Source organism: Amycolatopsis sp. NBC_00438, from assembly GCF_036026695.1.
Classification (GTDB): domain Bacteria; phylum Actinomycetota; class Actinomycetes; order Mycobacteriales; family Pseudonocardiaceae; genus Amycolatopsis.
On sequence record NZ_CP107923.1, the window covers coordinates 3,529,975 to 3,586,059 of the forward strand.

Sequence of the window (56,085 nt, forward strand, 5' to 3'; positions counted from 1 at the left end):
GGCCGCGCCACGCCGGGAGCGCAGGCCGTGGTGACCGAGATGCTGCGGCAGTGGCAGGACGAGATCGAGGCGGGGATCCGTCACCTGCGTGACGCGGGCGAGGTGGCGCCGGACGTCGACGCGGAACGCACCGCGGCCGCCCTGCTGGCCGGCATCCAGGGCGGCGTGGTGGTGATGCTGTCGACCGGCCGCATCGACCACCTCGAAGCGGCGCTCGACGTCGGCATCGAGAACCTGCGCGCGACGAAGGTCCTCAGGTAGCCGAAAGCCGTGAACGGCCCGTTGAGGGACTCTGAGTCCCTCAACGGGCCATTCACGGCTTTCAAAGCACAGGTCAGGCGTTCTTGATCGCCGAGATCTCGAACTCGAGGGTGACCTTGTCGCTCACCAGCACGCCACCGGTCTCGAGGGCGGCGTTCCAGGTGATGCCGTAGTCCTTGCGGCTGATCGTGGTGGAGCCCTCGAAGCCGATCCGGTCGTTGCCGAACGGGTCCTTGGCGGAGCCCTCGAACGAGAACGGGATGGTCACCGAACGGGTGACGTCCTTGACGGTCAGGTCGCCGGTCACGTCGAACTCGGCCTCACCGGTCTGCTTGATCTCGGTGGAGGTGAAGGTGATGGTCGGGTACTCGTCCATCGACAGGAAGTCGTTGCTCTTCAGGTGCCCGTCGCGGTCCGCGTTGCGGGTGTCGATGCTGGTCGCCTGAATGGTCACCTGGGCGGACGACTTCTCCGGGGCGTCACCGTCGATCGTGGCGGTGCCGGTGAACTCGTTGAAGCTGCCGCGCACCTTGGTCACCATGGCGTGCCGGGCGTTGAACCCGATCCGCGAGTGGGCGGCGTCCAGGGTGTAGTCACCGGTCAGCTGGGGGTAGGCGGTCGCGCTGGTCATGCTGTCTTCTCTCCTCGTGGTGGCGACCCCCAGTGATTGAGGGTTCAACGACACTCTACTCACTTTTACTGGTTGCGCAAGCAAGCTTTCGCTAGACTCGCCGGTATGGGTGAACAGTCCGCGCTCGACCACGACGAGGCCCCCTTCTGGCGGTCTCTGATGCGCATCACGACCGCGCTGCCGCGTGCGCTCGAAGACCGGTTCCTGCCCGAGACCGGCCTCGCGATGACCGACTACGGCGTGCTGGTCGCTCTGTCCGAGGCGCCGGACCGCCTGCTCCGCATCTCCGCGCTGGCCGCGGTCACCGGTCTTTCGCTGAGCCGGATCAGCCGGGTCGTCGACAACCTCGCCCGCCGCGGCCTGGTCGAGAAGCGCAGGTGCGCGGAGGACGGACGCGCGTCCAACGCCGTGCTGACCGACGCGGGATTGGCCAGACTGGAGGCGGCCTACCCGACCCACCTCGCCCGCGCGCGGGCGTCGGTGTTCGACCACCTGAGCACCGAAGACATCCGCACGGCCGGGCCGGTGCTGGCCCGGCTGGCCGCGGCGCTCGACGCCGACCCCTCCTCCGAAGAGTGCAAAGGATCCCGATGACCGACGGCGAGTTCAAGCGCGACCTCAACTACATCCCCGACCGGATCACCGCCGACGGCCGCGACGGCTGGCCGGTCGAGGCCGGCCGCTACCGCCTGATCGTCGCGCGGGCGTGCCCGTGGGCGAACCGCGCGGTGATCGTGCGGCGGCTGCTCGGCCTCGAGTCCGCCCTGTCGATGGGCATGGCCGGGCCGGTGCACGACGAGCGGAGCTGGAGCTTCGACCTCGATCCCGACGGGCGCGACCCGGTGCTCGGCATCGAGCGCCTGCAGGAGGCGTTCTTCAAACGCGACCCGGAGTACCCGCGCGGCATCACGGTGCCCGCGTTCGTCGACGTCCCGACCGGCCAGGTCGTCACCAACGACTTCGCGCAGATGACGCTGGACATGTCCACCGAGTGGACGGCCTACCACCGCGACGGCGCGCCCGAGCTGTACCCGGACAAGCTGCGCGACGAGATCGACGACGTCGCGCAGAAAGTCTTCACCGACGTCAACAACGCGGTGTACCAGTGCGGGTTCGCCCGCTCCCAGGAGGCGTACGAGCACTCGTACCGCAAGCTGTTCGCCCGCCTCGACTGGCTGTCGGAGCGGCTCACGGACCAGCGCTACCTGGTCGGCGACACGATCACCGAGGCCGACGTCCGGCTCTTCACCACCCTGGTCCGCTTCGACGCGGTCTACCACGGCCACTTCAAGTGCAACCGGCAGAAGCTGAACGAGCTGCCGGTGCTGTGGGCCTACACCCGCGACCTGTTCCAGACGCCGGGGTTCGGCGACACGATCGACTTCGCGCAGACGAAGGAGCACTACTACGTGGTGCACCGCAACATCAACCCGAGCGGCATCGTCCCGTTGGGCCCGGACCTGTCGGGATTCCTGACCCCGCACGGCCGGGAGCAACTGGGCGGCAGGGCGTTCGGGGACGGGACGCCGCCGGGGCCGCCGCTGGAGGCGGAGCGGGTGCCTAGCCTGGTGTGACAGCGTCGGCGTACCGCGCCGACAGCATCCGCAGGCGTTCCACCAGCTCGGGTGGTGACTCCACCTTGAACGGGATGTCCAAGGTGGACACCACGAACGCGATGAGGTCGAAGGAGTCCGAAGCCAGCTCCAGCCGGCAGCTCCGGTCGTCGATCGGCGTGACGTCGCCGTCGACCCGGCCGCGGACTTCTTCGGCTGGAGCCGACACCAGAAGCCGGGCGCGGTAGGGCCACAGCTCGCGGCCCATCGTGCGGTTCAGGTACGCGGTGACGTCGCCGTCCGGTGGGTCGCGGTGGGGGAAGCGCGGGCCGTTCGGGGTCCGCAGGGTCAGCCGGTCGGCGCGGAACGTGCGCCAGTCCGCGCGGCCGGTGTCCCAGCCGACCAGGTACCAGCGGCGGCCCCACGACGCCAGGCGGTGCGGCTCGACGTCGCGACGGGACTCGGTGCCGTCGTGGCTGACGTAGTCGAAGCGCAGCGTCTCCGCGGCGCGGATCGCGGCCGAAACGGCCGTCAGCACGGCCGCCTCGACCACCGGGCCGCGCACCGGGAGCGCGACCGAAGCCGCGGCGAAAGCCGAGACGCGGTGGCGCAGCCGCGACGGCAGCACCTGCTCCACCTTGTTCAGCGCCCGCAGCGACGCCTCCTCCAGCCCGGCGACGCCGCCGGATGTGGCGCCGTGCAGGCCGACCGCCACCGCGACGGCCTCGTCGTCGTCCAGCAGCAGCGGCGGCAGCTCGGCGCCCGCGCCGAGGCGGTAGCCGCCGACCGGGCCCATCGCCGCGTGCACCGGGTACCCCAGCTCGCGCAGGCGGTCGACGTCCCGGCGGATCGTCCGCGTCGTCACCTCCAGCCGCTCGGCCAGCTCGGTACCGGACCAGTCCCGGTGCATCTGCAGCAGTGACAGCAGCCGGAGCAGCCGGCCAGGGGTTTCCCACATGCGTCCCAGCATGCCGGACGACTAGGACCGAACCTGTCCTACACGCGCGGAACGCTACCGCCATGGACCCCTTCCGCATCGACGTCCCGCAGGCCGACCTCGACGAGCTGCACCACCGGCTCGCCCGCACCCGCTGGCCCGGCGAACTGCCCGGCGCCGGCTGGGCCTACGGCGTCAGCGAGCCCTACCTGGCCGAGCTGGTGGAGTACTGGCAGACGAGCTACGACTGGCGTGCGCAGGAGGCGCGGCTCAACGCGTTCCCGCAGTTCACGAACACGATCGACGGCCAGCGCGTGCACTTCCTGCACGTCCGCTCCCCCGAGCCGGACGCGACGCCGCTGATCCTCACCCACGGCTGGCCGAGCACGGTCGCCGACTTCCTCGACGTCCTCGGTCCGCTCACCGACCCGCGTGCCCACGGCGGTGACCCGGCGGACGCGTTCCACGTCGTCGCGCCGTCGGTGCCCGGCTTCGGGTTCTCCGGACCGACGACCGAGCCGGGCTGGAACACGCGCCGCATCGCGCGGGCGTGGGCCGAGCTGATGCGGCGACTGGGGTACGAGCGTTACGGCGCCCAGGGCGGCGACTTCGGCAGCATCGTCTCCCCCGAACTCGGCCGGACCGCGCCCGCGGAAGTGCTGGGGGTGCACGTCAACGCCGTCGCCAACGCGGGGGTGCCGACCGCGCCCGGCGACCTCGACCGACTGTCCGAAGAGGACCGAAAGCGGGCCGAAGAGAACCAGGTCTGGTGGTACGCGCATTCCGGCTACGCCACGCAGATGGCGACCCGGCCGCAGACCCTGGCCTACGCGCTCAACGATTCCCCCGCCGGCCAGCTCGCGTGGAACCTGGAGTGGTTCGTCGACTGGGACCCGACGGCAACGTGGCAGACGCCGGTGCCCCGCGACGCGATCCTGACGAACGTCACGACCTTCTGGCTCACCGGCACCGCGGGTTCGGCCGCGCGCCTCTACCTGGAGGCGGGCCAGGACGGCTGGGGCGAGCGCCCGCAGCCATCGGGCGTCCCGACAGCGGTGGCCAACTTCCGCGGCGACCACGCGATCCGCGGCCTGGCCGCGCTGTCCAACAAGATCACCCGCTGGACGGAGCACGACACCGGCGGCCACTTCGCCTCCCTGCAGGCGCCGGAGCTGCTGGTGCAGGACATCCGCGACTTCTTCGGCGACCTCTAGTCCACAGTGGAGGCTCGGCGTCGGCTCGTCACCGCGCCGTCGAGCAGGGGGCGTAGCTCCTCCACCACCGTGTCCAGCGGGGCGACGTCCTGGTGTGCCCGCGCCAGGACGATCGCGCCTTCCAGGGTGCTCAGCATGAGCACCGCCAGCGACGCGCTGCGGGCCGGCGGCACGCCGAACTGCGCCAGCGTCTCGGCCAAGGGCCGTTGCCAGCCCTCGAAAGCCTTGCCGACGGCGTCGCGCAGGCTCTCGCTCGTCGCCGCCGCGTCCGCGACCGTCGCCACCAGCGGGCAGCCTGCGTCGAAGCCTGTCGTGGTGAACTCGTCGCGCCACTGGGCGGCCATGGCCGCGAACAGGTTGCCCGGCGTCGGGTTCTCGAGCTTGGCCGCGAGCCGGGCGACGCGGCGGGCGGCGTACCCGCCCGCCCAGGCGACGGCTTCGGCCATCAGCTGGTCCTTACCGCCCGGGAAGTAGTGCTGCAGGGACCCCCGCGGCGCCTCGGCGTGCGCGACCACGTCCCGCATACCCGTCGCCCCGACGCCCTGGATCCGCACCAGCTGCGCGGCGCTCAGCACAATCCGCTCGCGCGGTGTCCTCGTCATCGACGGCCTCCTTCATGACACTCGTCATGGTAGCCCAGTCGGGCACGACCAGCGCGAAGTCGCGCTCGCCGCGTTCGTAGGCGGGTACCGGGCGGAAGCCCTGGCGCAGCAGCAGCGTCTCGGCCCCGGCGTTCCCGGCCTGCACGGTCGCCCGCACCGTCCACCCCGGCCACCGCCCGGACGCCTGCAGCCACCGGCTCAGCGCACGCCCGACCCCCTGCCGCTGCCACGCGTCGGCGACCAGGATGCCGAGCTCAGCCGTCCCGGGGGCCTCCGCGACGAAGTTGAGCAGCCCCACCGGAATCCCGCCGGACGTCGCCAGCAGCGCGACGCCGCCGGGTGGGCCGGCGAGCAGGAACCGGTGGTAGCGCCGGAAGATCTCGCCCGGCTCGGCCGGGCCGCCCATCATGAAGCGCCGCCGGAGGCTGTCCGGTGAACAGGCCGCGACCAGCGCGGCCACGCACTCCCGGTCCGCCGGGCGGTCGCCCAGCTCCCGGATTTCCATGACGACTGTCATAGCCCCATGAGAGCACAGTGCGGCCCGTCACACACTATGACAGCCGTCATAGACCGGGTTCACGCGGACGGCTCTCGACGCGGCGCCGACAAAGGGAAGAAGCTGGAGCTGCGGGAACGCCCGCCAGATCGGAGGGAGGAGTGACCACTCCCTTCCACTACTAACGTATACCGCACCCCGGGGCTTGCGGCAAGACCCAGGTTGTGCCGCAGAATCATCGGCCTCAGCCGGGATCTGTGGCTGGAAACGACCACACGGGGGGATTTGCGAGTGCGTGTTCTGCTGTCGACGTACGGCTCACGAGGGGACGTCGAACCGCTGGTGGGGCTCGCCCTCACGCTGCGGGCCCGCGGTGCGGAGGTCCGGGTGTGCGCCCCCGCGGACGAGGATTTCGCGCACCGGCTGGCCGGTGTCGGGGTGGCCTACGTGCCGGTCGGGCCGTCGGCGAAGGAGCTGACCAAGGCGGCACCGGTGCCGTCGTCACTGCCGGAGCGGGCGGCGCAGCTGATCGCCGCCCAGTTCGACGTCATCACGCCGGCGGCCGAAGGCTGCGACGTGCTGGTGGCGACGGGCATGCTGCCGACCGCGGCCGGTGCGCTGTCGGTGGCCGAGCTGCTGGGCGTGCGCTCGGTGTTCGCCGCCTTCCAGAGTTCCACGCTGCCGTCCCCGCACCACGCGCCGCTGGCCTACGCGGGCCGGCCGTTCCCGCCCGAGGTGACCGGCAACCGGGCGAAGTGGGACCTGGACGCCGAGAGCGTGAACGCGCTGTTCGGGGCGGCGCTCAACACCCACCGGGTGGCGCACGGTTTGCCCGCGGTGGACCAGGTCCGCGACTACGTCGTCGGCACCCGGCCGTGGCTGGCGACGGACCCGGTCCTCGACCCGTGGCGGGCCACGGATCTCGACGTCGTGCAGACCGGCGCGTGGATCGTGCCGGACGACCGGCCGCTCCCGGCCGGCCTGGAGGCGTTCCTCGACGCGGGCCCGCCGCCGGTCTACGTCGGCTTCGGCAGCATGCCCATGCACGCGGCGGCGGACGTCGCGCAGGTCGCCGTGGACGCCGTCCGCGCGCGGGGCCGCCGGGTGCTCGTCCTCCAGGGCTGGGCCGACCTCGGCCTGGCCGACGACCGGGACGACTGCTTCGTGCTCGGCGAGGTCAACCACCAGGCGCTGTTCGGCCGGTGCGCCGCCGTCGTACACCACGGCGGCGCCGGCACCACGACAACGGCCACCCGCGCGGGCGTGCCCCAGGTCGTCGTCCCGCAGGCGACGGACCAGCCGTACTGGGCGAGCCGGGTCGCCGCTCTCGGGATCGGGGTGGCGCACAAAGGCCCGGCGCCCACCGTCGCATCCCTGTCGGCCGCGCTGGAGATCGCGCTGGCACCCGAAACCCGAGCACGCGCGGAAGCCGTCACGATCCGCGCCGACGGGACCGCGGTGGCCACCCAGCTGGTCTTCGACCGGGCAGCGGCGCCCACGACCGTGTGAACCACCGGTGATCTTCGTGCCGGGGACGTGCCCCGGCGCTGTACTGACCAGGACTTTCTTCGAACGGACAGGGGATTTTGTGCTCGACGTGATCGTGGCCGGCGGCGGACCGACCGGCGTCATGCTGGCCAGCGAACTGCGGCTGCAGGGCGTGGACGTGCTCGTGCTGGAGAAGGAGACGGAGCCGACGCCGGTCGTGCGCGCGCTTGGCATCCACGCGCGCACCATCGAGGTGCTGGACCAGCGCGGGCTGCTGGACCGGTTCCTCGCGCTCGGCAAGAAGTACCCGCTCAACGGCTTCTTCGCCGGGATCAGCAAGCCGCAGCCCGCCCACCTGGACACCTCGCACCCGTACGTCCTCAGCATCCTGCAGCCCGTCACCGACCGCCTGCTGACCGAGCACGCCGTCGAGCTCGGCGTCGAGATCCGGCGCGGCACCGAAGTGACCGGGCTGAGCCAGGACGACCACGGCGTGAGCGTCGAGCTGGCCGACGGCACGCGGCTGCGGTCGCGCTACCTCGTCGGCTGCGACGGCGGCCGCAGCACGGTCCGCAAGCTGCTCGGCGTCGGCTTCCCCGGCGAGCCGACCAGGGTCGACACGCTGCTCGGCGAGATGGAGCTGACCGAGGACCCCGAGACGCTGACCGCGGTGATGACCGAGATCCGCAAGACCCAGAAGCGGTTCGGGGTCGGGCCTATCGGGGACGGCCTGTACCGCCTCGTCGTCCCCGCCGACAGCGTCGCCCAGGACCGCTCCACGCCACCGGACTTCGAGGAGTTCAAGCGGCAGCTGCGATCCACCGCCGGCACCGACTTCGGGGTGCACTCGCCGCGCTGGCTCTCCCGCTTCGGCGACGCCACCCGGCAGGCCGAGCGGTACCGGGTCGGCCGGGTGCTGCTGGCCGGCGACGCCGCGCACATCCACCCGCCGATGGGCGGGCAGGGCCTCAACCTCGGCCTCCAGGACGCGTTCAACCTCGGCTGGAAGCTGGCCGCCGAGGTCGACGGCTGGGCGCCGGCGGACCTGCTCGACAGCTACGAGGCCGAGCGGCACCCGGTCGCCGCCCAGGTGCTGGTCAACACCCGTGCGCAGATGCAGCTGACGTCGCTGGAGCCGGGGCCCCAGGCCGTGCGTCAGCTCCTGGCGAAGCTGATGGACTTCGAGGACGTGAGCCGCTACCTGACCGAGCAGCTCATCGCCGTCGACATCCGCTACGACTTCGGCGACGGGCCCGACCTGCTCGGCCGGCGCCTGCGTGACGTGCAGCTGAAGAGCGGGCGGCTCTACGACCTGATGCACGAAGGTCGCGGGCTGCTGCTCGACCAGACCGGCGGGCTTTCCGTCGCGGGCTGGGAAGACCGGGTCGACCACGTCGTCGACGTCAGCGAGGAGCTGGACGTGCCCGCGGTGCTGCTGCGCCCGGACGGGCACGTGGTGTGGGCCGGGGACGACGAGGCGGTGCTGCCCGGCGCGTTGCGGAAGTGGTTCGGCAGGCCCGCGGCCTGACCGCCGGGGAAGTTTCGGAACGAAGAGGGAATGTGGCTGCACAGGGGTACGAAGAAGAACTGCGGTCCGAACGCGCGTACGTGGCCGGGCTCTACACGCGGCTCGACGCCGAGCGCGCGCGGGTGAAGGGCCAGTACGACTCGGCGCTGGGCGGCAAGGGCCTCGGCGCGATGGAACGCGACGTCGGGGTGCGCGCGCTGGGCCGCGAGTCGAAGCGGCTGGAAGTGGTGGACAACGGGCTGTGCTTCGGCCGGATGGACGCCGTCTCGGGCGAGCGCTCCTACATCGGCCGGATCGGCCTGTTCGCCGAGGAGGACGACTACCGGCCGGTGCTGCTCGACTGGCGGGCGCCGGCGGCACGCGCGTTCTACACGGCCACCGGCGCGAACCCGGAGGAGATGCGCCGGCGCCGCCAGTTCCGGACGCGAGGGCGGCAGGTGCTGGGCTTCACCGACGAGGTGCTCGGACGCCCGACCGAGGGCGACGAGGGGGACGCGGCGCTGCTCGCGGCGATCAACGCGCCGCGCGGCGAGGGGATGCGCGACATCGTCGCGACGATCCAAGCCGAGCAGGACGAGATCATCCGGCTCGACCACCCGGGCGTGCTGGTGATCGAAGGCGGCCCGGGCACCGGGAAGACGGTGGTGGCGCTGCACCGCGTCGCCTACCTGCTCTACACCCAGCGGGAACGGATGGAACGCCACGGCGCGCTCGTCGTCGGGCCCAACCCGGCGTTCCTGAGCCACATCGGCCGCGTCCTGCCGTCGCTGGGCGAGACCGACGTCGTGTTCACGACCACCGGCGGGTTCATGCCCGGCCTGGACGTCACGGTCGAGGACACGCCGGAAGCCGTGCGGCTCAAGGGTTCCCTGAAGATCCTCGACGTCCTCGCGGCCGCCGTCGCCGACCGGCAGCGGCTGCCGGAAGAGCCGCTGCCGATCGAACTACGCGACGTCACGGTCCGGATCGACGCCGAGACGGCGGAGTGGGCCCGGCAGGAGGCGCGCGACAGCGGGCAGCCGCACAACGAGGCTCGTGCGGTGTTCACCGAGATCGTCACGTACGTGCTCACCGAGCGCGCGATGGGCCGGATCGGCCGCGGCTGGCTCTCCCGGGACGACAAGGCGGAATGGGAAGCGCTGCGGAAGGACCTGATCGCCGAGCTGGCGGCCGACGAGACATTCACCGCGGCGCTGGAGCGGCTCTGGCCGATCCTGACGCCGGAAACCCTGCTGGCCCAGCTGTACCAGTCCCCCGAGCGGCTGAAGGCGGCCGGGGCCGACGAGGCGCTGCTGCGCGCCGACGGCGCCGCGTGGACCGTCTCGGACGTGCCGCTGCTCGACGAGCTCGTCGACCTGCTGGGCCACGACACGGCGGCCGGGAAGGCGGCCGCCGCGGTGGTGGCGCGGGAGCGGAAGGCCGAGGCCGAGTACGCCGAAGGCGTCTTCGAGACGATGAAGCTCGATCGCGAGGAGATGGACGAGGACGTCCTGCTGTCCGCCGAGAACCTGCTGTTCGCCGAGGACCTGGCCGACCGGTTCGTCGAGGTGGACACACGCAGCCTCGCCGAGCGGGCGTCGGCGGACCGGGACTGGACCTACCGCCACGTCGTCGTCGACGAAGCCCAGGAACTGTCCGAAATGGACTGGCGGGTGCTGATGCGGCGGTGCCCGGGCCGGTCGTTCACGGTGGTCGGCGACCTCGCCCAGCGCCGCTCGGTGGCCGGCGCGCGGTCGTGGGACGCGGTGCTGGCGCCGTACGTGCCGGGCCGCTGGGTCTACCGTGCGCTCACGGTGAACTACCGCACCCCGGCGGAGATCATGGAGGTCGCCGCCGCGGTGCTCGCGGACTTCGCGCCCGGCGTCCGGCCCCCGGAGTCGGTCCGCGCGTGCGGCGTCCGGCCGTGGTCCCGGCACGTCACCGACGACGAGCTGGCCGCGGCCGTCGAGGAGTTCGTCCGGGACGAAGCCGGCCGGGAAGGCACCAGCGTCGTCATCGGGCCACCGGGGGTGCCGGGCACGGTGCCGGCGTCGGAGACCAAGGGCCTGGAGTTCGACGCCGTCCTGGTCGTGGAGCCGGCGAAGATCCTCGCCGACAGCGCGGCCGACCTCTACGTCGCGCTCACCCGGGCGACGCAGCGGCTCGGTGTCCTGCACCGGGAGCCGTTGCCGCAGGCGTTGACCGGGCTCGCGGAGGTCGTCCGGCGCTAGGCCCGCGGTTCGCTCCGGGGGTGCGCGGGTACGTTGCCGTGGCCGCGCTCCCCCACCGCGAAAGGCGTCCTCGATGCAGCTCTACGCCGAACGGCCGATCCGCCGTACCGCCCAGCTCGTCAGCGACCTGCTGGCGTTGCTGCTCGTCGTCTTCGCGGTGTGGCTGGGAACCACGGTGTACGACGAGGTCATGAAGCTGCGGGCGCCGGGCGACGGGCTCGTCAGCGCCGGCACCGGGCTGACCGGGACGTTCGACTCCGCCGCGAACTCCGCCGACGGCATCCCGCTCATCGGCGACGCGCTCGCCAAGGCGCTGCACGGCGGTTCGGACGTCGGCACCCAGTTCGCCGACGCCGGCCGCTGGCAGATCGAAGCCGTCGAGAACCTCGCGTGGTGGATGGCGGCGATCATCATCGCGCTGCCGGTGCTGACACTGCTCGCGACGTGGCTCCCGATGCGCTGGCACTTCGCCCGCCGCGCCTCGGCGGCCGCGCAGCTGCGGGCGCTGGGCGAGGAGGGCCTGGACCTGCTGGCGCTGCGGGCGTTGACCACGCAGCCGCTGCACCGCCTGGCGAAGTCCGGCGAGATCGCGACGGGCTGGCGCGCCCGCGACAAGGAGGTCATCGCGGTGCTGGCCGGCCACGAACTGGCCCGCCACGGCCTGGTCACCTGACCTCGCGCCCCCGTCACCGCGTCGTCCATCCAGGTACGCGTGTCGTCCATCCAGGTACGCATGTTGGCCACCCAGGTACGCATGTTGGCCATTCCGACTCGCTCGCTCCGAACGACCGGGACTCCTGCTCTCGTGTTCAGCCGGGCATCACCCGTGCTTGGACGGACGACACGCGTACACAGGGGGACGACACGCGTACCTGGATGGACGACACGGTGTCAGCGCGGGCCCTGCCTGCGGCCCACCGAACGGCCGATGAAGAAACCCAGCAGCAAGCCCACGATCAGGCCGATCACGATGAAGAAGATGACCGTCGCCGCGGCGATCTTGCCGACCGTGCCGAGGAAGCCCTTGGCCTCGAAGTCCTGGACCGTCGCGAGGGTCTGGACGAGCGTGTAGTGCGTCATGATCACCAGGGTGACAGCACCGGGCGCACCCTGCACGCCGCGAAGGTCCCCCACCGGTGCTCAGGACACCGGTGGGGAGACCCCCGCACTCCGCGGGCCCGAGATCAGCCGACGGAGGGGCCCATCCCGAGCGACTGCGGCGTGCTGGCGTCGGGCGAGGGCTGGTGCAGGCCCTCGTCCAGCGGGCCGAACTCGGTCATCAGCGCCGCGCTACCGCCCCACGGCGTCTGTTCCTCGGCGATCAGCGAGTTCGTCGTCAGCAGCAGCCCGGCCACCGAAGCGCCGTTCTGGATCGCCGAGCGGCACACCCGAAGCGGGTCGACGACGCCCAGGGCGATCATGTCGCCGAACTGGTCGTTCAAGGCGTCGAAACCCTCGTCCGAGCCGAGCTCCCGGGTGCGCGCGACGATCTCGTGCGCCGGGTGCCCGGCGTTGTGGGCGATGAGGAACGCCGGTTCCGCCAGCGCCCGCCGGACGATCTCGACCCCGATCGCCTGGTCACCTTCCAGCCCCAGGCCTTCCAGGGCCTTCTCGGCGTGCAGGAGCGCCGCTCCCCCGCCGGCCACGATGCCCTCGGCCATCGCCGCCCGGGTCGCGGACAGCGCGTCCTCGACCCGGTGCTGCAGCTCCTTGAGCTCGGCCGGGGTCGCCGCCCCGACGCGCACGACCGCGACCTTGCCGGTCAGCGCGCCGATCCGCTCGGTCAGCACGTCCTCGTCGATGCCGAACTGCGCGCGCTCCAGCTCCGCCCGCAGCTGCCCGACCCGGAACGCTACGGCGTCGGAGGTACCGCCACCGCCGACGATCGTGGTGTTGTTCGCGGTGACCCGGACCTGCTTGGCCCGGCCGAGGTGCTCCAGCGTCATCGTCTCCATGCTGAAGCCGGACGTCCGCGAGAGCACCGCGCCGCCGACGATCGCGGCGAGGTCCTCCAGCTTGTGCAGCCGCCGGTCGCCGAACCCCGGCGCGCGGACGGCCACCGACTGGAACGTGCCGTTCACGTGGTTGTGCACCAGCATCGACAGCGCCGTGCCCTCGATCGACTCGGCGATGATCACCAGTGGCCGCGGGGCCCGCATCACCTTGTCCAGCAACGGCATCAGCTGCTGCACCTTGGTGATCTTCTCCGCCGACATCAGGATGTAGGGGTCGTCGAGCACCGCTTCCAGCCGGCCCGGGTCGGTGACCAGGTACGGCGAGAGGTAGCCGTTGTCGAACTCGAAGCCCTCGACGAAGTCGACGCTCATCCCGATCATCGGCGACTCTTCGACGGTCACCACCCCGCCGTCGCCGACGGTGTGCAGGGCCTTCGCGATGACGGCGCCGACCGTGTCGTCGTCGTTCGCCGAGATCGCCGCGACCCGCGCGTAGTCCGCTTCGGACACCACCGGGTGCGCCTGCTTCTCCAGGTACGCCACCAGCAGCCCGACGGCGTGGTCGATGCCGCGCTTGACGAGCACCGGGTTGCCGCCGGCGGTGATCGCCCGCATGCCTTCGTGGACGATGGCCTGGGCGAGCACGGTGGCCGTGGTGGTGCCGTCGCCGACGACGTCGTTGGTCTTGATCGCCGCTTCCTTGACCAGCTGCGCGCCCATGTTCTCGAACTGGTTCTTGAGGTGGATCTCGCGGGCGATGGTGACGCCGTCGTTGGTGACCACCGGCGAACCGGTGATCTTCTCGATGATCACGTTGCGGCCCTTGGGCCCGAGGGTGGACTTGACCGCTTCCGCCAGCTTGTCGACGCCCGCCAGAAGCAGGTCGCGGGCGTCCGAGCCGAACCGAAGTTCCTTCGCCATGTTTCCTGCTCCTAGGGTGTGAGGATGGCCCGACCGCGCACGCGTCCGGCATCGAGGTCGGCCAGTGCGTCGAGAGCCGCGTCCAGCGGGTACTTCTTCGTGTGGAGGGTGACCTTCCCGGCCTGGGCGAGCACCATCAGCTCCACGAGGTCGTTGTACGTGCCGACCAGGTTGCCGATGACGCTGCGCTCGGTGGAGATGATGTCGATGGTCGGGATGTCGATGTTGCTGCCGTAGCCGATCACGAAGTGCGACCCGGCACGCCGGGTCATCGCGAACGCGTCCTGCTGGGCACCCTGCTCGGCGACGAAGTCGAGCACGACCTCGGCGCCGTTGCCGCCGGTCAGGTCGAGCACCGCCTCGACCTGTTTGCCGTCGCCCAGGACCGTTTCGTCGGCGCCCAGGGTGGCCGCCAGCTCCAGCGCGTCGGCGTTGCGGTCGACCACGACCACGCGGGTCGCGGTCAGCGCCTTCAGCGACTGGATGCCGATGTGCCCGAGGCCGCCGGCGCCGTTGACGACGCAGGTGGTGCCCGGGTACAGCAGCGGGACGGCCTTGCGCACCGCGTGGTAGGCGGTGATGCCCGCGTCGGCCAGCGCCGCGACGTCCGAGGGCCGGGTCGCCGGGTCGAGCTTGATGCACGCCCGCGCCGACGTCAGCAGGTACTCGGCCATGCCGCCGTCGCTGTCGATGCCCGGGAAGCTCCCGTTGGGACAGTGCATGTCGTCACCCGCGCGGCAGGCGTGGCACAGCCCGCACGTCGGCGTCGGGTGCAGGATGACGGTGTCGCCGACCTCCACATTGGACACCGCCGGGCCGACCTCGTGCACCCAGCCGGCGTTCTCGTGGCCGATCGTGTAAGGCAGGGCGACGCCGGACTTCTCGGCCCACTGCTCTTCGATGATGTGGAGGTCGGTGCGGCACACGCCGGCGCCGCCGATCTTCACCACGACGTCGAAGGGCCCGGTGGCGCGCGGCTCCGGCACCTCTTCGATTACCGGTTGCCGGTGGTACTTCTGCAGCCGCACGGCCTTCATCCCGTGCCCTCCTCTTCTGCGGTGAGCGAGTACCGGGCACGCAGCATGCCGCGGCACACGCCGGAGTTGGCCTCCATGCTCGTGCGGGTCAACCGGGCGAAGGCGAGGTGCCGTTTCGCCTCGCCGGGCGCGACCGGCTGCCCGGTCGCCGGGTCGAGCAGCAACGGGTCGCCGTCGCCGGCGGGCAGGCCGAGCTCGCGGCGGCGGGCCCGCAGCCGGTCGAGGTCCGGGCTCGCCGGGACTTCACCGAGCGTGAGGGCCGCCGGGTCGAGCCCGGTGCCCGACAGGGTCCGGCAGACCCGGTCGGTGCCGGCCAGCACGGCCTTGCGCACGAAGTCGTAGCGCAGCGTGTCGAGCTCGTCGACGGCCTCGCCCTCGAACGACGCGACGAACCCCTGCCGGGCCGCCACCCCGCGGTTGATGACGTCGGAGGCGAAGTGGTCGTCGAGCCGGATGTCGAGCCCGGTCAGGCCCGCCACCCCGGCGACGGCGTCGTAGGCGTCCGCGACCATCAGGAACGCGAAGTTGGGCGCGCAGAAGTAGGTCGGCAGCCGCAGCCGGATGACGGCCTGACCCGCCGCGCTCACCTCGCAGCGGGCCACGAAGCCGAGATCGGTGAGGGGTTCGTCCAGCTCGGGATCCCGGACGGTGCCCAGGGCCGACCACACCTGCGCGTGGCCGGCCCGCACACCCCGATCGTCGAGTGCCGTCATGAGTTCGGCACGCCGACGGGCTCGACGTTCTCCGGGTCCTTGATCCGCAGCTCCTCCGGCACGTCGATGCCGTAGAGCCGGGCGGCGTTCAGGCCGAGGATCTTCCGCTTCTGGTCGATCGTCAGCGGCGCGAAGTCGGACAGTTCGTCGTCGGGCGGCATGTTCCAGTCGACGAAGCCCTCGACCTGCCACTTCGGTTCCCAGATGGCGTAGTCCGCGCCGAAGATCAGCTTGTCCTCGCCGATCCAGAACATCAGCTCGCCCATGACCTTCGCGAAGAACTTCGGCCGGGCGTGCATCAGGCCGCCGATGACGACGGCGAGCCCCGCGTAGACGTTGCGCTCCTGGGTGGCCATGAAGCAGAAGTCCTCGATGCGCGGCAGGCCGACGTGCTCGACGATGAAGTTGAGGCCCTGGAAGTTGGTCGCCACGTGGTCCACATCGGACACGTCGAAGGCGTCCTTGTCGAGCGGCCAGATCGTCGGGCCCTTGTGGATGTGGACGTTCTTGACGCCCAGTTCTTCGCACTTCTCGAGGTACTTCGCCGCTTCCGGGTCCTTGAGGCTCCAGCCGCGGGAGTCACCGCGCCACTCGGCCGTGTAGAGCTTGACGCCCTTGCAGCCGTAGCGCTTGACCCGTTCCTCGAACGCCTTTATGCCTTCGTCGCCTTCACGCGGGTCGAAGGTCGTGTTGACGAGGAACTTGCCCGGGTGCCGTTCGGCCATCGCGCCGTCGGCCTCGGTGGTGTTGAACCCGTTCGTGTACCACTGCCGCAGGTTCGTCGGCTGGAAGATGGCCGTGTCGACGTGCCCGACCTCGAACAGGTCGTGCATCATCAGCTCTTCGGAGTACTTCTGGAAGCGGTCGATCGGCCAGTGCGTCTCCTTCGGGCCGAGGCCCTGGTAGGCGTGGAAGCACTCGATCCACCCCTTGGCGTATTCCTCCTGCCCCTTGACCCAGTTGTCCGGGCTGGCGTCCCAGAAATGGGTGTGGGCGTCAACTACGAAATACTTTTCGCCATCTTTTTCGTACACGGGTGACCCTCCTGAGCGGATCGAGTGCTTCCTAGCGGGTTTTGCGGATTACTTGTTGATCACTTTGAGGTCGAAGTCGAGGTACTCGGCCGCGTCCTCGGGGTTGGCGAACATGATCGTGCGGTCGTCCTCGTGGATCATCCGCCCGTAGTGGGTGGACATGCTCTCCTCGAACTCGGCCGCGTTGAACCAGCCTTCTTCCTCGCCGGCGGCCTCGTCGACCTCGGCGTAGATCAGGTCGGTCCGGCCCTTCGCGTCGACGCGGATCATCGAGGGCAACGGCGTCACGGTCACGTTGTCCTTGGCGGACATGACTTCCGCGATGATCGCGCCGACCTGGTTGTTCATCAGGGTGAAGCCGCACATGTTCGAGGCCGTGTTGTTGACCTTGTACGGGCTTTCCGAGGTTTTGAAGACGGTCACTGGCCCAGCTCCTCCGGTGCTTTGAGACCCAAATCGGACAGGATTCCGGCGAACCGGCTCTTGACGCGGTCGAGGCCGTCCTCGAACCGGATCGGCTTCGCGTCGGGCTGCGACCAGAGAGGCTGCAGGGCGCGCGCGGCGGAGATGCACCGCGGGACCCAGTCCTCGAGCCACTTCTGCGCCAGCGCCTTGTTCTGGTCGCCGAACTCCTTGTCGTTGATCAGCAGGTCGAACATCGCCTTGGTGTAGCGGAGGTCGCGCTCGGAGAAGTCGAACTCCTCGGCCCCGATCAGCGTCGGGGTGACGAAGTCGCCGTTCGCCGGCGCGGCCTGCTGCACGAGGTTGCTGCGGAACAGCTCGCCCACGAGCGGCTCGAAGACGATGTTCGAGGCGAAGATCGCCTCGCACCAGTCCCAGATCCCGGTCAGCTGCTCGGCGGTCTCCCGCACGCCCTGCCAGGCCGGGTCCTCGTTCCACGTCGCCAGGTGCGCGCCGCCGTCGAAACCGGGGACCTCTTCGGTGAGCGTCAGCGTGTACAGCGCCAGGTCCTGCGCCGCGCGGATCCGGTGCATGCTGTTCACCGAGATCGCGTTGTTGTGCATGTTGGTCGGGGCGCGGCGGTTGGCGTTGGCGTAGAGGTACAGGCCGAGGCCGTGGTCGACGTGCATCCACGCGCCGACGTGCTTGGCGACGAAGTCGACCCAGTTGGGGTTCCACTGCTCGAACGCCTTGGCCTGGCGCGCCGCGTCGATGTTCTGGTTGAGCTGGCGCACGACGTTCGCGTTGTACCGGTAGAGGGTGAGCTCCCACTCCTCGTTGGGGTCGCGGAACTCGTGCCAGCCGTGGGCCGGCCAGTCGTAGCCCTTGCCGCCGGAGCCGGGGCTGCGCACGGGCACCGGGCGGTCGGACCCCCACGCCTTCATCGCGGTCCACTCCAGCGGGTAGCCCGCCTTGCCGTCGGCGAAAGCGTAGAGCCAGCCCTGCGACAGGTAGTGCCGCGGGTCGGGCTGGACCTCGACGGTGACGTCTTCGTAGTGGCTCTGCTTGCGCTTGGCCGGGGTGAAGTAGTTGTACTGACGGGCACTGGAGTCCGGGAAGACCTTGGCGCCCGCCTCGGCGTCGGTGAACGTCGGCTTCGGCACACTGCGTTCGGAAGTGGCTGTCATGGGATCCGTCCTCGGGTGTCAGGCGTCGGATTCGCCCGTGGTGGTGAACTTGTCGTAGAAGACGCGCTTGTCGGCGACGCCGAGCGCGGGCAGTAGTTCCAGCGCGGCTTCGACCATCGGCGGCGGGCCGCAGACGTAGGCGTCGGCGCCCTTCAGGTCGAGGCCGGCCGCGCGCAGGACGTCGGTGACGAAGCCGGTTTCGCCGTCCCAGTCGTCGTCACCCGGCTCCGAAAGCGCCGGCACGTACCGGAAGTCCGGGAGTTTCTCCTGCAGCTCCCGCAGTTCGGCGTCGAAGCAGAGGTCCTGCCGGCGGCGCGCGCCGTAGAAGTAGGTCGCCTTCCGCTCGATACCGCGTTCGGCCATGGTCCGCAGCAACGACAGGATCGGCGCCATCCCGGCTCCGCCGCCGACGAAGACCAGGTCCGCGCTCGGGTTGTCCCGCAACGTGAACACCCCGAACGGGCCGGTGATCCGCAGCCGGTCACCCACCGCGACGCGCGTGTCCAGGAACGTGGAGAACAGCCCGTCGGGGTAGATCTTGATGACGAACTCGAGCAGCCCGTCGCGCGCCGAGGTGTTGGCCATCGAGAACGACCGGGACTCCTCGGTGTCCGGGATCGCGAAGTCCAGGTACTGGCCCGGGAAGAACTTCAGCGCCTGCTCGGGATCGGTCAGCTTGACGACGAGGTGGCGCAGGTCGTGGGTGACGTTGTCGTTCGACACGACCTCGACTTCCGCCTCCTGGATCGGCAGCCCCGACTGGATCATCTCCTCGTCGTAGTTGAGCAGCTCGATCGTGAGGTCCTCATAGGCGTGGGCCCGGCACAGCAGGGTGAACCCTTCCTCCTTTTCGTAGTCGGGCAACGCGAAGGTCGAGTACTTGTCGTGTTCGACGTCCTCGCCGTCGAGGATGAACGACTTGCAGGCCGCGCACTGCCCTTCCTTGCAGCCGTGCATGAGCATCACGCCCTGCTCGGCGGCGGCGCGCAGGATCGTCTGCTCCTCGGCGACGTCGATCTCGATCCCGACGGGCTCGAACCGCACGCGGTGTTTCTCTGACATGCCAGCCCCGTCTCGGTGCGGGGTCGTGAGTGTTTAGGGCGGTTAGAACCGCCCTAAACACTCACGACCGGTGGTCGCGCGTCAGGCTTTCTGCGGTGCCGGGCGCCCGGCCGGGCCCTGGCGGTTGTAGTCGGCCTGGAAGGCGGCCCGTTCCTCGTCGTTCATCTGGTTGAGCAGCACGTTCGGCGACTGCACCTCGGGCATCCGGCGCAGGTGGTCGAGCGTCCACATCTTCTTGGGATCGAGGTCGAGGTGCGGCTGCGCGACCATGGTCTTGCCGTCGTCGCGCACGAAGCCCATGTCGGTGACGACGTCGGCCCAGTTCCAGCCGTGGTAGAGCGTCTCCCACTCACGCGCGCCAACCAGCTTGCCCATGTTCGGGGTGTTGCGGCCCTGGTAGGTGGGCCGGAACGCCTCGGCGTCGGTCCAGCGGCACGTCTCCGAGCAGTAGGTGCGCCACTGGTCGTCGACCTTGTCCGTGACCATGTCCTCGCGGATGAGGCACGGCACCATGCACGTCCAGCAGCGGTGCGGGTAGACGTAGTTCACGTCCTCGGCGACGATCGGGTGGTGCCCGTTCGGCGTCGCGAGCCGGCTGTAGTTCTCCCACCACGCGCCGTACTTGTCGTACCACCCGGGGTACTTGTACTCGAACCACTCGAAGTCTTCGTCGGTCATCGGGTCGATGCGCCAGTAGTTGGCGAGCCACCCGGTGGCGAAGAACTGCGCGACCTCGTGGACGTAGCCCTTGTTCCAGATCCGGTTCCACGCCTCCTCGATGAGGTCGTGCGGGATGACCAAGCCGTACTTCTCGAGCGGGACGAGGTAGCTGCGGTAGTAGTCGTCGTAGATCCAGCGACGCCACATCTCCGCGTAGCTTTCCCGGTCCTTGCGGCGGTCCTTCGTGCCGTATTCGATGAACGTGCCGATCGCGGCGTCGACGACGGCGTGGTTGTTCCACCACGCGTAGCGCAGGTCGCGCTCGAGCAGCTGGTGGTTGCTCTCGTCCGACAACGCCATCAGCAGCGTCGCGTACCCGTTGCTGATGTGCCGGGACTCGTCCGACTGCACCGAGTGGAACACCGTCGGCAGCAGGTAGTCGCCGTTGGCGGCGGCTTCGGCCGGCATCGCGACGAACAGCGTGTTGGTGAACGCCGTCTCCGCCACGATGGTCAGGTAGATGCTGGCCGCGGTGATCGCGTCACCGGTGATGAAACCTTCGGCGAACTGACGGCCGATGGTGCCGCAGTAGTCGTTCTGGAAGTTGCGCAGGCTCGAGTTGAAGCCCGCCGGGTCGATGTAGTTCTGCATGTACAGGCGCTTGAGGTTCTGCTGGATCGTCGAGTGCCGGACCTCGTCGATCATCTGGATCGCCTGGCCGTTGTGCAGTTCCGGGTTGGGGACCGTGCGGAACAGCAGCGGCATCGCCCGGGCCGCGGAGATCTCCGGCAGCGGGATGATGCTCAGGAACAGCTTCTGCCACTCCAGCCAGCGTTCCTGCACCTGGCGGAACATGTTGCCGCGGATCGCGCCGTCTTCGGCACCGTAGACCCGGTGGTCCTTTTCTTCCTGCATCGGGAAGTACGAACGGAGGACCTGCTTCAGCGGGTCCTTCTTCTTGGCCTTCTGGAAGGTGTAGTCGGTCCCGTAGTGCGAAACCGGGGTGTGGTACGCCGGTTCCCACGACAGTTCCTGGATCTTTTGGTGGGCTTTCGCCACACTCTGGCGGCTCATAGATCACTCCTTATCCGTGGCTCCTGCCTACGGCGGCCGAGCGACTCGGATCCCGGCCGGGTGTCGGGGCGCACGTCCTGCGTCCACCATTCAAGGGGCGGCCCGAGGTGACGCGGGTCTCAATCTGAGACAGAACCCGCTGCTCAGGGCTCTTCACGCTCGCTGAACATCCGGGCCCGCAGTGCGGCGAGCTCGTTTTGGACACCGTTCCGCACGCGCGCGTCTCCCTCGACGGTCGGCGTGATGCCGAGCGCGCGCAGCAGGGCCGCCGCCGGATCGCCGGGGTGGCCCTCACCGCCGAACACGGGGTGCAGGCCCTGTTCGGCCAGATGCGTGAAAACCAGGTTCACGATCGTCCACGGGTTGTAGGTCTCCCCGGAATCGGCGGCCACTGGCGCACCTCCTGGTGGATGGGCGGACACGAGGTCCCCGGCCCGTTCATCGCACCGCCGCCGGGCAGGCCGGAGCGTCTCAATTTGAGACACCGTGAAAGGCCTAACGCGCTTAGGCTGGACGGGCGGCACAACGGGTGTGCCCGCACCCACGTGGGCCGCGGGATTCAGGAGGTCACGTGGACGACAAGGTGCCCGGCATGCTGCTCGCCGACGACGAGCTCGCCCGGACGCGGGTGCGGTTCCTCACCGCCGAACAGGTCCCGGCCGGCACCGTCCGGCAGACGATCCTCGCCTCCTGGCGCCGGTCGCGGGAGTTCCAGGTCGAAGCCGACCGGATCGACCCGCTCTACCTCGGCGACCAGAACCTCGACATCCCCCTGATGCGCGGCGCCGAGCCCGTCCTGGGCAAGCTCACCGAGCAGTTCGACGGGCAGCCGATCAGCCTGATCCTCACCGACGCCAACGGCGTCGTGCTGACGCAGCGGACCGGCGACGCCGATCTGCGGCGGCACCTGGAACGCGTCGAGCTGGTGCCCGGGTTCAGCTACGGCGAGCAGTCCGTCGGCACCAACGGGATCGGCACCGCGCTGGAGGACGGCCGCGCGACCACCGTGTTCGGCCACGAGCACTACGCCGAGCACCTCGAGAACCTCGCCTGCGCCGGCGTCCCGATCCACCACCCGCTCTCCGGCAAGAAGATCGGCGCCGTCGACCTGACCTGCTGGTACAAGGACGCGGGCGGCCTGCTCATCGCGCTGGCCCGCTCGACCGCCGAGCAGATCCGCCAGGCCCTGCTGCGCCACAGCGACCTGCGGGAGATGATCCTCTTCCAGGCCTACCTGCAGACGTGCCGCCGCTGGACGGGCATCGTGCTGGCGTTCAACGAGGACATCGTGATGATGAACGACCGGGCGCGGCAGCTGCTCGACCCGGCCGACCAGTCGCTGCTGCTGGGGTACGCCACCGAGGCCCTGGCCGACGGCGAGCGGACGTCGGCGATGCTCGCGTTGTCGAGCGGCTTGCGCGTGCGCGTGTACTGCCGCCGCGTCCCGGGCCAGCGCGAGACCGACACCGCGGGCGGCGTGCTGTCGGTGAAGCTGATCGAAGCCGAGGAGACGCTGGCCGCGTCGATCCCGATGCTGCCGATGTACCTGCCGGGCGTCGTCGGCTCGGCGCCTCTGTGGCTGCGCTGCGGCCACGAACTCGACGCCGGCCACGAGCGCGGCGAATGGGTCGCGCTGGAAGGCGAGCCCGGTACGGGCAAACTGACCCTGGCCAAGGGCCTGCACCAGCGCCACCACCCGGCGTCCCGCTTGCTCACGGTGGACGCGGCGGTCGCGACCGGCCCGGACTGGACAGCCGCGCTGCTGCGCGAGCACGCCCAGACGCCGGTCCGCACGCTGGTGATCCGCCACGCCGACCGGCTGTCGGTGCTCGCCGCGACGGCGTTGGCGGGAGCCCTGCGCGAACTGCGCGAGCGCGACGACGCCCCGTGGGTGGTGGCGACGCTCGCCCCGGGCGCCGAGACCAAGCCGGCGCTCGCGGAGCTGCTGAAGTTCTTCCCGCGCACGGTGCGCGTGCCCCCGTTGCGCCACCACGTCGAGGACCTGGCGGAGCTGGTCCCCCTGGTCCTGAGCAAACTCGGCTACGGCGGCCGCCTGACCTGCTCGGCGGCCGCGTTGCACCTGCTGATGCGGGCGGAGTGGCCGGGCAACACGGGCCAGCTGTACCAGGTGCTGCGCACGGTGGCCCAGCGCCGCCGCGCGGGCACCATCCGCCCGGGTGACCTCCCGGCCGAGTTCCACGCGGTGACGCGCAGGCCGTTGAACCGCTTCGAGTCCATCGAGCGCGACGCGATCGTGCGGTGTCTGGAGGACGCGGACGGCAACAAAGTCCGCGCGGCGAAACTGCTCGGGATCTCCCGGGCGACGATTTACCGGAAGATCCACGAGTACGGGATCGTCCCCCCGACCCGCTGAGCCAAGTCCGCCGTGCTGCCCGTTCCGGGCGCCGTGTTGGCCGGAGTGGCCGACACGGCCGGGCGGAGCGGGTCAGCGGGCCGCCAGCTCGGCCAGCTGATAAGCCATCTTCGAGCGGACCGGGGGCAGGCCGAAGGCCAGCTTGAGCACCGTGTTGCGCAGCAGACGCGCCGGGCGGGGGCGGAGCGTGGCCATGCGGGTCATGCGGTCCGTGAAGGCGACCACGCCGGTGGCCACCGGGCGGCGGGTCGTCTCGTAGGTGTCCAGGAGCGCGTCCGGTTCGCCGGCGAGCACCCGGGCCAGCAAACCGCCCAGCGCCACGGCGTCCTGGATGCCCGTGTTCATGCCCTGGCCACCGGCCGGGCTGTGCACGTGGGCCGCGTCGCCGGCCAGCAGGATCCGGCCCGCGCGGTAGTGGTCGGCCACCCGGTGGTGCACCCGGAACCGCGAGCTCCACAGCACCTCGGTCACCCGCGACCGCGCACCCTCCGGCCCGCGCTTGTCCACAATGGACTGGATGTCCCCGACGCCCGGCTTCTCGGCAGCGGAGGCGACGGTCGCGACCACCCGGTAGTGGTCGTCGGCCCCGGGCAGCGGGGCGACCACCGTCACCCCCTCCGGTGACAGGTGCAGGCTGACCTCCTCGCGGTCGAGGGGCCAGCTCATCCGGACGTCGGCGAGCACGAACGACTCGGGGTAGCTGGCACCGCTGAACCCGATCCCGGCCTGCTCGCGCACCACGCTGTGCATGCCGTCGGCGCCGATGACGTACCGCGCCCGGATCGTCTCGCCACCGGCGACCGTCACCGTGACACCGGTGTCGTCGCCCGCGACCGCGGTGACCTCGTACGGCCGGTGGACGTCGCCGCCGGCCTCGCGCAGCCGCGCCAGCAGCACCGCTTCGGTCACGTCCTGCGGCACCATCAGCGTGTACGGGTACGCGGTGGGCAGCCCGCCGAACGGCACCTTCGCGAGCACCGTGGCGCCGTCGCGGACCGTGAACGTCGGGACCACGACGCCCAGCTCCTTCAGCCGCTCGGTGACGCCCAGCTCGGCGAGCACCTCTAGTGTCCGGGCGTGGATCACGCAGGCCCGGGACGTGTTCGCGCCCTCGGCCTGGCGGTCCAGCAGCACGTAGTCGACGCCGGCCTCGGCCAGCGCGATCGCGGCGGCGAGGCCGGCGGGGCCGGCTCCGGCGATCAGCACATCGGTGCGGGCGGGCAGGTTCATGGCGGGCTCCTCAGGTTTGCCAACAACTGTTGGCATCCACGTAAGCACCACTAGGCTGGCTTGTCAACAAGTGTTGGCCTACACTTGTTGACATGGTTGACGAGCCCTCTCCCCGCCGGTCGGACGCCACCCGCGCGGCCATCCTCGACGCCGCGCGCCGCCGCTTCGCCGCCGACGGCTTCCGCCGGGCGACCATCCGCTCGATCGCGGCCGACGCGGACATCGACCCGTCGATGGTGATGCGCTACTACGGCAGCAAGGACGGCCTGTTCGCGGCGGCCGTGGACGTCGAACTGGACCTGCCGGACCTCGCCGAAGCCGATCCGGGCACCGTCGGCGAGCTGCTGACGCGGCAGTTCCTCGCGCTCTGGGAGCAGCCGCCGACCGACGAGATCCTGCTGACGCTGCTGCGGTCGGCGGTGGCCGACGACGCCGTGGTCGAGAAGATCCGGGAGGTGTTCGCCGGCCAGGTGACCCCGGTGGTGCTGCGCTTCGGCGACCCGGCCGACGCGCCCCGCCGGGCCGGGTTGGTCGTGACACAGCTGTTCGGCCTGGCGCTGACCCGCTACGTCCTGCGCCTGCCGCCGGTGGTCGCGCTGACCCAGGAAGACCTCGTCACGGAGATCGCGCCGACGGTCCAGCGGTACCTGGCCGGCGGCTCAGCGCACCAGCGGACCCCGTCCGGAACACCGGGTCGTCCCGGCGCGCGGTGAGTGCCATCCTGGACGGCATGCCGACCCGCTGGACGTGCCCGCAGTGCGACCGCGAGTTCGCGCGCGCCGGTCAGGGGCACACGTGCGTGCCGGGGTGCACGGTCGACGACACGTTCGCCGGGCGTTCCCCGGCACAGCGCGCGGTGTACGACGCGATCGCCGCCCACCTGCGCACCCTCGGCGGCTTCCACGAGGACGCGGTCAAGATCGGCGTGTTCCTCAAACGGGAGCTCAAGCTCGCCGAGGTGCGGCCGCGCTCGCGCGATGTTCTGCTGTACCTGTTCCTGCCCAGCCCGGTCGAGACGGCGCGGATCCGGCCGGCGTGGGGCACCGCCGGGCCGCGGGTCGGGCACCGGGTGAGCCTGCGCGCACCGTCCGAAGTGGACGACGAGGTCCGCGGCTGGCTCACCGCCGCGTACGACTTCTCATGACGGGCTGATCCCCCGCACCGCCAACCCCAGCAACCGCAACGCTTCCCCCGCCGGGTCACGGCCGTGCTCGGTCGCCAGCACGATGCCCGTGACCACCGCGACCAGGTCCGCCGACGTCACCCCGGCCGGCACCGCGCCCGCCTCGACCGCGCGGCGCAGCACCGGTTCGCCGGCGTCGGTGAGGCGGCCGCAGACGTGCTCGCCGTCCGGATCTTCGTCCGGGATCAGCGCCGCGGCCATGCCCCGCGCGGAGGCGGCGTACTCCGTCAACGCCGTGAGCCAGTCGAGCAACGCGGCCCGCGGATCGTCAGCCTCGGCCAGGTCGAGGGCCCGGCCGTCCAGCGCGTCGACGCGTTCGCGGAACACGGCGTCCAGCAGGGCACGCCGGGTCGGGAAGTGCCGGCGCACGGTGGCCGAGCCGACGCCGGCCGTGCGGGCGATCTGCTCGAGGGACGCTTCCGCGCCGTGCTCGGCGACCTCCCGCTCGGCGACGGCGAGGATCAGCGCGTAGTTGCGCTGGGCGTCGGACCGCCGCACGAGGACCTCCGGAAGGTTAAGTGGCGGGGGCCGCCACTTCATGGCTATCGTAGCGGACACGAAGTGGCGGGCCCCGCCACTTAGCCGTCCGAAGGAGCTCCCATGTCCCCCGTCCTCGTCACCGGCGCCACCGGCAAGCAGGGCGGCGCCACCGCCCGCGCGCTGCTCGCCGCGGGCACCGAAGTCCGCGCGCTCGTCCGCGACCCCGGCACGGCACGGGCCGGAGCGATCCGAGCGCTCGGCGCCGAGCTCGTCACCGGCGACCTCTACGACCCCGGTTCGCTCGGCCCGGCGCTCGAGGGCGTGCGGGGCGTGTTCTCCGTGCAGCTGCCCGACCTGACCGACCTCGACGGCGACTCCGAGCTGGTCCAGGCCTGCAACCTGATCAACGCCGCCCGGGACGCGGGCGTGGCGCAGTTCGTGCACGCGTCGGTCTCCGGGGCCGGGCAGCACCGCTCGGCGCCGGGCTGGGCCGAGGGCCGCTGGAAGTCGATGGAGCACTACCTGGAGACGAAGACCGCGATCCAGGACCGCGTTCGCGAAGCCGGTTTCGCGCACTGGACGTTGCTCAAGCCCGGGTTCTTCATGGAGAACTTCCTGCCGCCGTCGTTCCTGCTGCCCCACGGCGTCGGCGGCGGGCTGGTGACGCCCATCAAGCCGGACACGGAACTCTCGCTCGTCGCCGTCGCCGACATCGGTGCCGCGGCCGCGGCGGCCTTCGCCGACCCGGCACGCTTCGACGGCGTCGAGCTGGAACTCGCCAGTGAGCGCCGGACGATGGCGGGCGTCGCCGAGGTGCTCTCCCGCGTCCACGGCGTGGAGATCACCGCGCCCGACCTGACCTCGGCGGAAGCCGTGGCGGCCGGCGCGCCCGCGTTCACCGTGCGGCACGAGTGGACGAACGAGATCGGCCACCCCGCGCGCCCGGAGTTCGCGCGGGCCCTCGGCATTCCGCTGACGTCCTTCGCGGACTGGGCGGATTCCCACCTGACAGCGGGCTGATCTTCCCGCTACGGTCGGCGCCATGGCCAAGCCTCCCCACCTCCCCGCGACCACACCCGGCGGCAAGTGCATCTTCTGCGCGATCGCCACCGGGCTCGCGCCGGCGACGTTCGTGCACGAGGACGACGAGTTCGTCGCCGTCGTCGACCTGCGCCCGGTGTCCACCGGACACCTGCTGGTGCTCCCCCGGGCCCACCACGAAGGCCTGGCCGACCTCCCCGCCGAGGCGGGCGCCAGGATGTTCACCATCGCCCAGACCCTCGCGGCGGCGTTGCGCCGCACCGGGATCCGGACCGACGGGATCAACCTGTTCCTGGCCGACGGCACCGCCGCGGGCCAGGAGATCCCCCACGTCCACCTGCACGTCATCCCCCGCCACCCGGACGACGGTTTCGTCCTCAGCGCGGACTGGCGGGTGCGGGAGCGGGCGGAGCTGGAGGAAGTCGGGACGCAGGTCCGCGCGGCGCTTTGAGCCGGGTGCCGCGCCGGGTCGTGCGGACCCGTCGCGGCCCTCAGCCTGCGGCACGACCGGCCGTCGCGTAGTCCTTCAGCACCAAGGCGTTCGCCGCCTGGCGGATGGGGGCGGCGATCTGTTCCAGGATGCGGTTGCGGCCCGGCATGTAGGGCATCAGCTTGATCATCCGGGTGTTGATCCACGCGAAGGCGCGGGACTGCGGGATGATGCCGCGCAGCGCGGACTTCGCCAGAGCCTGATTCTTCTCGATGTACGGCCGCATCTCGGCTTCGTACTTCTCGAATGCCACCGTGAAGTCGCCCGCGGCCGCGGCCAGTTCGCCCGCCAGGACGTATGCACCCGCCAAAGCCAGGCTCGTTCCCTGGCCCGAGGCCGGGGACGGGCAGTAGCCCGCGTCGCCGACGAGCGTCACGCGCCCGGCCGACACCCGGTCCATCAGGATCTGGCACACCGGGTCGAAGTAGAAGTCGCCGGCTGCGCGCATCGACTCCAGCAGCTCCGGGATCTGCCAGCCGAGGCCGGCGAACTGGTCGGCGACGAGGTTCTTCTGGCCGTCGACGTCGCGGCGGTCGTAGGGCAGGTCCGTGCCGGTGAACCAGAACGCGGCCTTGGCGTCGGCGGCGCGAGCCGTGCTGTAGACGTTGACCATCTTGCCCGGCGCCGCCGAGTGCAGCAGCTCCCAGCGGTCCAGGTCGAAGGTGTTGGGCACGGTCGAGATCGAGATGTAGGCGTCGAACCGCTTCAGGAACTTCTCCTCCGGGCCGAACGCCAGCGCGCGGACGCCGGAGTGCAGGCCGTCGGCGCCGACGACGAGGTCGAACCGGCGGGGCGCACCGTGGGCGAAGGTGACGTGCACGCCGTCCGCGCGCTCGTCGAGCCCGGTGATCCAGTCGCCGAAGACGTACTCGACGTCGTCGCGGGTGTGCTCGTAGAGGATCTTCGCCAGGTCGCCGCGCAGGATCTCGGTGTCGTCGCCGTCGCGGAAGCCGAACGTGTCGGCGTCCAGCTTCGCGATCTCCTTGCCACGCTTGTTCACGAACCCGGCGCCGCGCATGTCGGTGGCGACCGCGTGCACCTGCTCCAGCAGGCCCATCCGGCGGACGACGTCGACGGCGGTGCCGCGGATGTCGACCTTGTAGCCGCCTTCGCGCAGGCTCGGGGCGCGCTCGACGATCGTCGGGCGGAAGCCGTGGTGGTGCAGCCACCAGGCGAGGGCGGGGCCGGCGACGCTGGCGCCGGAGATCAGGATTTCTCGGTTGTCCGTCATGCTCAGCAGCGTGGGCGCGGCCGCTGACCGCTCACGAACCGAGCGCGAACCGCGGCTGACCGAAGTCCTGAAGAGCCTGGTCAGGCGGCATTTCCCGGCCTTGCTCGAAGGCCTTGACGTAGGCGTCGCCACCGATGCGGGCCCGGACGGCGCCGATCACCGCGGTGACGTCGGCGTCGCCGGTGACCTCCGCGCCGCGCAGCCCGACGGCGACCCCGAGCAGGAACGCCGCCCGCTCGTCCTCGGCCCGCGCGGCGAGCACGCCGGCCAGGCCTTCGACCGCCTGCGCCGCGCCCGGCAGGTTCGCGTGCTCCAACGCCGTGGCCAGCGCCTCCTGGTGCAGTTCGGTCGCCTCGTCGAGGTGCCCTTCGGCCGCGGCGGTCCAGCCGAAGCCGGTGTACAGCCCGATCCGCGTCTCGCCGCCGGTCACCGGGTCGACGGCCAGGCCGACGGCCGAGGCGTACCAGCGCCGGGCGGCGGCGAGGTCGCCCGCGTGCCGCGCGATCTCACCGAGGCCGCCACGGGCGCGGGCCAGCGTCAACGTCGTGCCCACCGCCCGGGCCGTCTCCGCGGCGGCCTCGTAGTCCGCCTGCGCGGCCGCGGTGTCCCCGGCCCGCAGCATCCCGTCCGCGCGGCGGCACAGCAGGTCGGCGGCGTCCTCGCCCGCCCCCAGTTCGCCGGCCAGCCGGACGGACTCGTCCATCAGCTCGCGGAACCGCGCGTGGTCGCCGTGCCAGTCCGCGAACTCCGCGAGCTTCTCCAGCGCGCTCGCCTGGCCCCAGCGGTCGCCGAGTTCGCGGAACCCTTGCAGGGACGCCGAAAAGTGCGCCTCGGCTTCGTCGATCCGGCCGCGGTACTGCGCGCCCAGGCCGTCGCCGATCCGCGCGAACGCGCGGGACCAGGTGTCCGGGCCGATCAGCGCGGCGAGCCGTTCGCCCTCTTTCGCCTTGGTGCGCGGGGAAAACGCCCACAGCAGGAAGAGGTACGGGTACCGCAGCGGGCCTTCGAGGGTGCGCAGGGTCGGCTCGATCCCGACCTCGGTGTCCGACGCGTGGATCAGGCAGACGACGTACTCCTCTTCGAGCCCGGGTGGCGGCTCGGGCCCGACGGCGGCGAGCACGGCGTCCGCGAACGGCCCGGCCTCACTGCGCAGCCCGCGCAGCCACCAGTACCACGTCAGCGCCGCGACCAGCCGCAACGCGACCTCCGGCGCCTCGGCGGCGCTCCAGCGCAGCGCCGCGTGCAGGTCGGCGTGCTCGGCGGTCAGCCGCGCCAGGACCGTGAGCTGGTCCGCGCCGCGCAGTTCCGGCTCGGCCGCGCGGGCGAGGTCCAGGAAGTACTTCGCGTGTGCCGCGGGGTCGGCGGTGCCTTGTCCGGCGCAGAACGCCCGGATCGTCTCCAGCATCCGGTACCGGCCGCTCGTGTGCTCGACGAGGGACTTCTCGACGAGCCCGCTGAGCAGGCCGCCGGCGTCGGGGACACCGCAGACGCGCTCGACGGCGTCGAGGCGCGCGCCGCCGGCGAACACCGCGAACCGGCCGGCGAGCCGCTGCTCGTCCGGGTCGAGCAGGTCCCAGCTCCACTCGACGACGCCGCGCAGCGTGCGGTGCCGCGGTTCGGCGGTGCGCTCGCCGCGCGACAGCAGCCGGAAGCGGTCGTCGAGCCGGGCGGCGACGTCTTCGGCGGCCATCGACCGCAGCCGCGCGGCGGCCAGTTCGATCGCCAGGGGCAGGCCGTCGAGCGCGGCGCAGATCCGGGACACCGTGGCCGGATCGAGGACCACGCCCGGGACGACGGCCGCCGCGCGGTCGGTGAAGAGCCGCTCGGCGGCGTCGGCGGCCAGCGCTCCGACCGGCACCAGCGTCTCGCCGGTCAGCCCGAGGGCTTCCCGGCTGGTGGCCAGGATCCGCAGGCCGGGGCAGTCGCCGAGCAGCCGCCGGACCAGCCGCGCGGCTTCGGCGACGACGTGTTCGCAGTTGTCGAGGACCAGCAGCAGCGGCCGGTCGGCGAGCCCGGCGGCCAGGCGGTCCGCCGGGTCGGCCGCCGCGGCCGAGGACAGCACGCCTTGCTCGCGCAGGCCCAGCGCGGCGAGCACGGCTTGCGGGACTTCGGTCGTCGTCGCGAGTTCGGCAAAGCACACTTCGCCGGATTCGCCGGACGCCGCTTCGACGGCGAGCCGGGTCTTGCCCGCGCCACCCGGCCCGGTGAGCGTGACGAGCCGGGCGGCACGCAACGCCGTGCCCAGCCGGTCGCGCTCGGCGCGCTCGACGAACCCGCTGAGCGGCACCGGAACCCGGCGCGCCGGGGCGGGCGCCGCGGCCCGCAGAACCGCGACGTGTGCGTCCGCCAGGTCCGGCGACGGGTCCGCGCCCAGCTCGTCGGCCAGCCGCTCCCGGGTTTCGGCGAACACCGCCAGGGCCTCGGCGGAACGGCCGCCGCCGTGCAGGGCGCGCATCAGCTGGGCCGCGAGCCGTTCCCGCAGCGGGTGTTCGCGGGTGAGCTCCCGCAGCTCCGCGACGAGCCGTTCGTGGTGACCGAGGGCCAGCGCGGCTTCGATCCGGTCCTCGGTCGCGGTCACGCGCAGCTCGGCCAGCCGGGCCGCGCGCGGCGGGTCGGCGAGCCCGTCGAGTGCCGGACCCCGCCACAGCGCGAGCGCGTCACCGAGCAGCGCCAGCTTGGTCGTCGGATCGGCCGTCTCCCGGGCCTGCGCGGTGAGCCGTTCGAAGCGGTGGACGTCGACGTCCTGCGGGTCGACGGCCAGCCGGTACCCGGCGGGGGTGAACTCGACCAGGCCGTCGGGCGCCCCGCCGTCCCGCAGCCGCCGTCGCAGCCGGGACACCTGCGACTGCAGGGCCTCCGCGGCACCCTCGGGCGGGTTTTCGCCGTGCAGCCCGTCGATGAGCCGCTCCGCGCTGACGACGCGCCCGGCGTCGAGGGCCAGCAACGCGAGCAGCCCGCGCAACTGCGGGCCGCCGAGGGCGACGGGCGTCCCGTCCGGACCGTGGGCTTCGACCGGCCCGAGGATGGCGAACTGCACGCCGCCGATTCTGTCGCAGCAACGCCCGTCGTGAGGGTGCTTTACCGCGGAGACCCGCCGGGAACGCCCGGTTCACCACGCCGGTCGCTCGAGGTGGCGCCGGTGAGCGGTCTGCCGCGGCTGGTCGTGAGTGTTCAGGGCGGTTCTAACCGCCCTAAACACTCACGACCCCAGCGGCACAGCGCGGCCGCTCAGCGGCGCAGCTTGCGGAAGAACGCGCGGATGTCGGCCACCAGCAGCTCCCCCGCCTCCATCGCCGCGAAGTGGCCGCCCTCGGCGAACTCCGACCAGTGCTCGATCTTCTCGTCGGGGTCCATGATCCGCCGGACCACGGGCGAGCTGTCGAACACGGCCCAGCCCGCCGGGACCTCGGACGGCGCCAGCCAGCCGTGCCCGGAATGGGCGGCCTCGTAGAGGAAGCGGGCCGCGGTCGCGCCGCTGCGGGTGAACCAGTACAGGCTGACCGTCGTGAGCAGCCGGTCGCGGCCGATCCCGCCGCCGGGGTTCGTCCACGCCTCGAGCTTCTCGGCGATCCAGGCCAGCTGCCCGACCGGCGAGTCGGTGAGCCCGGCGGCGATCGTCTCCGGCTTGTGCGACTGGATGTCCAGGTAACCCCGGCCGGCCTTCCACGCTTCCCGGGCCGCGTCCAGTTCGGCCTGTTCGGCCTCGGTCAGGTTCTCCGGCATCGGGAGCTGCTCCCCAGCGAGGGCGATGGTCCCGCGGTCGCTGTTCACGTGGGTGCCCAGCACACGTTCCGGGTGGAGCGCCGCGAGCCGGCCGGTGACGCCCGCGCCGATGTCGCCGCCTTGCGCGGCGAAGCGGTCATAACCGAGACGCGTCATCAGCACGGCGAAAGCGTCCGTCGTGCGCGCCAGCTCCCAGCCCGGACCGCTCAGCGGCGTCGAGAAGCCGAAGCCCGGCAGCGACGGGACGACGACGTGGAACGCGTCGGCCGCGTCCCCGCCGTGGGCGACCGGGTCGGCGAGCGGACCGATCACGTCGAGGAACTCGGCGACCGAACTGGGATAGCCGTGGGTCAGCAGCAGCGGGACGGCGTCCGGTTCCGGCGAGCGGACGTGCAGGAAGTGGATCGGCTGGCCGTCGATCTCCGTCGTGAACTGCGGGAAGGCGTTGAGCGCGGCCTCCTGCGCGCGCCAGTCGTAGCCGGTCCGCCAGTGCTCGGCCAGCTCGCGGACCCGTGAAGGCGGGATGCCGCGGGACCAGTCCGGCTCGTCGCCGGGCACCGGCTCGGGGTAGCGGGCGGTAGCCAGGCGCCGGTGCAGCTCGTCCAGCTCGGCCTGCGGGATCTCGACGCGGAAGGGACGGATGTCGTTCGTCATGAGCAGGACGCTAGAGACGATTGCGGAAGGGTTCCTTCCGCGATTCGTGGCACCCTCGAAAGATGTTGCAGACCTCCGCGCGGCTCCTGCGGTTGTTGTCGCTGCTCGAAACGCGGCGCGACTGGACCGGCGCCGACCTGGCCGGCCGCCTCGGCGTCACCACGCGCACCGTCCGCGCCGACGTCGGCAAGCTGCGCGACCTCGGGTATCCGGTCGAGGCCTCCCCCGGCGTCCAGGGCGGGTACCGGCTCGGCGCGGGCGCGCAGCTGCCGCCGTTGCTGCTGGAAGACGACGAGGCCGTGGCCGTCGCGGTCGGTCTGCGCACCGCCGCCGGCGTCGCCGGGATCGAGGAGACGTCGGTGCGCGCGCTCGCGAAGCTGGAGCAGGTGCTGCCGTCCCGGCTGCGGCACCGGGTGCAGGCGCTGCAGGCCGCGACGGTCGCGGTGCCCGGCACCGGCCCGGCCGTCGACGCCGATGTGCTGAGCGTGATCGCGTCGGCGATCCGGGCCGGCGAGCGGCTGCGGTTCGGCTACACCGGCCACGAGGGCGCGGTCAGCCGCCGCGACGTCGAGCCGCACCGCCTGGTCAGCTGGGGCCGGCGCTGGTACCTGGTCGCGTGGGACACCGGCCGCGAAGACTGGCGCACGTTCCGCGTCGACCGGCTGGCACCGCGGACGCCGAACGGGCCGCGGTTCGCACCGCGCGAGCCGCCGGAAGGTGACGTCGTGCGGTTCGTGCAGCGCAGCGCGGGCGCGGCGACCTGGCGCTTCCACGCGAAGGTGCGCCTGCACGCTTCGGCCGATTACGTGCGGGCCCGGCTGCCCCTCGCGGTCGACGTCACGGCTGAAGGACCGGACCGGTGCGTCGCGGAGGTCGGGTCCGACCACGCGCCGATGCTCGCGCTGCACCTGGGCCTGCTCGAAGTGGACTTCGAGGTGCTCGACGCGCCGGAGCTCGCCCGGGAGCTGGCGAAGACGGGTGAGCGGTTCCTCCGGGCTAGCGCAGCGAGTTCGCGAGCTCCTCGATGAGGTTCATCTGCTCCTGCATCCCGGCTTCCATGCCGGACTCGAGGATCATGTCCCGCAACGCCTTGCTCGTCGTCTGCGTCAGCAGGTGCACGACCGTGCGTTCGTCTTCGAGCGCGGTGAAGGTGACGGTGCTGACGGGCACGTCGGCGTCCGGCAGCGGATCCGCGCCCTCGAACATCTCGGTGAAGACGAGCTTCTCGTCCGGCACGATTTCGCGGTACTCACCGTGGAAGGCGACCTCGAAGCCCGCGTTCGCCTTGATCACGTACCGCCAGCGGCCGCCGGGCCGCAGGTCCATCTCGACTTCGGTGGTCGTCCCGCGGTGCCCGGCCCACCAGCGCTTCACCAGCTCGGGCGTGGTCCACGCGCGGTAGACCAGGTGCTTCGGCGCGGTGAACTCGCGGGTGATCAGGATCTGTTCGTCCGTGGGCAGGGTGACCTTCGCGCTGCTCGTCTCCACCATGTCACTTCTCCTGTTGCTTCAGTTCGTCCAGCACGTCGTCCAGCAGCTCGAAGCGTTCCGACCACGTCCGCTCGTAGCGCTTGACCCAGTCGTGGATGGGTTTCAGCGCGGCGCCGTTGAGCCGGTAGACGCGCTGCCGGCCCTCGTCGCGGACGTCCACCGCCCCCACCTCGCGCAGCACCCGCAGGTGTTTGGACACCTGCGGCTGCGCCAGCCCGAGCCGGGCGACGAGATCGCCGACCGACCGCTCGCCGGCCATGAGCTCGTCGAGGATCTGCCGCCGCCGGGGTTCGGCGACCGCGTTGAAGGTGTCCGCCGTCGTCGCTGCTCGTGCCACGCGGCAATCATATGCCCATATGGGTATGCGTCAAGTCCTGCATCCTGGGCACGCTGTTCGCGCGCCGCGACGTCTGCCACGATCAGGCCATGACGGGGGTCGGCGGTCCACAGAGGACGGACGCGCGCGGCGCTCGGCGCAGTGCCAGCGCGAGCGCGGTCCTGCGGGCGGTCCTCGACGACGGGCCGATCGCGCGCAGCACCATCGCGCGGCGGACAGGCCTGTCCGCGGCCGCCGTCACCGGGCACACCGCGGACCTGACGCGGCTGGGGTTGCTGCGGGAGTTCCCCGAAGCCGAGCCCCGTCGGAGCGTCGGCCGGCCGCACGTGCCGGTCGGCCTCGACACCGGGCGGCACGTCGTCGGCGCGCTGCACCTGGCCGTGCACCACGCGACCGTCGCTCTGCTCGACATCCGCGGGAACGTCCTGGCGCAGCACGAAGAACCGCACGACGGGCTGCCTCCCGAAGACCTGCTCGCGCGGGCCGCGGAGATCCTCGACGACCTCCTGCTCGGCCACGCGCCGGACCGCGAACCGCTCGGCCTCGGCTTCGCCACCGGCGGCTGGGTGGACCGCGACTCCGGCACCGTCGTCGACCACCCGCTGCTCGGCTGGCGTGACGTCCCGGTGCGCGACCTCCTGACGGCGTCGACCGGGCTCACCGTGGCGGTCGACGGGCACGCGCGGTCGCTCGTGCACGCCGAACAGCTCTTCGGTCACCCGCGGGCGCGGGAAAGTGTCGTGCAGTTGTTCACCGGCAACGTCGTCGACGCGGCGTTCGCCACCGGCGCGGTGGTGCACCACGGCCCGCGTTCGGCGGCGGGCGCGGTGGCACACCTGCCGGTCGACGACAGCACCGAACCCTGCCGCTGCGGGCGCACCGGCTGCCTGGAGGCGACCGTTTCGGAAGCGACGCTCGCACGCAACGCCGGCGTGTCCTTTCCGGAATTGCTGGCCCTCGCCACGAACGGCGAAACCGCGGCGGTGCGGTTGTTCCAGGACCGCGCACGGCTGATCGGCCAGGCCGCGGCGTTGCTGCTCGACGTGCTGAACCCGGCCGTGCTCGTGCTGGTCGACCGGAGTGTAGCCCAGGTGCCCGGGTGTCTTCCCGCCATCCGGGACGAGGTCCGCGCCCGCTCCCGGACCTGCGCCGAACCGGCGGAAACCGTTGTGGCGACGAGCTTCCCGGGCACGGAACTGGCGACGGCCGGCGGCGCGGTGCTGCTCGACATCCTCTACGACGACCCGCTCGGTCCGCTCCTCACGCACCTTTCGCATGCCTCGTGAACCGCGGTAGTTAATTCAGAAACTCGCAAAGTTGACCGCGGTCGCGGCGGCTGCGAACAATTGCGGTATCCCCACCGGCGCCCCGCCGGCCACATCGGCCGGTGGTCACGTCGTGCCGACTCCCGAGCCGAAAGAACCCCACCGTGAAGAAAACTCTGCCCGCCCTCATCGCCGCCGCGGTGCTGCTGTCCGGGTGCGCGTCGGCGACGGCCACCGGTGCGCCCGGACAACCCGAGAAACTCGAACTCCGGTACCAGGGCAGCGCGAACTCCGTGACCCTGCCCGAGCTCGCCGAAGACCTGGGCTACCTCGGCCCGGTCAAGCTGAAGTGGGTCGGCAACACGATCAGCGGCCCGCAGGACATCCAGTCCGCGGCCACCGACCAGACCGACTTCGGCGGCGCCTTCACCGGCGCGGTCGTGAAGCTCGTCGAGGCCGGCGCCCCGGTCAAGGCGGTCGTCAACTACTACGGCTCCGACGAAAAGGCCTTCCTCGGCTTCTACACCAAAGAGGACAGTCCGATCCGGACCGCCCGCGACCTGATCGGCAAGAAGGTCGGCGTCAACACCGCGGGCGCCAACCTCGAAGCCGCCCTGGACCTCTGGCTCGAACGGGAAGGGCTGTCCGACGAGGAGATCAAGCAGGTGCAGCTCGTCGTCATCCCGCCGGTCAACGCCGAACAGGCGCTGCGCAACGGCCAGCTCGACGTCGCGGCGCTGCAGGGCATCCTGCAGGACCACGCCGTCGCGACCGGCGGGGTGCGATCGCTGTTCAGCGACGTCCAGGCGTTCGGCGCCTACAACGGCGGCCCGTACGTGCTGCGCACCGACTTCATCAAGAAATACCCCGAGACGACGAAGATCTTCGTCTCCGCCGTGGCGCGGGCGATCGAATGGGAACGCACCACACCCCGGGACCAGGTGATCGCCCGGTTCACCAAGATCATCCAGGCGCGCGGGCGCAACGAGAACACGAACACGCTGCAGTACTGGAAGAGCGTCGGCGTCACCCACGGCGGCCTGATCTCCGAGAAGGACTACACGCTCTGGTCGCCGTGGCTGAAGCAGCAGGGTCTCATCAAGGGGGACGCGCTGGACACCGGGAAGCTCTACACCAACGAGTTCAACCCCTACCGCGACGGCGCACCGGCGGTGACCAAGTGATCGAGATCCGGTCCGTGACCAAGACTTTCGGCGCATTGACCGCACTCGACGACGTCTCCCTCGACATCGCCGACGGCACGTTCCTGTCCCTCGTCGGGCCGAGCGGCTCGGGCAAGTCGACGCTGCTCGACCTGATCGGCGGCCTCACCACCCCGACGGCCGGCGAGATCCTCATCGACGGCGAGCCGGTGCGCGGCCCCGGTCTCGATCGTGGTGTCGTCTTCCAGCAGTACGCGCTGTTCCCGTGGCGCACCGCCCACGCCAACGTCGAGTTCGGACTCGAAGGCGGGTCCCTCGGCAAGCGGCAGCGGGCCGGGCGGGCGCGCGAATACCTCGCCCTGGTCGGGCTTTCCGGCTTCGAGGACCGTTACCCGCACGAGCTGTCCGGCGGGATGAAGCAGCGTGTCGCGATCGCACGCAGCCTCGCCTACGACCCCGCCGTGCTGCTGATGGACGAGCCGTTCGCCGCGCTCGACGCCCAGACCCGCGAGCAGCTGCAGGACGAGCTGCTGCGGATCTGGCGCCGCACCGGCAAGACGATCGTGTTCATCACCCACGGCATCGACGAGGCCGTCTACCTCGGGCAGCGGGTCGCGGTGCTGACGTCCCGGCCCGGGCGGCTCAAGGCCGTGGTCGACGTCGACCTCGGGGACCGCGCCGGAGACATCCGGTCGTCCCCCGAGTTCGGGCGGCAGCGCCACCGGCTGTGGGAGCTGTTGCACGACGAGGTCCGCAAGGCCGCCGAGACCGAACGGAGTGCCGTCGGATGACGACCACCCTCGACGCCCCGGCTGTCCACACCGGACCCGCGGCCCCGCCGCCCCGGCCGCGGCGGTTCACGAAGAAGCTGACCCGCGCGGTGCACGGCTCGGCCGCCGTCGTCCTGTTCGTGGCGCTCTGGGAGCTGCTCCCCCGGTTCGTCCTCGACGAGAGCACCCGGACGTTCCTGCCGCCGCTGTCCGAAGACCTGCAGGCACTGTGGGAGCTGACCCTCGACGGCCAGCTCGCCGACCACCTGGTGGCGAGCGTCGGCCGGTCCGCCGCCGGGTTCGCGATCGCCGTCGCCGTGGCCGTCCCGCTCGGGCTGCTGATCGGCTGGTACCGGCCGGTGGCGCGGTTCCTGCAGCCGCTGCTGGAACTGGCCCGCAACACCGCCGCGCTCGCGCTGCTGCCGGTGTTCACGCTGCTGCTGGGCATCGGCGAGCTGTCGAAGGTCACGCTCGTGGTCTACGCCTGCGTGTGGCCGGTGCTGCTCAACACGATCGCCGGGGTCAACACCGTGGACCCGTTGCTGGTCAAGGCCGCGCGCTCGCTCGGGCTGTCCAGCCCGCGGCTGTTCCGGAAGGTGATCCTGCCCTCGGCGGTGCCGACGGTGTTCACCGGCATCCGGATGGCGGCGTCCTACTCGATCCTGGTGCTGGTGGCCGCGGAGATGGTCGGCGCCAAGGCCGGGCTCGGCTACCTGATCAACACCAGCCAGGTGAACTTCCAGATTCCCCAGATGTACGCCGGGATCATCGCGGTCTCGGTGCTCGGAGTGTTCGTGAACTCCGGTTTCGTCGTCCTCGAACGGCGGTTCTCGACCTGGCGTCCCAAGGAGAAACCATGACCAGGCAACTGCACCTCAACGCGTTCGTGATGCCCAACGGCCACCACGAAGCCGCCTGGCGGCACCCCACGACCGACCCGCGCCGGGCCCGGACGCTGCAGCACTACGTCGACATCGCCCGGACGGCCGAGCGGGGCAAACTCGACTCGCTGTTCCTCGCCGACGGCGTCGCGCTGTGGGGCAACGTGAAGCACAACTCGCACAGCCACTTCGAGCCGTTGACGCTGCTGTCGGCGCTCGCCGCGTCCACGGTCCACATCGGACTGATCGCGACGGCGTCGACCACCTACAACGAGCCGTACCACCTGGCCCGGAAGTTCGCCTCGCTCGACCACCTCTCCGGCGGGCGCGCGGGGTGGAACATCGTGACGTCGGCGGGCATCGACGAGGCGCGCAACTTCAACCTGGCCAAGCGGCCGTCGCACGCCTCCCGCTACGAGCGGGCGGACGAGTTCATCGACGTCGTCAAGAAGCTGTGGGACAGCTGGGACGACGACGCCGCCCTGGTCGACCGCGAGACCGGCGTCTACGCCGACACCGACCGGATCCGGCCGATCGCGCACGACGGCCCGCACTTCCAGGTCCGCGGGCCGCTGAACATCGAACGGCCGCCGCAGGGCCACCCGCTGCTCGTGCAGGCCGGGTCGTCCGAGACCGGCAAGGAGTACGCGGCCCGCCACGCCGAGGCCGTGTTCACCGCGCAACAGACGTTCGAGGAAGGGAAGGCGTTCTACGACGACGTCAAGGGCCGGCTCGCCCGGTACGGCCGGAAGCCGGACGAGATCAAGATCCTCCCGGGCATCTCGCCGATCCTGGGCCGCACCGAAGCCGAGGCTCGCCGGCGCGAAGCCGAGCTGAACGCGCTGATCACGCCGGAGTACGGGCTGCGGCAGCTGTCGAAGATGCTCGACCACGACGTCACCGGCTACCCGCTCGACGGCCCGCTGCCCGAGGTGGGCAGCTTCACCGAAGGTGGCCAGAGCCGGTTCGAGCTCGTCGTCGGCCTGGCCCGGCGCGAGGACCTGACCATCCGGCAGCTGCTGGAACGGCTGGCGGGCGGGCGCGGGCACCGCGTCTTCGCCGGCACGCCGGTCCGGGTCGCCGACGAGCTGGAGGCCTGGTTCACCGGCGGCGCCGCGGACGGCTTCAACGTCATGCCGCCGACCCTGCCCGGCGGCCTCGACGACTTCGTCGACCTCGTCGTCCCGGAACTCCAGCGGCGCGGGCTCTTCCGCACCGACTACACCGGATCCACCCTGCGCGAGCACTACGGCCTCGCGCGTCCCGTCAACCGCAACAAAGTGAAGGAGCCCGCATGACCACCATCGGCACCGACATCCGCAAGCTCACCGGGAGGATCGGCGCCGAGATCATCGGCTTCGACATCGCCGGCGAACTCGACGCTTCCCAGATCGCGTTCCTGACCGACGCCCTGCACGAGCACAAGGCGCTGGTGTTCCGGAACGTCGAGCTCGACGACGAGGGCCAGCAGCGGTTCGCCGCCCGCTTCGGCGAGCTGACCAAGGCCCACCCGACCGTGCCCGCCGTCGACGGCGCCCCGACGATCCTGCCGGTGGACAGCGAGCAGGGCCGCGCCAACCACTGGCACACCGACGTCACCTTCGTGCTCAACCCGCCGAAGGCGAGCACCCTGCGCAGCCTCGTGGTGCCGCCCTACGGCGGGGAGACGCTGATCGCGAACGCCGGCGCGGCCTACCGCGACCTGCCGGAACCGCTGCGGGCGTTCGCGGACACGCTGCGCGCGGAGCACACCAACGACTACGACTACGTCCGGCCGCCGGAGACGCTCGACGAGAAGGAGCAGGCCCGGCGCGCCCAGTTCGTGTCGCGCAAGTACCGGACCCTGCACCCGGTGGTGCGCGTGCACCCGGCGACCGGCGAGCGCGGCCTGTTCATCGGCGGCTTCGCTCAGCGGATCGCCGGACTGTCGGTCGGCGAGTCGCGGGACCTGCTGCGGCTGCTGCAGTCCTACGTCACGCGGCCGGAGAACATCGTGCGGGTGGCGTGGGAGCCGAACCAGCTGGTGCTGTTCGACAACCGGATCACGCAGCACTACGCGATCGACAACTACGACGGTCTCCCCCGCCGCCTCAACCGCGTCACCGTGGCGGGCGACATCCCGGCGGGCATCGACGGCACGCCGAGCGAGTCCCTCGAAGGCGACGCTTCGCACTACACCTCGGTGGCGTAGGTCCGTGAAGGACTCCTTACCGGCCATAAGAGCCGGTAAGGAGTCCTTCACGGACTTCAGACCCCGTTCCGGGCCTGGGCGCGGAAGTAGTCCCAGGCCCGGCTGACCAGTGACGGGTGCGTCCGCAGGTCGATCGCCGTGCGGGCCAGTGCCGAAGCCGAGGCCAGCATCGCCGAGCGGCCGCGGGGGCTCGCCGCCGCTTCCGCGAACTCCCGGGTGTGGTCCGGGTGCTCCTCGGCCGCGATCGCCACGAACGGGTGGATCGCCGGGACGCGGAGGCTGACGTCGCCGATGTCCGACGAACCGAGGTACACCCCCGGCTGGGGCGGGCCGGCGTGGATGCCGCACGCGGCCAGGTGCTCGGTGAACCGCTCGGACAGCACCGGGTTGTCGCGGAAGTGCGCGTAACCGCGGCCGAGGCGTTCGATGTCCACCTTCGCCCCGGTCGCCAGGGCCGCGCCCTGCGCGCACGTCGAGACGTCTTCGGCCAGCTGGTCCAGCGCCGCTGTGGTGAGCGCGCGGAGCCCGAAGCGGCCTTCGGCGCGGTCGGGCACGACGGTGGTCGCCTCGCCGCCGTGGGTGACGATGCCCTGGACGTGCGCGCCCGCGGGCAGCCGCTGACGCAGGGCCGACAGCGCGCCGAACGTCTGGAGGAGCGAGGCGAGCGCGTCGATGCCGTGCTCGGGGTCGCCGGTCGGGTGCGCGGCGCGGCCGTGGAAGGTGATCTTCAGCTCGACCCGCGCGGTCAGCGGCGCCCACGACCAGGAGTGCACGCCGGGGTGGACCATCAGCACCGCGTCGACGTCGTCGAAGATCCCCGCTTCGGCGAGCGCCTGCTTGCCGCCGCCGGTTTCCTCGGCCGGCGCGCCGACCGCGAGCAGCGAGCCCCGGCTGTCGCCGAGCACGTCCTTGGCGGCCAGCGCGGCGCCGAGCCCGGCCGCGGCGACCAGGTTGTGGCCGGAGGCGTGCCCGAGGCCGGGGACCGCGTCGTACTCCAGAAGGAGGGCCACACAGGGACGTCCGGTGCCGGCGCGCGCGACGAACGCCGTGGGCAGGCCGGCGGTGCCGGTCTCGACCTCGAAGCCGTCCTCGGCCAGTTCGCCGGTCAGCAGCGCGGCCGCGGCATGCTCCTCGAAGGACGGTTCGGGCCGCGCGTGCAGCGCGGTCGCCACCCGCCACAACCGCTCGTCCAGGCGCTCGACCCGTTCGTCGGCTTGCTCGTGCAGCTCTTCGTGCCACTCCATGCCACGGTTAGTACCCCGAGCGCGCGCGATCACACAAGCGTAGTCATGCGGTCACCCGGTTTGCCGCATACCGCGTCCGGGTATCCCGCTGGTTCCCCCAACCCCAGGAGAATCCCGGTGACAGACCAGGTACTGACTTTCGGCGTCGAAGAGGAGTTCTTCGTCGTCGACCGCCGGGCAATGCTGTCGCACGCCGGCGACGACGTCGTCGACGCCGCGGAAGCGGCCGGTGGCAACCGGGGCGAGCTGCAGCACGAGCTCACCCGGACCCAGGCCGAGGCCGCCACCGACATCTGCCGCACCCATTCCGGTGCCCTGAGCCAGCTGCGCGGGCTGCGGGCCGATCTCGCCGGAGCGGCCGCCAAGCGCGGGCTCCGGCTGCTGCCCAGCGGCTGCGCGCCACTGTCCGAAGTGGAAGCACCGATCATCACGCCCACCCCGCGCTACGAGCAGATGGCCGACCACTTCGGCGCCACCGCGCGGACCGCGCTCACCTGCGGCTGCCACGTGCACGTCGCGATCCCGGACAAGGAAACCGGGATCGCGGTGCTGAACCGGGTCCGGCCGTGGCTGCCGGCGCTGCTCACCCTGACCGCCAACTCGCCGATCACCGACGGCTACGACACCGGCTACCACAGCTGGCGCTACCAGCAGTGGAGCCGCTGGCCCTCGGCCGGCCCGCCACCGAAGTTCGCCTCGCTCGACGAGTACGAGAGCGTCGTCGACGCGTGGCTGCGCGCGGGCTCGATCCTCGACCGCGGGATGGTCTACTGGGACGTCCGGCTCTCGGAAAACCAGCCGACGCTGGAGTTCCGCATCGCCGACGTCGCCGCGACGCCCGAAGAGGCGGTCCTGCTCGCCGTGCTGGCGCGCGGCCTGGTCGCCACGGTGCTGGACGACGGCGCTCCCCCGCCGGACCTGCCCAACGAGGTGTTGCGCGCCCAGCTCTGGCGGGCGTCGCGCGACGGCGCCACCGGCCGCTGCCCGCACCCGCGCACCGGCGACCTGATGCCCGCCTCGGCGGTGCTCGAGGACCTGATCACGCTGACCGGACCGGCACTCGACGCCGCCGGTGACCGCGAGTTCGCGGAGGAAGGGATCGCGCGCCTGATCGCCGGCGAGGGTGGCGCCGACCGGCAGCGGGAGGCCTTCGCGAAGCGGCAACGCGCGGAAGACGTCGTCGACCTGTTGTCGGCGACCACGTAAGGACGGCCTGGAAAACGGGATGCGGCCGCCTGCGCGCTGGTGTGTGATCACGGGCATGGCGATCGTGGTGGGGACCCCTTCAGTCAGTGGCCTGACCGAGGCCGTGGACGCGCTGCGGCAGTGGCAGAGCGACGAAACGCCGCTGCAGCTGCATCCGGGAGACCTGGGCTGGCAGCGGCGGTTCGGTGTGGCGGCGACGGTCGCGGCCGTGCGGACCTGGACCCGGGACGGCCGGATCGTCGCCGTCGGGCTGCTGGACGCCCCGGAGCTCCTGCGGCTGACGATCGCGCCGGACGTCCGGCAGGACGAGGACCTGGCGCGCCGGCTGGCCGAAGACATCGCCGGCCCGGAGCGCGGCGTCCTGCCCGCCGGGCAGGTGTTCCTCGAGGTCCCGGACGGCGTGCTGCTCCGGGACGTGCTGGCCGAGGGCGGCTGGCAGACCGACGAGCCGTGGACGCCGCTGCACCGCGACCTCACGGAGCCGGTGCCGGACCCGGGCCTGCGGATCGAGGTGGCCGGGCCGGAGCGGGCGCCCGAGTGGGCCGCGGTCCTGCGGGCGTCGTTCGCGCGCTCGACGTTCACCGAAGAGCGCTGGCAGGCGATGGCGGCCGGATCGGCGTACGCCGACGCCCGGTCCCTGCTCGGGTACGACGGCGAAGGCAACGCGGTGGCGGTCGTGACGGTGTGGTCGGCGGGTCCGGGACGGCCCGGGCTGCTCGAGCCGATGGGCGCGCACCGGGACCACCGGGGCCGCGGTCACGGCCGGGCGATCACGGTCGCCGCGGCGGCCGAGCTCCGGAAGATGGGCTCGTCGAGCGCGATCGTCTGCACCAGGAGCGCCAACGTCGGCGGCGTCGCCACCTACGAGTCGGCCGGCTTCGAGCGGCGCCCGGAGCGGCTTGACCTGCGCCGGGACAAGTAGGAACCAAACTCCGGAACCGGACGTCTCACCCCGGCGTGGGTGTTACATTGCCCGCGCGAAACGTCACGCGGGGAGGAAGTTCGGTGGGTTTCGAGGTCGATGTCGCGGACATCAGCAACGCGGCGGCCAAGCTCGGCGAGGGGACGCCGCCGTCACTTTCCGCGGCGGGAGCGCCGAACGTCGGGGCCACGGACCGGGCCGCCGGCTACGCGGGCGACTACGACGTCTGGCTGCTGACCCGGAAGGACGATCTCGACGCCGCGCAGCAGCAGGTCGACAGTCTCGTCGCAAGCATCAAGGCGGCCGCGAAGAGCTACGACAGCACCGATTCCGACGCGCGCGACGCCTTCCTGAAGGCCCTGGACAGCGGTTTCGCACGGATCGACCGATGACCTCGGTGTTCGACCGGATCCGCCGGCTCGCCGACCAGGTGGAGCGGGGCAGCACGACCGAGCTCGACGACCGTGCCCGCGCCTGCCGGGCCACCAAGGAGGCGGTCAAGGACACCAAGGCCCTCGTGGAGAGCGTCCGTGTGCAGTTGGGCGAGGCCTGGCACGGCGGCGCCGGCGAGGCGGCGTTGTCCTCGCTCGAAGACTTCAAGAAGAATCGCGACGACCAGGCCGAGGATCTCGAGGAGTCGGCGCGGTCGTTCGAGGTGGTCCGCGACGCGCTGGCGAAGGCGCAGCTGGAAGCGCGGAGCAAACGCGCGGACGCCGACGCGTTGCAGACGAAGCTCGACAACGTGTGGCGCGGCCTCGGGAGCGGCACGGGCACCGTCGTGCTCGCCTGGGCGGAGGACAAGGTCATCAAGGCGCGGGCCGTCGTCCTGCTGGCCGACATGCAGCGCGTCGTGACCACCTACGACGCGGTGCTGCTCGTCGAAGGCCTGAAGATCCGCAACCGGACGGGCCGGGTGTGGGAGCTCGCCGGCTCGGAGAAGCGGAATCCGGCCGAGATCGCCGCGATCATCCTGCAGGAGATCCCGGGCCTCGCCGCACTGGTCGCGAAGAACCCGAAGCTCGACCTCGCCCTGCTCGAGGGCGACTGGGACACGATCATGCGGGACCCCGCGGTCGCGCGGAAGATCTACGACTACTTCGGCTTCGAGTACGTCGAGGACGGCGACTTCTACACGACCGGCGAGCACTCGGTGCAGAGTTACCTGGGCTGGCACGACATCTACGACAAGATGGAGAAGCTCATCGGCGCGGACCTCGACCGCACCAGCGCCCAGGGCGACAACATGGAGTTCACCGACCCGGCGACCGGGAAGCAGTACCGCCTGGAGCTGTGGAAGGGCAGCTACGGCTTCGGCGGGGCGTTCGGCGGCGAGGTCGGCTTCTACACCAGCGACGCCGGCGACGACTCCGGGTACTTCTCCGCCGCCCAGGGCGACGACCAGATCAAGGTGACCCAGCAGATCTACGACAAGCAGAGCGGCGAGGTCTACTTCACCAACGACGGCCAAGGCGCCGACGGCACCGACAAGCGGCACTTCTGGAACCTGGGGATCCGCACCGAGCCCGGCGTGCACCCCGACCAGCTGGGCCAGCGCGCCACGATCGAGGTGCAGGACGTCGGCATGCGCGACCGGATGTACGACGAGATGACCCGCTACGCCACCGCGCACCCCGAAGAGCACCTCACCGTCACGAAGGGGTCCGACGACCCGCCCGTCCTGAGCTACGACTGGCGGAAGTGACCGCGGGGGCACTCACACCGCGGTCACCGGCTTGAACTCCCAGGGCCCGTCGTCATCCCTCGTGTCCCTGTCGTCGTCGCGCACCCGCACGTCGTGGTCGGCGAGACCGGCGAACACCTCGGCGACGTCGAGCAGGCCGGCGACCTCGTCGGCGACGTGCTGACCGTGCCGCTCCTCGATGCCTTCCAGCCCTTCGCGCACCGCCGCGGTCGCGGCGCTCCTGGCCTGGGCCAGGAGGGCGCGGGCCAGTTCTTCCGACGATCCGGCGGAACCCCGGGCACCGGCACGTCTCGACTCGCTCACGGCCACAGACTAGGGGGTGTCCTTGAAGTCACCGAAACCAGCGGACAGGTCGGTCACTTACAGGACACCGCTCAAGCGGACCCGCCGGGACCGGGCCGGGTTTCCTCCATCATCAGCAACGCGCCCTGGCTCAGCCCGCTGGCCCCGCTCAGGGGACTGCACATCAGCCGGACGACGACCGCGCGGCCGCGGCGGTTGATCGCGTCCAGCGTCAGCTCGGCGCGGGACTCGGCGTCGGCCAGCGCGTCGCGGACCACCGGGCGCAGCTCGGCCAGCGGCAGGCCGATGTCGAGGTTGAGCAGGTGGGTGCCTTCGGCCTCTTCCCGCCGCACACCCCAGAGTTCCTCGGCGCCGCGGTTCCAGGCCTTGATCCGCATCTCGGTGTCGATCACGACGATCCCGGCCTGGATCGAGGTCAGCACCGACTCGAGGAAGTCGTTCAGGTCATCGAGCTCGACGCCGCGGTCACGCAGGGCGTCGTTGATCGTCTGCAGCTCGTCGTTGGTGGAGTGCAGCTCCTCGTTCATGGTTTCGAGCTCTTCGTTGGTGGACTGGAGCTCCTCGTTGGTCGTCTCCAGCTCCTCCACAGTGGACTGGAGCTCCTCGTTCGTGGTCTCCAGCTCCTCGTTGGTCGACTGGAGCTCCTCGTAGGCCGACTCGAGCTGCCGGTTCGAGTGCTCGAGCTCGGTGAGCAGCAGCCGCGCCCAGCTGACGTCGTGGAACACCACGGACACCCCGAGCAGGCTCTTCTCCTTGCCCAGCAACGGGTTGATGTGCACCTCGTACCACACGACGTCACCGGCGCGGCGCCACTCGACGTCCTTGATGCGCAGCGACCGGCGCTCCAGCCGGGCCTGCTCGACGTACGGGCGCAGGGCGACCGGGCGGTAGGAGACGTCGAGGTCCCACAGCTTGCGCCCGATGTCGCGTTCGGACAGTCCGAACGCCAGCTCCGCCTGCTGGTTGATCAGCGCCGTGATCTCGTCCCCGGTCACCACGATCTGGGCGACGGGGCTGGCCGAGAACGCGTGCTCGCGCAGCTGGTCCAGGCCCGAGACGTCGGCCGGGCGCCGCGGTGGGTAGCCGTAGGTGACGAACCGGCTGTAGCCCACCGGCGAGTTCGCCACCTTGCGGAAGACCCGCCGCTTGAGGTCGAGCGGTTCGAAGATGCGGCCGTGGCTCAGCAGCATCTCGGCTTTGCCCAGGAACATCATCCCGCGCGGGGACAGGGCGAAGTGGAACCGCTCGAGGATCTTCGTCTGGGTGTCCGCGTTGAAGTACATCAGGGTGTTGCGGCAGACGAGCAGGTCGATCCGCGAGATCGGGGCGTCCTGCACGAGGTCGTTGCGGCCGAAGATCACCGAGCGGCGCAGGTCCTTGCGGAAGCTGTACCGGCTGCCGTACTGCTCGAAGTACTTCTCCAGCTTGCCGTCGGGGATCCCCTCGAGCTCGGCCGGGGTGTAGCTCGCCTGCCGCGCCTGGCCGAGCGCCTCCTCGTCGACGTCGGTGGCGTAGATCTTGACCCGCTGGCGGAAAGCGTCGACCCCGATCGCCTCGGCGAACGCGATCGCGAGGCTGTAGGCCTCCTGGCCGGCCGCGCACCCGGCGCTCCAGACCCGGATCGGCTCTTCCGGGGTGCGCTCGGCCAGCAGGGCGGGGATCACCTGCTCGCGGAGGTAGTCCCAGGCGTCGGGGTCCCGGAAGAACCCGGTGACGTTGATGAGGATCGTGTTGAACAGGGCGACGAACTCGTCCGCGTTGACCTGCAGCTGGTCGATGTACTCGGCGAAGGTCTCGGCACCGACCTGGCTCATCCGCCGCTGGACGCGCCGCATCAGGCTGGTGCGCTTGTAGCCGGTGAAGTCGAATCCGCGGGATTCCTTCAGATACGTGAGCACCGATTCGAAATCGTCGTCGGCTTCCGGCCGGGGATCCGTCACCTGGGACAGGCTACCCGGCCCGCCTTCCCCGCCGTCCGCGCGTGGTGAGCACCGCCCAGACCACCTTGCCGTCAGACCAGGACCGGCTGCAGCCCCACACCCGGGCGACCTGCGCGACCAGCTGCAGCCCGAGGCCGGCTTCGGTGGCGCTGAGCCGCTCGTGGAGCACGGCCGGGCGCGGGTCGTCGTCGCCGACCGAGACGGTGAAGATGCCGCGCCGCAGCTCCAGGCGCAGCCGTGGGGCGGAGACGGTGTGCCGGACGGTGTTCTCGACCAGCTCGGTGGCGATCAGCTGGGCGTCCTCCTCGTGCGCGGGCACGCCCCACTCCCCGCAGACGCGGGTGACGAACCGCCGGGCCAGTGCCGACGCGCCGGTCGTGGGCGCGAGCAGCTGCACCGCGCGACGCCGCGGCGGGCTGTCCCGTTTCCGTTCGGCGGTGCCGACGTCGTCGTGGACCGCGACGAACCGGTCGACCGCCCGGCCCGCGAGCACAGCCCGGTGTTCCGGCCGCGGGGAGACGAGCGCGAACGGGATCCCGGGCCAGTCGCTGATCCGCATGGCGACCACGGAGAAGACGCTCGCCAGGGTGTCGTCTTCGATGCGGAGGCCCCCGATGTCGGCGATCACGCTGTCGGGGGCGTCCGTGGCGATCTTCAACAGGCCGTCGCGCAGATCCGGGTAGGTGTCCAGGACCAGCGTCCCGGTCACCGTCACCACGGTCGACCCGCCGCGGTGTTCGGGCACCAGCCACACGGCGGTGCCGGTGCCGGTCACGGCGTGGACCCGGGGTCCGGGTTCCGGGCGATGAGGAATCTCCGGAGGGTTTCGGCCGCCGTCGTGCACTCGTGGACGGTGGTGTCGTACCGGCCGGTCAGACCGGCGAGCCCGCGGTGAGTGGTGTCGCGCTGCATGCGCCGGGCCAGCGCGGCCTTCTCGTCGAGGGAGCGCAGGGCTGTCCACAACGCCCGCTCGAACTCGACGTCGTGGGCGCTGAGCAGCGCTTCGGCCGACCACGCGTGCCCGATGCGGCAGCGGTACTGCCCGTGCGACCTGCTCATCTCCAGCAACGTGCCCTGGCAGTCCGGGCAGCTGTAGCCCGAGGCCGGGGTCCCGTCGCCGGGGACGACCGCGTCCTGCCGGACGTCGTCCCGCGCGATCCGGTCCTCCAGCAGCAGCGCCGGTGACGGCTGGTCCTCAGGGCCCGGCTCCGCCGGGGCGCGCACCAGCTTGTCCAGCACCTTGCCGAGCACTTCGGCCGGGTAGACGTGCTCGGTCGGCGTGCGCACCAGGGCGTTCTCGGGCATCCCGGGGTAGAGCGCGTCGGCCGGGTCCTGGACCATCGCCAGGCCGCCCCGCTCCACGATCGCGCAGAGCCCGGCGGTGCCGTCGTCCAGCGCGCCGGAGAGCACCACCCCGATCGCCGCGGGGCCGGCGGCGACCGCCGCGGAGCGGAACGTGGCGTTGATCGCGGGCCGGTGCCCGTTCTCGGTCGGGCCGCGGCTGAGCATCAGGGTGCCGTCGGCGATGAGCAGGTGCCGATCGGGCGGGGCCACGTGGATGACGCCCCGGGTGAGCGGTTCCCCGTGCCGCGCGGCCACGGCGGGCAGCGCGCCGGCGCGGGCCAGGATCTGGGGCAGGGCACTCGAGGCGCCGGGCGACAGGTGCATGACGGCCAGCACGGCCGCCGGGAAGTCCGCCGGCAGCGCCCGGACCAGGGTGCGCAGGGCCTCGACGCCGCCGGCGGAGGCGCCGACCACCACCACATCACGCTGGAAGGGCACGTCGACCACCTCGCTCACTCCGTTACGGTAGTCCCCTCGCCGGTCCCGGGTAACCGGGCGGAGGGGTTCGTGATCGGGCCTCGGCGCGGCGCACGCCCTTGATGTCCACTGTGGACGGTTCCGGTCGCTCTCACGGGCCGGGCGCGGCTGCTCACGCCCCGCTCCGGCGGCGCGCAGTTCCCTGCCTACTCAGTTCCCCGAGGCGGGACGTGATTAAACATCACCCGGGCGGGGAAGATCTTGAGGGACCGAGGTCCCGTAAGTGTCGGGGGGCACCGTGAGTGAACGTCGATCCATCCGAACGTGTAGTGGCCCACGGACCCGAACTTCCGGGAACCTGGACTGGATGTCAGAAGGATCCGGACCCGACCGGCGGAGTACCGCCCCCACCGTGCGCTGGCGTGCGTCGATCGGCTTGACCGTCGGCGCCGACGGCCCGGTGTCGAGCATCGTCGAGTCCGACCACGGCACCGAAGGATCCGCCCGCGAGTGGATCGAACGGAAACTGCCCCGGACCCGCTTCCCCGCGTGGATCCCGGCGGCCCGCCGAGCGGACGGCGTCGAGTTGTTCGGCCGCGTGGCCCGCGGCCAGGTGGTGACCGGACGTCTGGTCCCGACCTGGGAATCGGACACGGCCACGGAAATCTGGCACGCGGACCGCACCGGCGACCAGGTCCAGTGGCGCCGCTGCACCGCCCCGGCAGCCGAGGACAACTGACCCAGGCCCGGCTGCGTCCGTTGCCATGTTGGCCGCTCCGGTCACGGTGTTGGCCACTCGGGTAACTGTGTCGCCACTCCGGCGCCCGTGTTGGCCGCGCCGGTCACCGAGTTGGCCACTCCGGCATTGTGTTGGCCGCTCCGGTCTCTGCGTTGGCCGCTCCGGTCACCGAGTTGGCCGCTCCGGTCTCTGCGTTGGCCGCTCCGGTCTCTGCGTTGGCCGCTCCGGTCTCTGCGTTGGCCGCTCCGGCGCCCATGTTGGCCGTGCCGGTCACCGAGTTGGCCACTCCGGCATTGTGTTGGCCGCTCCGGTCACCGAGTTGGCCGCTCCGGTCTCTGCGTTGGCCGCTCCGGTCTCTGCGTTGGCCGCTCCGGTCTCTGCGTTGGCCGCTCCGGCGCCCATGTTGGCCGTGCCGGTCACCGAGTTGGCCACTCCGGCATTGTGTTGGCCGCTCCGGCGCCCGTGTTGGCCGTGCCGGTCACCGGGTTGGCCACTTCGGTCTCTGCGTTGGCCGCACCGGTCACCGAGTTGGCCGCACCGGTCACCGAGTTGGCCACTCCGGTCACCGAGTTGGCCACTCCGGCACTCATGTTGGCTGCTCCGGTCACCGAGCTGGCCACTCCGGCACTCATGTTGGCCGCTCCGGTGCCCGTGCTGGTCCTTCGCTCGCCGCGTTAGCCGCACGGGCTCCAGCCGTGACCATCCGGGCAGATGTCGGCCGCTCGCTCCGGCTCCATCGTCGGCCTTGTCGACGCAGGGCCGACCGCTCCGGCGACCTGCGCTGACCGCGTCGGTCGGCGGGGCCGTCTCTCAGGCCCCAAGTTGACTGTTCCGCGCCAGTCGAACCTTCCGATCACTGCCGTTCGACCATTGGCGGGCGGCTCGGGCGTACGCGAACGGCCAACACGGTGACCGGAGTGGCCAACACGGCTCTCGAGGTCGTGGGCCTCAGCCGTAGATCGCCCGGTGGGCCGCGCGGATCACCGCCGCGTAACCGCCGCCCAGTTTTCCGGCTCGGGCCAGCGCCGCGCGGGCTGCGTTGGCTCCGGGGCCGCCGTGGACCGCTCCGCCCGGGTGGGCCGAGGCGCCCGCCAGGAACAGGCGGTCGACCGGGGTGTCGGCTCGGCCCGTGCCCGGGACCGGGCGGAAGAACAGCTGCTGATGGATCGCCGTCGTGCCCGCGTTGATCGCGCCGCCGACCAGGCCCGGGTTGTGCTCCGCCAGCTCTGCCGGGCCCTGCACGTACCGGTTCTCGACCAGGGCCGCGAACCCCGGCGCGTGGGCCTCGATCGTCTCCTCGATCCGCTTGACCCGCCGCTCCAGCGCCCCCCGCGCCGCCATCGCGCCGCGCGGTACGTGCGTGTACGCCCACGCCGCTTCGGTGCCCGGCGGCGAGCGGTCCGGGTCGGTCGTCGTCATCTGACCGAACAGCAGGAACGGACGTCGCGGCGTCCGGCCGCGGGCCAGTTCGCCGCCGAACGCCGAGAGGCCGTCCAGGTCCGTGCCGAGGTGGACCGTGCCCGCGCCGCGCGCGCCCTCGGCCGTCCACGGGACCCGGCCGGACAACGCCCAGTTCACCTTCACCGTCGCGCTGTCCCACTCGAACCGGCGCAGGTCGTCGACCAGCCGCGACGGCAGCCACTCCGCGCCGACCAGCTCGCCGTACAACAACGGCGCCGGCACGTCCGCGAGCACCGCGCGGCGCGCCCGGACCGGGTCACCCGCGGCGTCGCGGACCCCCAGCGCCCGGCCGCCGGCGACCAGGACCTCCCGCACCGGACGTCCACAGTGGACTTTTCCGCCACGGGATTCCAAGCGCCGCACCAAAGCCGCGGTCAGCTCCCCCGCGCCACCCGCGGGCGCCGGGAAACCGGTGTCCTGCCCGATCATCGCCAGCAGCCAGCCGAACACCGCGCTGCCCGCGTTGTCCACGGAAAGGTCGCTGTGCGCGGCGTTCCCGGCCAGCAGCAGCCGCGCCCCCTCCCCCGCGAACACCTCTTCGCCGAACCGGCGCGCCGGCAGCGTCAGCGTCCGCGCCAAGCGCAACGCGTCGGCCGTACCGGTGCGCCGCAACAGTTTCAGCGCCGGACGCACCGGCGGGAACGGCGCGAACAACGCGGCCAGCAACGGCTCCCGCAGCTCCTGCCACTGCGCGGCCAACGCTCGCCACGCGGCGCCGTCGCCCGGCGCGAACTCGTCGACCGAGGCCGCGGTGCGGTCGAGGTCCCGCGAGAGCACGGCGCACCGGTCGTCCGGCAGCACGTGCGCGAGCACGTCCGGCGCGTGCCGCCACCGCAGGCCGTGGTCTTCGAGCCCGAGGCCCCGGATCGCCGGCGACACGGCGCCGAGCGGGTAGAACGAGCTGAACAGGTCCATGTGGAAGCCGGGCTCGGTGACCTCGGCGGTCTGGACCGCGCCGCCCGGCCGGTCCGTCGCCTCCAGGACCAGCACCGACCAGCCGGCGTCGGCCAGCATGTTGGCCGCGACCAGGCCGTTGTGACCGGCGCCGATCACCACCGCGTCGGCGGCTTCCGTGCTCACTGGGCCTCCCGGCTCGTCAGGACCACCACTGCAGGTCCTGCCAGAGTAGTGCGGCCGGCGCCCGGCGGTCACCCAGGTCTCACCTTGTGTCCGATGTGGACGGACGAGCGGGCGGACTTCAGGCCTGGCCTTCCCGCAGGCAGACGCTCTTCCCGGCGTAGGCGGCGAGACGCTCGTCGAAGCCGTCCGCGCTGCCGGGACTGCGGAAGTCCGGCGGGTCGGGGCGCCCCGGGTAGCTGTCACCGTAGAGCTCACGGACGAACGCCGCGACGGCGCACGGCTGGGGCAGCAGGTCCTCACCCAGGTAGGCCAGCACCACCATGTCCTCGCCGCTCGACGACTCGACGGCCGCCGCCCAGCCGTCCTGCTCGTCCCACAACAGCGCCGTCTCGTGGTCCGGGAACCGGTCGAGACGCCGTTCCAGCGCCAGGTAGGCGGTGGCGGGCACCTCGACCTCGCAGAACCAGGCGGGCGCGTCGAGCTTGCTCGCGACCGCGAGCAGATACTGCCGCAGCCCGAGCGCCGGTGCGCCGAGTCCGTCCCGTTCCGCCATGACACCTGCCCATCCGTCGGTTCCCCCGACCGGTGATACCCCGCCCCTCGCCGCCTCAACCCGGGATTCCCCAGGTGGAGCAGCACGTCACAGCGCGTCCTGTGTGGAACTGCCGAGGGTCACCGGGCGAGCAGCGCGAGCACCTCCTCGTCCCGGGTCTGGCGGAAATCGGCGTACCACTGGCCGACGGCGCGAAACTCTGGCGGTTCGACGACGGAGACGACGTCGTCCGCTTCGGGCAGCAATGCGGCGGCTCCCGGAGCGCACACCGGTGCGGCGAAAACCATGGTCAGGGGGTTGCCGGCCCGCAGGTCACGCAGCGCGGCCCGGGCGGTGACGCCGGTGGCGAGCCCGTCGTCGACGAGGATGACGTCACGACCGGCGCAGACGACCGGCGCCCGGCCGCCGCGGTAGCGCTCCAGCCGGCGCCGCGCTTCGGCCCGTTCGCGGTTTTCCGTCCGGGCCAGCTCCCCGGCGGTGAGGTGCAGGATCCGGAGGCTCTCGTCGGAGTAGATGGCCGGGCCGTGCGGCGTGACCGCGCCGACGCCGAACTCCGGCCGCCCCGGCGCGCCGATCTTCCGCGCGACCGCGACGTCCAGTTCGGCGCCGAGCCACCGGGCGACGACGGCCGCCACCGGCATCCCGCCCCGGGCGAGGCCGAGCACGAGCGGATCGGTCCAGGTCCGGCCCGCGAGCGCACGCGCCAGCCGCCGCCCGCCGGCCTCGCGGTCGGCGAAAACCTGCGACGAGGACACGAGAGCTCCTCTCACCCGTCGAGAGCCTCTCGGGTGAGTGTCCTCCTCGGGCGGGCCCGGCGCGGAGTCCCGGCCGCCGCGGGCGACGCCGGGACACGGAACCAGCGACCGGACGGACAGGTCCACGCCGACGCAGGCCGGGCCAGGCAGACGCAGGCCGGGCCGGGCCGACGCAGGCCGGGCCGGGCCGGGCCGGGCCGACGCAGGCCGGGCCGGGCCGGGTACGAGTCTCGGCGCAGCGGCTGCGCGGGAGCACGCGTCGGCCGGATCGCGCGCACGGTGCCGCGGTCGCGGTCGAGGCCGAGGCCGAGGCCGAGGCCGAGCATCAGCGGATCGCGTCGCCGCGAGCGAGACCGGACATCACATCGGGCCTGGTCATCCGGCGCGGGCGAAGCCGCTACCCGCGGGCCCGGGCGGGAGGAACCCGCCCGGGCACCGGCATCAGAGGGTCTTCTCGAGCCGGTTCGCCAGCAGCTTGATGAAGCGGGCCGGGTCGCCCAGTTCGCCGCCTTCGGCGAGCAGCGCCATGCCGTAGAGCAGCTCGGCCGTCTCGGCCAGCCCCTCGTCTTCCGGCCGCGAAGCGTGCGCCTCGCGCAGGCCGGTGACCAGGGCGTGCTCCGGGTTGAGCTCCAGGATCCGCTTGATCGGCGGCAGCTCCTGGCCCATCGCGCGGTACATCTTCTCGAGCGTCGGGGTCAAGTCGTGGGTGTCGCCGACGATGCAGGCGGGCGACGTCGTCAGCCGCGACGAGAGCCGGACCTCCTTGACGTCCTCGCCCAGCGACGTCCCCATCCACGACAGCAGGCCCTCGAAGTCCTTCTGCTGCTGTTCGCGGGCGACCTCGGTGGCCTTCTTGTCCTCGTCCGAGTCCAGGTCGACCTGGCCCTTCGCGATGGACTGGAACTGCTTGCCGTCGAAGCCCGGCACCGCGTCGACCCACATCTCGTCGA

56 protein-coding genes (2 of these 56 cut by a window edge) are annotated in these 56,085 nt (G+C 71.5%); 25 read left to right on the forward strand and 31 right to left on the reverse strand.

Features of this window, described 5'->3' with window-relative positions:
* On the forward strand, positions 1–261 hold the 3' portion of the coding sequence (locus OG494_RS15430) for a TetR/AcrR family transcriptional regulator (protein ID WP_328456217.1). Its footprint begins 357 nt before the window's first position; the window shows 261 of its 618 coding nt (coding positions 358–618); the start codon falls outside the window, past its left edge; it ends in the stop codon at positions 259–261.
* Positions 262–334: 73 nt separating this feature from the next.
* On the opposite strand, the gene OG494_RS15435 is transcribed toward OG494_RS15430, so the two are convergent.
* Positions 335–892 carry a YceI family protein gene (locus tag OG494_RS15435; protein WP_328456219.1) on the reverse strand — a complete coding sequence of 186 codons (558 nt, stop codon included), beginning with the start codon at positions 890–892 and terminating at the stop codon, positions 335–337.
* Between the two features lie 105 nt (positions 893–997).
* Here OG494_RS15435 and OG494_RS15440 point away from each other — a divergent pair, with 105 nt between their 5' ends.
* Both OG494_RS15440 and OG494_RS15445 read left to right on the forward strand, forming a co-directional pair.
* The gene (locus OG494_RS15440; protein ID WP_328456221.1) at positions 998–1,486 is read left to right on the forward strand and encodes a MarR family winged helix-turn-helix transcriptional regulator; all 489 of its coding nucleotides are present in this window, start codon (positions 998–1,000) and stop codon (positions 1,484–1,486) included.
* Entirely contained in the window at positions 1,483–2,466 is a 984-nt protein-coding gene (locus OG494_RS15445; protein ID WP_328456223.1) for a glutathione S-transferase family protein, read from the forward strand. Before OG494_RS15440 ends, OG494_RS15445 begins: the two co-directional genes overlap by 4 nt.
* Here the strand turns inward: OG494_RS15445 and OG494_RS15450 are convergent.
* Complete coding sequence (locus tag OG494_RS15450) at positions 2,453–3,403, reverse strand: helix-turn-helix transcriptional regulator (protein ID WP_328456226.1); 951 nt, start codon at positions 3,401–3,403, stop codon at positions 2,453–2,455. The genes OG494_RS15445 and OG494_RS15450 overlap by 14 nt on opposite strands.
* Positions 3,404–3,465: 62 nt before the next feature.
* On the opposite strand from OG494_RS15450, the gene OG494_RS15455 reads away from it, so the two are divergent.
* Entirely contained in the window at positions 3,466–4,596 is a 1,131-nt protein-coding gene (locus OG494_RS15455; protein WP_328456228.1) for an epoxide hydrolase family protein, read from the forward strand.
* Here the strand turns inward: OG494_RS15455 and OG494_RS15460 are convergent.
* Entirely contained in the window at positions 4,593–5,171 is a 579-nt protein-coding gene (locus OG494_RS15460) for an LmrA/YxaF family transcription factor (protein ID WP_442874481.1), read from the reverse strand. The two genes, OG494_RS15455 and OG494_RS15460, sit on opposite strands and share 4 nt — an antisense overlap.
* On the reverse strand, positions 5,053–5,715 hold the full coding sequence (locus tag OG494_RS15465) for a GNAT family N-acetyltransferase (RefSeq protein ID WP_328456230.1): 663 nt from the start codon (positions 5,713–5,715) through the stop codon (positions 5,053–5,055). The genes OG494_RS15460 and OG494_RS15465 overlap by 119 nt, the downstream gene beginning before the upstream one ends.
* A 270-nt stretch (positions 5,716–5,985) precedes the next feature.
* Between OG494_RS15465 and OG494_RS15470 the strand changes: the two genes are divergently transcribed.
* The 4 genes from OG494_RS15470 to OG494_RS15485 all read left to right on the forward strand — a co-directional run bounded on the left by OG494_RS15470 (position 5,986) and on the right by OG494_RS15485 (position 11,593).
* On the forward strand, positions 5,986–7,203 hold the full coding sequence (locus OG494_RS15470) for a glycosyltransferase (RefSeq protein ID WP_328456232.1): 1,218 nt from the start codon (positions 5,986–5,988) through the stop codon (positions 7,201–7,203).
* Positions 7,204–7,282: 79 nt separating this feature from the next.
* On the forward strand, positions 7,283–8,710 hold the full coding sequence (rox, locus tag OG494_RS15475) for a rifampin monooxygenase (protein ID WP_328456234.1): 1,428 nt from the start codon (positions 7,283–7,285) through the stop codon (positions 8,708–8,710).
* Positions 8,711–8,742: 32 nt separating this feature from the next.
* On the forward strand, positions 8,743–10,920 hold the full coding sequence (gene helR, locus OG494_RS15480) for an RNA polymerase recycling motor ATPase HelR (RefSeq protein WP_328456236.1): 2,178 nt from the start codon (positions 8,743–8,745) through the stop codon (positions 10,918–10,920).
* Positions 10,921–10,993: 73 nt separating this feature from the next.
* Positions 10,994–11,593 carry a hypothetical protein gene (locus tag OG494_RS15485; protein ID WP_328456238.1) on the forward strand — a complete coding sequence of 200 codons (600 nt, stop codon included), beginning with the start codon at positions 10,994–10,996 and terminating at the stop codon, positions 11,591–11,593.
* A gap of 218 nt (positions 11,594–11,811) precedes the next feature.
* On the opposite strand, the gene OG494_RS15490 is transcribed toward OG494_RS15485, so the two are convergent.
* From OG494_RS15490 to OG494_RS15535, 10 genes are all read right to left on the reverse strand, one after another.
* Positions 11,812–12,000, reverse strand: coding sequence for a hypothetical protein (locus tag OG494_RS15490; RefSeq protein WP_328456240.1), 189 nt, complete (start codon positions 11,998–12,000; stop codon positions 11,812–11,814).
* 104 nt (positions 12,001–12,104) lie between these two features.
* On the reverse strand, positions 12,105–13,796 hold the full coding sequence (gene groL, locus OG494_RS15495; protein ID WP_328456242.1) for a chaperonin GroEL: 1,692 nt from the start codon (positions 13,794–13,796) through the stop codon (positions 12,105–12,107).
* Positions 13,797–13,807: 11 nt separating this feature from the next.
* Entirely contained in the window at positions 13,808–14,833 is a 1,026-nt protein-coding gene (locus OG494_RS15500; protein ID WP_328456244.1) for an NAD(P)-dependent alcohol dehydrogenase, read from the reverse strand.
* A complete protein-coding gene (locus OG494_RS15505; RefSeq protein WP_328456246.1) occupies positions 14,830–15,546 on the reverse strand; it encodes an iron-sulfur cluster assembly protein in 717 nt (238 codons plus the stop codon). The genes OG494_RS15500 and OG494_RS15505 overlap by 4 nt, the downstream gene beginning before the upstream one ends.
* The gene (locus tag OG494_RS15510) at positions 15,543–16,580 is read right to left on the reverse strand and encodes an amidohydrolase family protein (RefSeq protein ID WP_328456248.1); all 1,038 of its coding nucleotides are present in this window, start codon (positions 16,578–16,580) and stop codon (positions 15,543–15,545) included. Before OG494_RS15510 ends, OG494_RS15505 begins: the two co-directional genes overlap by 4 nt.
* A 48-nt stretch (positions 16,581–16,628) precedes the next feature.
* Positions 16,629–17,003: a propane 2-monooxygenase effector subunit MimD gene (gene mimD / locus OG494_RS15515; protein ID WP_328456250.1), complete on the reverse strand. Its 375-nt coding sequence runs from the start codon at positions 17,001–17,003 to the stop codon at positions 16,629–16,631.
* Positions 17,000–18,169, reverse strand: coding sequence for a toluene hydroxylase (locus OG494_RS15520; protein ID WP_328456252.1), 1,170 nt, complete (start codon positions 18,167–18,169; stop codon positions 17,000–17,002). The genes mimD and OG494_RS15520 overlap by 4 nt, the downstream gene beginning before the upstream one ends.
* A gap of 18 nt (positions 18,170–18,187) precedes the next feature.
* Entirely contained in the window at positions 18,188–19,231 is a 1,044-nt protein-coding gene (locus tag OG494_RS15525; RefSeq protein WP_328456254.1) for an NADH:ubiquinone reductase (Na(+)-transporting) subunit F, read from the reverse strand.
* A gap of 81 nt (positions 19,232–19,312) precedes the next feature.
* Positions 19,313–20,965 carry a methane monooxygenase gene (locus OG494_RS15530; RefSeq protein ID WP_328456256.1) on the reverse strand — a complete coding sequence of 551 codons (1,653 nt, stop codon included), beginning with the start codon at positions 20,963–20,965 and terminating at the stop codon, positions 19,313–19,315.
* A 143-nt stretch (positions 20,966–21,108) separates the two neighbouring features.
* Positions 21,109–21,357: a hypothetical protein gene (locus OG494_RS15535; RefSeq protein ID WP_328456258.1), complete on the reverse strand. Its 249-nt coding sequence runs from the start codon at positions 21,355–21,357 to the stop codon at positions 21,109–21,111.
* 200 nt (positions 21,358–21,557) lie between these two features.
* On the opposite strand from OG494_RS15535, the gene OG494_RS15540 reads away from it, so the two are divergent.
* On the forward strand, positions 21,558–23,339 hold the full coding sequence (locus OG494_RS15540) for a sigma-54-dependent Fis family transcriptional regulator (protein WP_328458947.1): 1,782 nt from the start codon (positions 21,558–21,560) through the stop codon (positions 23,337–23,339).
* Between the two features lie 72 nt (positions 23,340–23,411).
* Here OG494_RS15540 and OG494_RS15545 read toward each other — a convergent pair whose 3' ends face one another.
* On the reverse strand, positions 23,412–24,569 hold the full coding sequence (locus tag OG494_RS15545; RefSeq protein WP_328456260.1) for an FAD-dependent oxidoreductase: 1,158 nt from the start codon (positions 24,567–24,569) through the stop codon (positions 23,412–23,414).
* 92 nt (positions 24,570–24,661) lie between these two features.
* On the opposite strand from OG494_RS15545, the gene OG494_RS15550 reads away from it, so the two are divergent.
* Together OG494_RS15550 and OG494_RS15555 are read left to right on the forward strand one after the other, a co-directional pair.
* Positions 24,662–25,282 (forward strand): TetR/AcrR family transcriptional regulator, encoded by a 621-nt coding sequence (locus OG494_RS15550; protein ID WP_328456262.1) that lies wholly within the window; start codon positions 24,662–24,664, stop codon positions 25,280–25,282.
* Between the two features lie 17 nt (positions 25,283–25,299).
* Positions 25,300–25,713: a DUF5655 domain-containing protein gene (locus tag OG494_RS15555; protein ID WP_328456264.1), complete on the forward strand. Its 414-nt coding sequence runs from the start codon at positions 25,300–25,302 to the stop codon at positions 25,711–25,713.
* Here OG494_RS15555 and OG494_RS15560 read toward each other — a convergent pair.
* The gene (locus tag OG494_RS15560) at positions 25,708–26,250 is read right to left on the reverse strand and encodes a TetR/AcrR family transcriptional regulator (protein ID WP_328456266.1); all 543 of its coding nucleotides are present in this window, start codon (positions 26,248–26,250) and stop codon (positions 25,708–25,710) included. The genes OG494_RS15555 and OG494_RS15560 overlap by 6 nt on opposite strands.
* Before the next feature lie 102 nt (positions 26,251–26,352).
* Between OG494_RS15560 and OG494_RS15565 the strand changes: the two genes are divergently transcribed.
* Together OG494_RS15565 and OG494_RS15570 are read left to right on the forward strand one after the other, a co-directional pair.
* Complete coding sequence (locus OG494_RS15565) at positions 26,353–27,252, forward strand: NmrA family NAD(P)-binding protein (RefSeq protein WP_328456268.1); 900 nt, start codon at positions 26,353–26,355, stop codon at positions 27,250–27,252.
* Between the two features lie 22 nt (positions 27,253–27,274).
* Positions 27,275–27,724 carry an HIT family protein gene (locus OG494_RS15570; protein ID WP_328456270.1) on the forward strand — a complete coding sequence of 150 codons (450 nt, stop codon included), beginning with the start codon at positions 27,275–27,277 and terminating at the stop codon, positions 27,722–27,724.
* Positions 27,725–27,764: 40 nt separating this feature from the next.
* Here the strand turns inward: OG494_RS15570 and OG494_RS15575 are convergent, their stop codons facing one another.
* The 3 genes from OG494_RS15575 to OG494_RS15585 form a co-directional block, all read right to left on the reverse strand.
* A complete protein-coding gene (locus OG494_RS15575; protein ID WP_328456272.1) occupies positions 27,765–28,994 on the reverse strand; it encodes an FAD-dependent monooxygenase in 1,230 nt (409 codons plus the stop codon).
* Between the two features lie 31 nt (positions 28,995–29,025).
* The gene (locus OG494_RS15580) at positions 29,026–32,031 is read right to left on the reverse strand and encodes an ATP-binding protein (RefSeq protein WP_328456274.1); all 3,006 of its coding nucleotides are present in this window, start codon (positions 32,029–32,031) and stop codon (positions 29,026–29,028) included.
* Positions 32,032–32,222: 191 nt separating this feature from the next.
* Positions 32,223–33,371: an epoxide hydrolase family protein gene (locus tag OG494_RS15585; RefSeq protein WP_328456276.1), complete on the reverse strand. Its 1,149-nt coding sequence runs from the start codon at positions 33,369–33,371 to the stop codon at positions 32,223–32,225.
* A 62-nt stretch (positions 33,372–33,433) separates the two neighbouring features.
* Between OG494_RS15585 and OG494_RS15590 the strand changes: the two genes are divergently transcribed.
* Positions 33,434–34,399, forward strand: a complete 966-nt coding sequence (locus tag OG494_RS15590) for a helix-turn-helix transcriptional regulator (protein ID WP_328456278.1) — start codon at positions 33,434–33,436, stop codon at positions 34,397–34,399.
* On the opposite strand, the gene OG494_RS15595 is transcribed toward OG494_RS15590, so the two are convergent.
* Both OG494_RS15595 and OG494_RS15600 read right to left on the reverse strand, forming a co-directional pair.
* Positions 34,368–34,862, reverse strand: coding sequence for an SRPBCC family protein (locus OG494_RS15595; protein WP_328456280.1), 495 nt, complete (start codon positions 34,860–34,862; stop codon positions 34,368–34,370). The two genes, OG494_RS15590 and OG494_RS15595, sit on opposite strands and share 32 nt — an antisense overlap.
* Before the next feature lies 1 nt (position 34,863).
* Entirely contained in the window at positions 34,864–35,199 is a 336-nt protein-coding gene (locus OG494_RS15600; RefSeq protein WP_328456282.1) for an ArsR/SmtB family transcription factor, read from the reverse strand.
* A gap of 89 nt (positions 35,200–35,288) precedes the next feature.
* On the opposite strand from OG494_RS15600, the gene OG494_RS15605 reads away from it, so the two are divergent.
* The 6 genes from OG494_RS15605 to OG494_RS15630 all read left to right on the forward strand — a co-directional run bounded on the left by OG494_RS15605 (position 35,289) and on the right by OG494_RS15630 (position 41,469).
* Complete coding sequence (locus OG494_RS15605; RefSeq protein ID WP_328456284.1) at positions 35,289–36,485, forward strand: ROK family transcriptional regulator; 1,197 nt, start codon at positions 35,289–35,291, stop codon at positions 36,483–36,485.
* Positions 36,486–36,628: 143 nt separating this feature from the next.
* Positions 36,629–37,648, forward strand: coding sequence for an ABC transporter substrate-binding protein (locus OG494_RS15610; RefSeq protein WP_328456286.1), 1,020 nt, complete (start codon positions 36,629–36,631; stop codon positions 37,646–37,648).
* Positions 37,645–38,418, forward strand: coding sequence for an ABC transporter ATP-binding protein (locus OG494_RS15615; protein WP_328456287.1), 774 nt, complete (start codon positions 37,645–37,647; stop codon positions 38,416–38,418). The genes OG494_RS15610 and OG494_RS15615 overlap by 4 nt, the downstream gene beginning before the upstream one ends.
* The gene (locus OG494_RS15620; RefSeq protein WP_328456289.1) at positions 38,415–39,257 is read left to right on the forward strand and encodes an ABC transporter permease; all 843 of its coding nucleotides are present in this window, start codon (positions 38,415–38,417) and stop codon (positions 39,255–39,257) included. The genes OG494_RS15615 and OG494_RS15620 overlap by 4 nt, the downstream gene beginning before the upstream one ends.
* Positions 39,254–40,576 (forward strand): LLM class flavin-dependent oxidoreductase, encoded by a 1,323-nt coding sequence (locus OG494_RS15625; RefSeq protein WP_328456291.1) that lies wholly within the window; start codon positions 39,254–39,256, stop codon positions 40,574–40,576. The genes OG494_RS15620 and OG494_RS15625 overlap by 4 nt, the downstream gene beginning before the upstream one ends.
* Positions 40,573–41,469: a TauD/TfdA dioxygenase family protein gene (locus tag OG494_RS15630; RefSeq protein WP_328456293.1), complete on the forward strand. Its 897-nt coding sequence runs from the start codon at positions 40,573–40,575 to the stop codon at positions 41,467–41,469. Before OG494_RS15625 ends, OG494_RS15630 begins: the two co-directional genes overlap by 4 nt.
* 56 nt (positions 41,470–41,525) lie before the next feature.
* Here OG494_RS15630 and OG494_RS15635 read toward each other — a convergent pair whose 3' ends face one another.
* A complete protein-coding gene (locus OG494_RS15635; RefSeq protein ID WP_328456294.1) occupies positions 41,526–42,713 on the reverse strand; it encodes an amidohydrolase in 1,188 nt (395 codons plus the stop codon).
* A gap of 117 nt (positions 42,714–42,830) precedes the next feature.
* On the opposite strand from OG494_RS15635, the gene OG494_RS15640 reads away from it, so the two are divergent.
* From OG494_RS15640 to OG494_RS15655, 4 genes are all read left to right on the forward strand, one after another.
* Positions 42,831–43,919 carry a carboxylate-amine ligase gene (locus OG494_RS15640; protein ID WP_328456296.1) on the forward strand — a complete coding sequence of 363 codons (1,089 nt, stop codon included), beginning with the start codon at positions 42,831–42,833 and terminating at the stop codon, positions 43,917–43,919.
* Between the two features lie 55 nt (positions 43,920–43,974).
* Complete coding sequence (locus OG494_RS15645) at positions 43,975–44,841, forward strand: GNAT family N-acetyltransferase (RefSeq protein ID WP_328456298.1); 867 nt, start codon at positions 43,975–43,977, stop codon at positions 44,839–44,841.
* Positions 44,842–44,924: 83 nt separating this feature from the next.
* Positions 44,925–45,233 carry a hypothetical protein gene (locus OG494_RS15650; RefSeq protein ID WP_328456300.1) on the forward strand — a complete coding sequence of 103 codons (309 nt, stop codon included), beginning with the start codon at positions 44,925–44,927 and terminating at the stop codon, positions 45,231–45,233.
* A complete protein-coding gene (locus OG494_RS15655) occupies positions 45,230–46,543 on the forward strand; it encodes a DUF4474 domain-containing protein (RefSeq protein WP_328456302.1) in 1,314 nt (437 codons plus the stop codon). The genes OG494_RS15650 and OG494_RS15655 overlap by 4 nt, the downstream gene beginning before the upstream one ends.
* Positions 46,544–46,555: 12 nt before the next feature.
* On the opposite strand, the gene OG494_RS15660 is transcribed toward OG494_RS15655, so the two are convergent.
* From OG494_RS15660 to OG494_RS15675, 4 genes are all read right to left on the reverse strand, one after another.
* Positions 46,556–46,846, reverse strand: a complete 291-nt coding sequence (locus OG494_RS15660) for a hypothetical protein (protein WP_328456303.1) — start codon at positions 46,844–46,846, stop codon at positions 46,556–46,558.
* A 71-nt stretch (positions 46,847–46,917) separates the two neighbouring features.
* Complete coding sequence (locus OG494_RS15665; protein WP_328456304.1) at positions 46,918–48,786, reverse strand: CheR family methyltransferase; 1,869 nt, start codon at positions 48,784–48,786, stop codon at positions 46,918–46,920.
* Between the two features lie 10 nt (positions 48,787–48,796).
* On the reverse strand, positions 48,797–49,561 hold the full coding sequence (locus OG494_RS15670; protein ID WP_328456306.1) for an ATP-binding protein: 765 nt from the start codon (positions 49,559–49,561) through the stop codon (positions 48,797–48,799).
* On the reverse strand, positions 49,558–50,586 hold the full coding sequence (locus OG494_RS15675) for a chemotaxis protein CheB (protein WP_442874412.1): 1,029 nt from the start codon (positions 50,584–50,586) through the stop codon (positions 49,558–49,560). Before OG494_RS15675 ends, OG494_RS15670 begins: the two co-directional genes overlap by 4 nt.
* A 373-nt stretch (positions 50,587–50,959) precedes the next feature.
* On the opposite strand from OG494_RS15675, the gene OG494_RS15680 reads away from it, so the two are divergent.
* A complete protein-coding gene (locus OG494_RS15680; RefSeq protein ID WP_328456308.1) occupies positions 50,960–51,286 on the forward strand; it encodes a hypothetical protein in 327 nt (108 codons plus the stop codon).
* A 416-nt stretch (positions 51,287–51,702) separates the two neighbouring features.
* Here OG494_RS15680 and OG494_RS15685 read toward each other — a convergent pair whose 3' ends face one another.
* From OG494_RS15685 to htpG, 5 genes are all read right to left on the reverse strand, one after another.
* Positions 51,703–51,876 (reverse strand): hypothetical protein, encoded by a 174-nt coding sequence (locus OG494_RS15685; protein WP_328456310.1) that lies wholly within the window; start codon positions 51,874–51,876, stop codon positions 51,703–51,705.
* A 358-nt stretch (positions 51,877–52,234) separates the two neighbouring features.
* Positions 52,235–53,827, reverse strand: a complete 1,593-nt coding sequence (locus OG494_RS15690) for a phytoene desaturase family protein (protein ID WP_328456312.1) — start codon at positions 53,825–53,827, stop codon at positions 52,235–52,237.
* 118 nt (positions 53,828–53,945) lie between these two features.
* On the reverse strand, positions 53,946–54,380 hold the full coding sequence (locus OG494_RS15695; RefSeq protein ID WP_328456314.1) for a DUF6292 family protein: 435 nt from the start codon (positions 54,378–54,380) through the stop codon (positions 53,946–53,948).
* Between the two features lie 119 nt (positions 54,381–54,499).
* Entirely contained in the window at positions 54,500–55,135 is a 636-nt protein-coding gene (locus OG494_RS15700) for a phosphoribosyltransferase (protein ID WP_328456316.1), read from the reverse strand.
* Between the two features lie 441 nt (positions 55,136–55,576).
* On the reverse strand, positions 55,577–56,085 hold the 3' end of the coding sequence (gene htpG / locus OG494_RS15705; RefSeq protein WP_328456318.1) for a molecular chaperone HtpG. Its footprint extends 1,414 nt past the window's final position; 509 of the gene's 1,923 nt are visible here — the last part of the coding sequence; its start codon lies off the right edge, out of view; its stop codon occupies positions 55,577–55,579.

Excerpts from the sequence above, each read along its gene's own strand:
- OG494_RS15435 (WP_328456219.1), bottom strand. The coding sequence starts at position 892 with ATGACCAGCGCGACCGCCTACCCCCAGCTGACCGGTGACTACACCCTG.
- OG494_RS15440 (WP_328456221.1), top strand. The coding sequence starts at position 998 with ATGGGTGAACAGTCCGCGCTCGACCACGACGAGGCCCCCTTCTGGCGG.
- OG494_RS15445 (WP_328456223.1), top strand. The coding sequence starts at position 1,483 with ATGACCGACGGCGAGTTCAAGCGCGACCTCAACTACATCCCCGACCGG.
- OG494_RS15450 (WP_328456226.1), bottom strand. The coding sequence starts at position 3,403 with ATGTGGGAAACCCCTGGCCGGCTGCTCCGGCTGCTGTCACTGCTGCAG.
- OG494_RS15455 (WP_328456228.1), top strand. The coding sequence starts at position 3,466 with ATGGACCCCTTCCGCATCGACGTCCCGCAGGCCGACCTCGACGAGCTG.
- OG494_RS15465 (WP_328456230.1), bottom strand. The coding sequence starts at position 5,715 with ATGACAGTCGTCATGGAAATCCGGGAGCTGGGCGACCGCCCGGCGGAC.
- OG494_RS15485 (WP_328456238.1), top strand. The coding sequence starts at position 10,994 with ATGCAGCTCTACGCCGAACGGCCGATCCGCCGTACCGCCCAGCTCGTC.
- OG494_RS15490 (WP_328456240.1), bottom strand. The coding sequence starts at position 12,000 with ATGACGCACTACACGCTCGTCCAGACCCTCGCGACGGTCCAGGACTTC.
- groL (WP_328456242.1), bottom strand. The coding sequence starts at position 13,796 with ATGGCGAAGGAACTTCGGTTCGGCTCGGACGCCCGCGACCTGCTTCTG.
- OG494_RS15500 (WP_328456244.1), bottom strand. The coding sequence starts at position 14,833 with ATGAAGGCCGTGCGGCTGCAGAAGTACCACCGGCAACCGGTAATCGAA.
- OG494_RS15505 (WP_328456246.1), bottom strand. The coding sequence starts at position 15,546 with ATGACGGCACTCGACGATCGGGGTGTGCGGGCCGGCCACGCGCAGGTG.
- OG494_RS15520 (WP_328456252.1), bottom strand. The coding sequence starts at position 18,169 with ATGACAGCCACTTCCGAACGCAGTGTGCCGAAGCCGACGTTCACCGAC.
- OG494_RS15525 (WP_328456254.1), bottom strand. The coding sequence starts at position 19,231 with ATGTCAGAGAAACACCGCGTGCGGTTCGAGCCCGTCGGGATCGAGATC.
- OG494_RS15530 (WP_328456256.1), bottom strand. The coding sequence starts at position 20,965 with ATGAGCCGCCAGAGTGTGGCGAAAGCCCACCAAAAGATCCAGGAACTG.
- OG494_RS15540 (WP_328458947.1), top strand. The coding sequence starts at position 21,558 with ATGCTGCTCGCCGACGACGAGCTCGCCCGGACGCGGGTGCGGTTCCTC.
- OG494_RS15545 (WP_328456260.1), bottom strand. The coding sequence starts at position 24,569 with ATGAACCTGCCCGCCCGCACCGATGTGCTGATCGCCGGAGCCGGCCCC.
- OG494_RS15550 (WP_328456262.1), top strand. The coding sequence starts at position 24,662 with ATGGTTGACGAGCCCTCTCCCCGCCGGTCGGACGCCACCCGCGCGGCC.
- OG494_RS15555 (WP_328456264.1), top strand. The coding sequence starts at position 25,300 with ATGCCGACCCGCTGGACGTGCCCGCAGTGCGACCGCGAGTTCGCGCGC.
- OG494_RS15565 (WP_328456268.1), top strand. The coding sequence starts at position 26,353 with ATGTCCCCCGTCCTCGTCACCGGCGCCACCGGCAAGCAGGGCGGCGCC.
- OG494_RS15570 (WP_328456270.1), top strand. The coding sequence starts at position 27,275 with ATGGCCAAGCCTCCCCACCTCCCCGCGACCACACCCGGCGGCAAGTGC.
- OG494_RS15575 (WP_328456272.1), bottom strand. The coding sequence starts at position 28,994 with ATGACGGACAACCGAGAAATCCTGATCTCCGGCGCCAGCGTCGCCGGC.
- OG494_RS15585 (WP_328456276.1), bottom strand. The coding sequence starts at position 33,371 with ATGACGAACGACATCCGTCCCTTCCGCGTCGAGATCCCGCAGGCCGAG.
- OG494_RS15590 (WP_328456278.1), top strand. The coding sequence starts at position 33,434 with ATGTTGCAGACCTCCGCGCGGCTCCTGCGGTTGTTGTCGCTGCTCGAA.
- OG494_RS15595 (WP_328456280.1), bottom strand. The coding sequence starts at position 34,862 with ATGGTGGAGACGAGCAGCGCGAAGGTCACCCTGCCCACGGACGAACAG.
- OG494_RS15605 (WP_328456284.1), top strand. The coding sequence starts at position 35,289 with ATGACGGGGGTCGGCGGTCCACAGAGGACGGACGCGCGCGGCGCTCGG.
- OG494_RS15620 (WP_328456289.1), top strand. The coding sequence starts at position 38,415 with ATGACGACCACCCTCGACGCCCCGGCTGTCCACACCGGACCCGCGGCC.
- OG494_RS15625 (WP_328456291.1), top strand. The coding sequence starts at position 39,254 with ATGACCAGGCAACTGCACCTCAACGCGTTCGTGATGCCCAACGGCCAC.
- OG494_RS15630 (WP_328456293.1), top strand. The coding sequence starts at position 40,573 with ATGACCACCATCGGCACCGACATCCGCAAGCTCACCGGGAGGATCGGC.
- OG494_RS15635 (WP_328456294.1), bottom strand. The coding sequence starts at position 42,713 with ATGGAGTGGCACGAAGAGCTGCACGAGCAAGCCGACGAACGGGTCGAG.
- OG494_RS15645 (WP_328456298.1), top strand. The coding sequence starts at position 43,975 with ATGGCGATCGTGGTGGGGACCCCTTCAGTCAGTGGCCTGACCGAGGCC.
- OG494_RS15655 (WP_328456302.1), top strand. The coding sequence starts at position 45,230 with ATGACCTCGGTGTTCGACCGGATCCGCCGGCTCGCCGACCAGGTGGAG.
- OG494_RS15685 (WP_328456310.1), bottom strand. The coding sequence starts at position 51,876 with ATGAGTGCCGGAGTGGCCAACTCGGTGACCGGAGTGGCCAACTCGGTG.
- OG494_RS15695 (WP_328456314.1), bottom strand. The coding sequence starts at position 54,380 with ATGGCGGAACGGGACGGACTCGGCGCACCGGCGCTCGGGCTGCGGCAG.